Consider the following 57,671-nt stretch of genomic DNA (forward strand, 5'->3'; position numbering starts at 1 on the left):
TCCTCGTCCATATCTAGCGTATTCAGTGAGAAAAGATGAAGAATACACTTTGTCTCCTAAATGAATATAGAAATTATCTCTTTTGTAGTTGATGAAGTATTCTTCATATTGAGTGAAGGAGTTAAATTCAATTGGGTTCTTAGAGACGGCCCTGAATTCCAACTCATCATTGTTTTTTTTGCTGAGAGTTCCATTTCCATAAATTTCACCTTGAAAACCTTGCTGAGAGATGTTTTTATTACTCATTCTATAAAATGAGACAGAACCTGAAATCGGGAATCTTTGATAAATATCATCTGTGATTGGTACTACAGGAATGATAGTAACCATATTATTGGAGATGTAAGTGTGCGGTGTAGAGCCAGTCGTTTGAGCCGATAGCTCAAGATTATGCGTTTGTGTTTTTCCTATTTTAGGATCACTTTGATGACTAATAGTAATTAGTTTTTCTTCACCAGGGGCTACTGTTATGATGGGTTCCTGTTGAACAAGAGTACTTCGAGTTTTTAAGTGCAAGGTCTCATGTGTGTTCCCTTTATTTTTTAATAAAATGGTTGCGCTAATAAGCTCTCCTGCCTTGGTAAACTCCGGGCATTGTAAGGTTGTTAAGGAAATATTTTGGATATTTAAGATATTAATCGTTAGGGATTGCTTTGTTTTCTTTTGGCTGATCTGTTCCGTTAAATACAGTGCAATTGTTTTCTTACCAGCGGCTGCCTCAGGAGAAATAATCAATGGAATTATGATAATAGTATTTTCTTTGGCATTTAAGCTTACATTTTTATTTTGTAATAAGGGGATAATCCGCTCGTCGGATGTATGCACGGAAAGATCAAATGTTTTTTTTTGCGTTGAGGTATTTTCAATTATAAAAGAAACGGAGCTAGCTGTTCCAGGATTTAAACTATCCTTTTTTTCGTTCGTTTTTCCTTTTTGAATTTGCGCTTGAATCATTACCGGAAAAATTAGGAAAAGTAATAACCTGAAATACCTATTCATTTTTAAATCTCTAATTCTACTTGTAGCGCAAAAGTATTCTGATCTTGGTCTGAGGCATAGAGTACTGCTTTGTACTTGCCCGCAGGTATGCCATCGATATCTATAATGTAGGATTTGGATGTGCCAGGTAACAATCCCATGGACTGACTGTAAAGGTGGCTAATTTTTTCTCCACTTTTTATATCGTATAATTCAATGGAGACGACAGGTTTACAAAATACAAGACCTGGATTGGCCAGTGCTACCTTTAATAGTTTTTTTTGACCAGTTCTATCCACGTCAATTTGCTTGAATAGAAGTTCTGGTTTTAGATTTTCTGTGGAATAATTGGTAATGATCTGAATTGCATACCGTACAATGGATGTGATCTGAACACCTGTTCTGTTGGCATTAGGGACTATGTCTTCTATGGGCTCAACGATTATAGTACTCCAGTAGGTCCCTGCTTGGGTAATACTATCCGGCACAATAATTTCATAATTAATCTCAGTTTTTTCTTTTTCCTTCAGATTAATCAAATTATTGTTGATGTTGATCCAATTGGTATTTGATTTTTTATTGGTGGACGGTGCGGTATAAAAAATTTTGCCATCATATTGATACGTGAGGTCCTGCAAATAAAGCTTTACCGTCTCTGGACTTGATCCAGTGTTTTGGATTTCGATTTTTCCTTTGTAAACTTGACCCTTTTCGGTTTGATAGGTATGAGTCAGGCCATTAAGTATAACAATTCCAGCGCGCAAATTTTCTGCGGATATGGATAATAAAATAAATAATAAAAGATATTTGGCCATTTTCCAGTGAATTTGTAAATTTTAGATATAGCAAAAAGGGGCAGAATTACTCTTTAGGTATTTTGCCCTTTGATTATTAAGATGTTGGTTTGCGTCCTCTTAATTGTCTGAAATTGTGTAAGTAACTGTCGTTACAGTCGTTGCTGTGGCTTCTAAGTCCGCATAAAGTCCAGTAGTACTTCCTGGAGCTAATACATAGGTTAGATTGTGTCCATTTGAAGTTCCATCGCCAGTATAAGCACTGCCTATCCCTGAAATTACAGTCTGATCTGCTGTACTTAAGGTTAATTGAGCAGAAGGGGTGCCAAGTGTACCCTGTCCGAGGCCAGTGGCAGCAGCAGCAGTCAATTGAATATCCACTCCTGGGACTGCGGCCGAAAGTTTTACGGAAACATTTCGAGTTGCGTCTGTTGTAGATTTTATGGAAGAGTAATTTAACCAGAGCGAACTATTTGCAGCACCAGCCACAATTGGAAGTCCGGCCTCATTAGGAGCTGTAAAACCTAAAGTTATATTTTTGGTCGCCACAGGTTCTACGTCAAGTATTGCCACCTCGGGTATACTGATGGTAAGCGTGTGGTTGTCTGTGTTTGAGTCCTGCGCATAAGCATTCACTGTTAAGCTCAATGCAAGAACAGTGAATATTTGTTGAATATTTTTCATCTCTTTTTAATTTAATAATTAATTCAACGAAATATACACATATTTTCTCGAATAGAATGAGCAGTTTCGATAGAAGAAAAATAAATATTTCCAAATAATGAAAAAAAATATTTAAACATCTGTTTATCAATGTTTTAAAATGGCAATTCACGCTGTAATTTTTGAATTTATTTGTTGCTTTAAGAAGCGTTTGCAAGGACCTACACGTGCTTTATCAATCTATCAATTACACCAATGTATCAGCGAATACGATTCTCAAAAATTAGTGGAACAGAAAATTGGAAATATTTCTTTGTTTTGAAAGATCTAAGAATTAGTTTTGTGTTAAATCGATTTTGATTAACCATGAAATTTGGAAAGATATTTATCCTAACTATGGCCATGCTTGTTTTATCAAAGCCATTCTTTCCTATTATTTTCTATTTTGTTAATTTAGATTATATCAAAGAATATTTCTGTATTAACAAAGATCGTCCGATGCTTCACTGTGATGGGACTTGTTTTTTAGCAAAAAAAATTGCTGAGGCAAAAGAAAAACAACAGTCCGAACGCCTTCCTTTAGATAATTCTGGTAATAAAATGGTCCAAGTAGATTGGGTCTTCAAATTTAAATTCGATTTTCCTGAACCTGCAAGTCAAGACAGTGCTGTCTCAAATTACGTTTATATCGCATATTACGATATCTCACAAGATAATCCTTATCACCCTCCGCAATTCATATAATCTTCCTGTTTACAACATTTAAGCATGAGCGTTAAGATTATGGGCTTTGCCCGTGTCCGCTTTTGCCAATCTTAAACAATTGGTAGGTCATCAAATAAGTCTACCTAATTATATGTATATGCTGAATTCCAAAAGTCCTGTTGGACTAAAACATATTATATGTCTTTATCTATTATTGACATTAAGTTCTATTAAACCCGTTTTTTGCTCTTCATGGCTCGGCACAATAGGACAGGAAAAAATCACAATAAATGGCGTAGTTGAAAGTCAATCTGGTCTCCCACTATCGAATGTAACGGTTCAGGAGATGCAAACCTCTATAAGTATTCAAACGAACAATAGAGGAGAATTCTCAATAAAAATAGCTAAAAATAACACTCTGAAATTTTCATCCCTGGGGTATGAATCTAAACAAATTAGCTTCAAGCACACCCAAACAGTCAAACTTGAATTGACCGAGAAGTCAAATGAGATGGACGAGTTGGTTATCACTGCTTATGGAACCGCAAATGCGAGAAATTTCACAGGATCATTAGATCAAATAAAAGGGGATAATCTTCGTAAAACAGCATCAGCTAGTTTTGAAACCGCATTACAAGGAAATGTACCAGGTGTTAATGTGTATACAACTGGTCAGCCAGGTGCTGGATCAAATGTTCAGATTCGTGGGATAGGCTCGATTAATGGTATAAGAGAACCTCTTTATGTCTTGGACGGAGTTGTTATTAACAGCGACAATAATTCAAGAATTGGAGGCAATGGTTCGGTCAACCAAATAAACCCACTTTCCTCAATCAATTCAAATGATATTGAAAGCGTAGCTATTTTGAAAGATGCGGCGGCCGCTTCACTCTATGGTTCAAGGGCCGCTAATGGAGTGGTAATCATAACCACCAAGAAGGGATTTAATGGAAACACCGAACTTTCTGTGATGGCCAATGCAGGCCTGCTCAGTAATTTGACACAGGAAAAGACTATCAACAATCAAGAATTCAAAGATCTGTGGAAAATGGGACAAATTCACAGATATATACAAGATAACGAAGAAGCTGATTATTTAAAGGTGTATAGGGATCAGAGCTTGTATTCCAAATACGCATCTATGGCGAAAAAGGATTATGAATCGATTTATGGGACTCAAGATGCCCATTCTGATTGGCTTGACGCTATTTACCGCAATGGAAATAATCAACATTATTCTTTATCAGCCAAAGGTGGTTCCCATACAACTCAATTTTACTTATCTGGAGAATACCTTAAACAAAATGGAACAGTCATTCGATCTAGTTTGGATAGAAAATCTGGAAGATTGAACCTAGAGAACAGGGCCAAATCATGGCTCAATATGGGGGTTTCTTTATCGGTTTCTAAATCCGATCGAAATAGTGGACAATACGATTCAGAATACGTTGGAGGATTGAATCCTTTATTTATGGCAAGGGTATTACCACAAGCAGCGCCTATATATGATAAGAATGGATATATGGGATTAGCCAATTTGCCAAATCAAATAGAGAAAAACGCCAATCCGATTGGGGTAATCAAAGTTGGTAAGTACAATAATAAAGATGTGCGGCTCAGGGGATCAGTCTATGGAGAATTTACTCTCCCATACGGGGCGAAATTAAAGTCGACCTTGGGAATTGATCATCAAAGTCTGCAAGAAATTTTATATGATAATAAGGTCTTCGGCGCCGGTGGGGGGCAATGGAATGGGGCATTGTATGTTGCTCAGGGGGAATTATCACAATATAGTTCGACTAATTTGCTTACCTATAATAAGAACATTTTAGCACATAGTTTTGATGTGCTGTTTGGCTTCGAGGCCCAAGAATCGAAGATGAAATCCATAAATAATTCTGGTTATGATATTCTGGATAGTGAGCTACTCTCCTCGAGTAGTATTGGAACATTATGGTCTTGGAATGGCCATTCAGAAAATTATTCTTTATTGTCTTACTTCAGTAGATTGAATTATGGGTTTCGAGAGAAGTATTTTCTGTCGACGAGCGTTAGAAGAGATGGTTCTTCAAGATTTGGAGAACAGGCTAAATGGGGCGATTTTTGGTCAATATCCGGAGCCTGGCTGCTCTCGGAAGAAAGTTTCCTGAAAACTAGCCTATTGAATTATTTAAAATTGAGAGTTAGTTATGGAACTAATGGAAATCAACCTCCAAACTATTACGCTTCATTAGCTTACTTCACGACAGCCGGGAAATCTTATGCTGCCGAATCCGGACTAAGCTATGGTCAGCTGGCTAATCCGGATTTATCCTGGGAACTCAGCCAAAACACAAACGTTGGCTTAGATGGACAACTGATGAATCAATTGGGTTTTACGATTGAATATTTTCATAAGAAAACGACCAATTTATTGTTGAATATACCAGTCTCCTTGACAACTGGTTTTACCAGTCAGCTGCAAAATTATGGCGAAATGGCTAACCGAGGATGGGAATTCAGTCTAAAATATAATGCGATAGTACGAAAGAATTTTTCTTGGAATATTAAGTTTAATGCGACTCATCTGAGAAATAAATTGAACAGATTGCCTGCCGATTTACTGCCAACATACTCGGCCTCAAATGGACAAAATCCAATAGCGAGTAAAGTCTCAGAGAGTTTAAATTCATTTTATTTAAGGGATTATGCTGGAGTAAATTCAACCAACGGTGCTGCAGAATATTATGTTCTAAAAGAAGGAAAGCGAACTGGTGAAAAAACTACGAATGCTGAACAAGCCGGTTTTGCTGTTTTTGGTAATGCACTTCAAAAAATTCAGGGCGGACTGTTAAATCAATTCAATTATAAAAATTTCAGTCTAGACATTTTAATCAATTATGGATTGGGTGCAAAAGCATACGACTGGACAGCTTTTAAAAGGGATGATGATGGCTTTTTACCGCAATTTACAAGTACAAAGGCACAATTGAAGCCGTGGACCCCGTTAAACCCAGACTCACAGATTCCAATTCGGGTTAACGGAAACACCAGTTTTTCCAATGATGTTTCCACTAGACATTTATATCGGGCGGATTATTTAAAAATACGCAATATGCGTCTTAATTACAGCCTCCCAGATACTAAATTCTTTCAACAGGGTATCCTGTATATTCAAGGAGATAATTTATTTCTATGGACTCAATTGGATGACTATGATCCAGAGGCTATTAATAATGGCGTCAATCTATTTCAGACTCCAACCTCGAGGAGCATAATGCTTGGCCTTCAATTTAAAATATAATCATGAACTATAAAACTATTAAAATAATACTATTGCTCTCGTATTTCTTAGTTGGATGCAATAAGGAATTCTTGAATCCTAAGCCCGATCATATTATTTCTGAGGATTTGGTAATTCATTCAATGGACAATCTAAAAGCACTCTTGACGGGCTCCTATAACGAGATTTCTAATGGTAATTATTTAGGAAGAGTACTTTATAAGCGCTCTGCAGTAAAAAGTCCTGATTTTCGTTTTGTCCAAACGGTTTTCAATCCAAGAAATTATGAACAAATAGAATATCGTTATCAGGAGAGCGCCAATAATACTGGTAGCGCCTCAGTACTATGGTTGCAATGTTATAAAGCGATTGGGAACCTAAATCTGATTCTAGCTAACATTGATCAAGTCTCAGGAGATAATGAATTGCGGAAACAGATTAAAGCAGAGACCTATGCGCTCAGAGGCATGGTGTTTTTTGATTTGGCCAGAACCTTTGCTTACCCATGGATTAAAGAGAATGGCAGATCTCAGGGAATTCCTTTAAAATTGAATCCATCAGAACAGGTGATTGAGCGAGGCAATTTAGAGCAGACCTATGCACAGATTTTATTGGATTTAAAAAAAGCAGAAGACTTGTTTTTAGAAAAGCCATTATCTCCGGAAGATTCGAAGTACATGAATAAGCTTGCCGTTCAGGCGTTAATGTCTCGTGTTTTTTTATATAAACAAGACTGGGACAAAGCCTTAGAATACGCAAAGAAAGTGATGGAGAAGATGCCCGAAGAAAAACTAATGAGCGCTGATGAATACATTTTCGCAGACTTTACTTCTGAGTCCATATTCACGCTAAAGGTCGACAATGAAAATTCTTCGGGTAGTAATGGATTGGGAGCTCAGTTTGATTTCCGTAAAGGTGGACAAGGAGACATTTTGGCAACGCAGAGTTTTAGTGAACTTTTAACTGAATATGCGGGAGACCCTCGGGCAAAATTTCTGGTAAAAGACAAGGAGGGAAATCAAGCATCTTTTGTGAAATATATCAATCGTAGCGATGGTGCAGGACTAAGTATGCATAATATTCCGGTGATTAGGTTGTCTGAAATATTTTTGATCGCCGCAGAGTCATGTGCAATGGGAGAAGCTAACCATGACCAACAAGCCCAGATGTATTTGAATAGCGTCATCAAAAGACGAACACTCAATTATCAAAAAGACAAAGCAACAGAAATTGGCACGGAGCTATTAGGGAGAATTGCTGCCGAAAGGAGAAAGGAGTTGGCCTTAGAGGGGCATGAAATATACGATTTAATCCGTACAGCAAAACCAATAATAAGATTGCAGCGGGATCATATCAATACCGGCCTAAGTCGGGATAATTTGAATTTCCCCAGTTTCTCACCAAAAACAATATATCCCATTCCAGCAGATGAAATTGCAGCTAGCGGGATGACACAAACAATTGGCTATTAATTTTATCATTATGTATTCTTTAAGCAAAAAAATTGGTTTTTTATACTTTCTAAGCATTTTGGTTTCATGCGCACCAGAACAAGAGAAGTCGACTGGACCTAGAGAATTTCCATTACCTGAACACACTTCAGCCATTCTTCCGCATTTAACTAGCGAGAACGGAATCGTATATCTTTCATGGATCGATACTGTCTCCGGGACGAATTCGATAATGCGTTATGCAAGCTACCAACACGATAAATGGACAGATGGGCAAATATTAGCAACTGGGGAAAACTGGTTCATCAATTGGGCAGATTATCCAGGTATCTCGGTCAATCAGAACAAAATCATGAGTTTTTATCTAAATAATAAAGGGTTAAATCGAATGGCCTATGATATTTATTACAACTTAGCTGGCATAAATCAGAAGGAGCAAAGCGATTATATGCTGTTAAACAAAGACCACACAGATACTGAACATGGTTTTGTGAGTATTGTTCCGGATTCTGATTCAACATTTTTTATTACTTGGTTAGATGGGAGAAACATGCTAAAAAATCAGGGGCACGACCATTCTCATACCCATTCAGGAGCGATGAATGTGCGTGTTGCTCAGGTTGATTTTGACGGAAATATTTCTAAAGAACGGATAATCGATGAAATGGCATGCACCTGTTGTCAGACTACAACGAGTATGACCGTGAATGGTCCTGTGGTGATCTACAGAGACTGTTCTGCTGATGATATTCGAGATATTGTGATCGTCCGCAAGGTCAAAGATGAATGGACTAAACCTAAACCTATACATCAGGATAATTGGTTTATTCAGGGATGTCCGGTGAATGGTCCAAAATCAGATGCAATAAAAAATTCATTAGCTGTGGCTTGGTTTACTGGCGCTAATGGCAAGTCAAAAGTCCAGGTTGTTTTTTCTAAAAATGGCGGGGAGACTTTTAATAAACCAGTTGTGGTTAGTGATTTTGAGGTTTTGGGTAGAGTAGATCTGCGATTACTTGACCAAGATAAGGCGATTGTTAGCTGGATGGAATCAAAGGGAGGAGATACTTACTTATATGCCCAGGCTGTTAACAGTTCAGGTAAAAAGGGGACCAAATTATCGGTGACAAAAATTTCTGCAAACAGGAAAACAGGATTTCCACAGATGGAAATTGTAGATGATCGGGTCTATTTTACATGGATTGATTTAAAACAGGGTAGCCCAAAATTAAGGATGGCATATTACCCTGTCGAGTATTTTTTAGAGCGGGCTCTCAAGAATTAGTTAATTTATATATTGTCAGAATACTCAATTCTCGAGAATTGAGTATTCTGTGAGTAACTAGATTGGAAAACTATATATAGAAAAGCAAATCTGATCCATCCTTTACTCGTTTAACGGGGATGAATAGGGTGATTTTTCATTCCGCTAATTATTATTTACTTTTAACTAATCAATTCGTTAACTTAAGTTTCCCTATAATCAGTTTTTATGAATTTTCTTCTTTTTTTTAAATTAAATGATGTCCTATTTAAGTTATATCCGATAATATATATTTTATGAAACTAGCTATCAAAGGCTTTTTCTTGTTTTTCTCTACTTTTTTTGTTTTGATGGTAGGAGCTCAACAAATGACCATTGATCAATGGGAAAGTGAAGCAAAAACCAATACAAGGCTTAAGCCAAAATATGGGCATATCAAAAAAACAGAGACTCAAAATAAAATGGATCAAGAATTCATTGGTAGCGTTTTAAAAAATTTCACACCTAGAGAAGCCTCAGATAAACTTATAAAAGCTGGCTTCCGCTATTTAAATACTGATTTGAAGGTAGCGATGTACCGTTTTAACCAAGCCTATCTGCTTGATTCAACCAATACAGATATCTACTGGGGATTTGGAGGGGTGTATATGACGTTGGGAGACCGCCAGAAAGCAAAAGCACAATACGAAGAAGGGCTTTCTATAAACCCAGATAATACGCACCTGTTAACCGATTATGGATCGTATTTTATGGCCCAGTATCAAAGCCTGCAAGCTAATGACAATGAACAAGCACAAGCCAACCTAGAGGCCGCAATAGGTCAATTATTAAAATCTTATAAAATAGATTCAAAGAACCAAAATACGACTTACAAACTTTCTATATGTTACTTAAATAAAGGAGATTGTCAGAATGCATGGAAGTATTATGAGGAATGTAAATCGCAAGGGGGAAATCCAATTTCGGAAAATTACACAAAGTTCCTGATGCAGAAATGTCCGAGATAGAGATGATCTATTTCCGAAAAATCGTAAATAATTACCTTTTTTAGGCCTTTCTTTGGAGGGATATGCTATATTCACTAATTGATACTAAATTATAACGTTGTTTTTTGATTGAACTCCTTTTACCGGAGCCTATTTTTTTATTTCCTAAGTGCTATTTATGTTAATTGATCAACCATCAAACCAAGCTGCTAAAAAGTCCGTTCCTAATTTAAAATTTTACCAACAATTGTATGTCCAGGTTATTTTTGCGATTGTCGTGGGAGTCGTGCTTGGTCATTATTATCCAGAAATTGGCGAGAGCATGAAGCCATTAGGTGATGGTTTTATTCAACTGATCAAGATGATTATTGCTCCGGTTATCTTTATTACGGTTTCTACAGGTATAGCCTCGATGGGAGATACTAGAAAAATAGGAAGAGTCGCCGGGAAATCTTTAGCTTATTTTATTACTTTTTCGACACTTGCTTTAATCCTTGGTTTGCTGGTCAGTAATTTAGTGCAACCTGGAAAAGGTCTACATATCGATCCGGCTACTTTGGATATTGCGAGCGTATCCGATTATATCTCTGAGGCGAAAGATACCAGTTTGAAGAAATTTGTGATGGGGATTATCCCTCAAACGTTAATTAGCCCTTTGAGCGGCACCAATATTCTTCAAGTTCTGCTCACAGCCATATTATTTGGGATAGGAATTTCCTTAACCATAGAAAAAAGTAAGCCAGTTTATGACTTTCTACAAGCATTGGCCTTCCCGATCTTTAAGATTGTTGGCTTGTTGATGAAATTAGCTCCCATTGGTGCATTTGGTGCAATCGCATTTACAATAGGTAAATATGGTATCGACTCCTTAACAAATCTGTTATTTCTTGTGGGGACTTTTTATGCTACCGCTCTGATTTTTATTTTGGTCATTTTGGGAGCTGTCGCTAGGTATAATGGATTTAGCATTTTAAAATTATTGAAATATTTAAAAGAGGAGTTATTTCTTGTTCTCGCTACAAGTTCCAGTGAATCAGCCTTACCCTCTCTGATGGATAAGATGGAACATGCTGGTTGTGCTAAACCTGTAGTTGGGTTAGTCGTTCCAACCGGCTATTCGTTTAATTTGGATGGGACGAATATATACATGACCCTAGCTGCTCTTTTTATTGCTCAGGCATGTGACATTAACTTGGGGCTAGAACAACAAGTTTTGCTTGTCCTAGTTGCTATGCTGAGTAGCAAAGGTGCTGCGGGTGTTTCAGGTGCAGGATTTATTACTTTGGCGGCGACTCTAGCGGTTGTTCCAGAAGTACCAATAGCTGGAATGACTTTGATATTGGGGGTAGATAAATTTATGTCTGAATGCCGGGCGTTAACAAACTTTATCGGAAATGCGGTTGCTACAATTGTTGTTTCAAAATGGGAGGGACAACTGGATACTGCACAATTGGATGAGGTTTTACAGGGGCAGGATTTTGAATAACTAGGTAAATAGCTATCTAGGCATGAAGAAAAATACTTCTTATCTTACACTCCATTTAATATAAAACCATTGGCCTTTTTAGTTTAAATAATTAGAGCGTTCTCTTCTCTTACGGCTCTAATCTATTTATTTTATTTGTGAATCGTTTGTATTTTTGAAGAGCATAAAAGGTAGGTTTGTCATTTTTTTTATGTTTAAAAAAATTAATTTTTGGATGTTAAAATAGATTATTTCCTTAAAAAATTAGGAAGATATCGATATATTAATATTAACTTAACAACACAATTTTATTTTTGACCTAAATTATTAATTGCCTAACCTAGCTCTCAAAATGAAACATTTAGATGATGTTGAATTATTTAAAAGGATAAAAATGGATGATCGATTAGCCTTTACCGAGCTAGTAAATCGATACACAAATGTATTATTTTTTGCCGTCAATAACCGAATCCATTGTGTTGAGGATGCAGAGGAAATTATACAAGATGTTTTCTCATCTTTTTGGTTTAAGCGTAAAAAATTACAATTTGAGGGGTCGATTTATCCCTATTTATTTAAGGCAGTAAAATACGAAACAATTGATTGGTTTATTCGTGAGCAGAGAAATCAAATTAAATTAGTAGAGGTACAAAAACATTTGTTTAGTAGTGCCTATTCGAACTCAACTGAAGATGAGTTGATAGCAAAAGAACTCGCTTTTTATCTTGAAAAAGAAGTTGATAAGATGCCTAAAACAATGAAGACTGTTTATGGCTTAAGTAGGAACGGCCGAATGTCAATAAAAGAAATTGCAACCCAGCTAGCTCTTTCAGAGCAGACCGTAAAAAATAATATTTCAATTGTACTCAATAAGTTGAAATTAAAATTAAAATAACTTTTTCTGAAATTTTTTCGGTACCTCCCTCTGTATTTTTAGGTTATACTAATATGCCCGGATATGAAAAGGATAAAACATTAAAATCATTATTAGAAAAATTTCAGCAAGGGAAGTGTACTCCAGAAGAAATCGATTTAATTAATCACTGGTTTTATGCTTTAGCAGAACATGACGATAAGGCTTTTTCAAATGCTGATCACATAGATCTTGCAAAGCGTATAAATGCTCGGCTCCAGGTGGAGTTATTTAAAAATGAAAATGAAAGAAAATCAAATTTTTTCAATTCATACTATTGGCTAATAGCTGCTGCTGCTAGTGTCATTTTTGCTTTTTTGGGATTCTTTTTTTTAAAAGAAAACCAGAATGTAAGGACAAGTCAAGAGAGCTTTGCAAAATTGGATCCGCAAACCGGTGACATTTCACCTGGAATTAATTATGCCCAACTATCTTTTGAAGATGGGACAACATTAGAAAAACCCGATAGTAATTTTACTACTTATCGTAATCGTGCGGAAGAAACATTGCTTTTAAAGGTTCCAAATGCAGCCACATATTCAGTCATTTTAGAAGATGGAACAAAAGTTTGGTTAAATTCTGGAAGCAAAATCAGCTACCCAGCGAAGTTCAGTATAAACGAGCGTAAAATAAAGTTGGATGGTGAGGCTTATTTCGAGGTTGCAGAAGAGCGGAAACGACCTTTTATCATTTTAGCCAAAGAAACTCAAATAGAAGTTTTGGGTACATCTTTCAATGTGAATGCTTATCAAAAGGAAGTTTCCACAACTCTATATGAGGGTTCAGTTAAAGTTATAGCGGGTGAAAAAACGAATGTCATTATACCTGGTCAAGAAGCTGTCTCTGATCAAAATCATATTCAAATTAAAACACCCAATTTGTTAAAAAATATAGCGTGGCAAAAAGGTGAATTTTATTTCGATGGACAAAATTTAAATGAAGTTTTTAAACAAATTCAAAGATGGTATAATGTTGAAATTCCTGAGGCCGAATCAACCGAATATTCCACTTCATTTAAGGGAAGTATTTCAAAGCAACAATCTTTATCCAGTGTTTTGAAAATTTTAAATCTTGCCACTGGACGATCCTATATTATTGAAAATCGGACGATAAAAATAAGATGATTTTTTATAAAACCTAATTATAATTATATGAGATAAAAATAAAAATAATTGCCTGAATTCGAAAAAAGGGGATGTTGACGCATCCCCCAGAATAAAAGGTGAAAATCAAATTTGAAAACAGATTCTATTACCCTTTAACAATTACAAATTTATGATTTATTTTTCTCCATTTTCGAGGCAGAGAGAAGAATTACCTCTTATAGGTCATTTTGCCTTAAAAATCTATCTATTAATGAAACTTACCTTACTATTAGTTTTCGGATTATCTCTAGGTGTATATGCCGCGACAAACGCTCAGACTGTAAACCTACGGATGTATAATGCACCATTGGAGCACGTTTTAGAAGAGATTTCAAAACAAAGTAAACTTCGACTATTTTATGATGAAAATATTGTAAAACACATCAATATTGATCATATCAACGTGACCGATGTTACAGTCCCCTCAGCACTTGAGAGTATGCTGAAAGATAAAAACTTGAACTATAAAATTATTGACAATACAATAGTCATCTCGCAAAGACAACAAAATGAGATTGTGGTGAGTGGGTATGTCCGAGATTTAAATGGCCCATTGATTGGGGTGAGTATACTTGTTGAAGGTTCCGTACACCTTCAAACAAAAACGGATAAAAATGGATACTTTTCTATTCGAATTCCAGAAAGTTCTACCATGATATTTAGGTATTTAGGTTATGGTGAGAAACAATTGAAAATAGAAAAAGAGGGTACGATAGAGGTTTTTCTAACAAGCACCTTGTCTGAGGTGGAGGAGATTGTTGTTGTTGGATATGGAACGCAGAAAAAGATAAACTTAACCGGGGCTGTTGATCAAATTGATAGCAAAAGACTCGAAACGTTTAAAACCACAAATTTAGGAGAAGCATTAGCTGGTCAGGTTGCCAATTTGAATATTGGAGTGAGTGATGGTAAACCAGGCCGGTCTGCGTCATTCAATATACGCGGGAATACCTCTATTAATGGGGGATCTCCCTTAGTCTTATTGGATGGGGTACCAATAAGTGATTTTGAATTGAACAATATTTCTCCTCAAAGTATTGAAAATATTTCAATTCTTAAGGATGCTTCCTCTGCAGCGATATATGGTGCGAGGGCTGCCTATGGAGTGATCTTAATCACTACCAAGGAGGGCAAGGAAGGGAAAGCTCAAGTTAATTACAATAACAACTTTAAATGGGGAAAAGCAACTCGAATCCCGAAAGTATACAAAGGATTAGACTATTTGGAGATCCAGGAACGTGAATTCAACGGAAATATTGGACAGACCTATTTTACGAATCCGCAAGTTCAATATCCTTATGATGTAGCCAATGATCCAACACTACCTCTATATGATTTGCAGAACATTGGTGGAAAATCGACTTTGTTATTAGGGGGGCCGGTGATCAATTATTACGAAGAATGGTTTCGAGAGTTTACTCCTGAACAAAATCATAACCTCAGTGTTCGAGGAGGATCTGATAAGTATAAATATTTTCTTTCAGGAGATTATAATAATGAACAAGGAAATTTGAAGTTTAAGCCTGAAAAAATCAACCGATTTAATGTGAGATCAAATAATAGTTTTCAAGTATCGGATTATGTGACAATTTTCAGTAAGAGTTCAGTCTCTATGCGTAGAGATGATATTCCAAATACTTTTTTGTATAATTTTAGTTCAAATCCTTGGCGCTTTATTGATAATACCAATCCGTTGCTTCCTGAAACTATTGAGGTCGATGGAGAAACAATTCCGACAGATATTGGATTTTATCGCCAGTTCATCGAGAAACAATCTGAATATAAAACCAACACAAGTAGTTTCCTGAATACTTTTGGGACAGATATTAAATTGCTGGATCAGGCACTTACTGTTCATGCGGATTTATCGTATTTGTATTATCATTGGTATAGAAATAGATGGTGGGATAATACAGGCCCATACTTATCACATTCTTTTAATAATAGAAATACGATACTATCACATTATGCCGATGCCGGACCTGCAAAAATTTATAAAAGTAATACCGAATCCGAGACCATTAATGTGAATGCTTATGCGAATTATAAAAAATCATTTAACAAGCATAATTTTGATATTACTTCTGGTTTTACATTTGAGAAATACAATAACCACTATGAAACCGTAGAACATCAAAATCCCATTCTTGGATTGGATGAACATTCCCTTAATTTAGCAACGGGCCTATTTGATGCGAGTGATGATGATGATAAATATACCAATAGAAGTATCTTTTTGAGGACAAACTATAATTTTAATGAACGGTATTTATTGGAATTAAATGGAATGCATAATCTCACCTCTAAATTCATGAAGCAAAATAGAGGTGCCTATTTTGGGTCAGCGTCAATAGGATGGAGAATTTCAGAGGAAAACTTTTTTGAACCTTTGAAAAGCGTTGTTAATAATTTGAAAATCAGGGGATCATATGGTGCTTTAGGTAATCAAAACATTGGTTCTTTTGACTATCTATCTATATTGAATATGAGTAGATCCAATTATATTTTGGATGGAGACCAATATACCTACACCGCTGTGCCAAATCCTAAATCTGAAAATTTTACTTGGGAAACTTCAAAAACTATTGACATAGGTTTAGATGCTAGTTTGTTTAATAACCGGATGGATCTTGTTTTTGACTTTTACCAAAGAAATACAAATAATATGCTTGCCCCGTTCCATTCTTTACCATCGGTTTTTGGAGCGGCCGTACCCAAAGAAAATATTGCATCATTACGAAATCGAGGCTGGGAAATTACCTTAGGTTGGCAAGATCAAATTAATGGTGTTTATCCACTTCAATATGGAATCCGATTCAACCTATCAGACTACAATTCCATTATCACTGACTACTACAATCCTACGAACTATTTGGGAGATTATTATGTTGGCCAGAATTTGGGTGAAATATGGGGATTGAATACTTTAGGTCTTTTTCAAACAGATGAACAGGCCAAGAACAGTCCATTACTTCAGACCAGTTCATATAGACAATTTGCGGGAGCCGGGACTATAGAATTCGAAGACTCCAATCATGACGATGTTATCAGTCGCGGTGATTGGACTATTGATGATCATGGTGATTATAAAATAATCGGAAATAGTACTCCACGATATCAATATGGTATAAACTTAAATTTGACTTACCGGGGGTTTGATGTAAATGCCTTTTTTAAAGGGGTAGGCAAAAGAGATATCTATCCTTCCTCTGAAACCACAAATTTCTGGAGCTCCTACAATAGAAAATACCAAGTATTACTTGAGCATGTCGTTGAAAATAGGTGGACGCCAGAAAATCCCAATGCCTATTTTCCTAAACCACAAGGGTATATTGCCTTAGGAAACAATGATTTAGGAGTTCCTCAAACAAGGTATCTACAAAATGCATCGTTTTTAAGATTGAGTAACTTGATTATAGGATACACCATTCCATCGAAGGTTTTTAACCACAAAATCAACCAAATACGCTTATATGCGGCAGGGACAAATCTTTTTGAATGGACAAAACTCCATAAGACTTTAGATCCTGAAGGATTAGCGAAAGATCCAGACGCTAATCAAGGTAGTGTTGGCATGGGTACTGCTTATCCAATACAAAGGACCTTCGCATTTGGAATTGAAATTGGTTTTTAATATTGATTACTATGAAAAATAAACTGATAATATACTGTTTGACAGTATTAATTTTTACCTCATGTGAATCCCAATTTGATGTTTTTCCAGAAACACAAGTTGCAGAATCACCTGCATTATTTAAAAATGAAGCGAGTTTGAGAACCTTCTCTGATGGATTTTACAATTACCTTAATTTTAACAGCATAAAGGATGATAAGTTTTCTGATAACATGGAACACATTACCAATCCTCCAGCGATTAGGTCTTCAAATTATACTTTACCTACAGCCTTAGGTAGTGGCGGATGGAGTTGGAGCGAATTAAGGAATTTGAATTACTTTATTCAGAATGTTAATGAACATACAGAAGATTTAGAACTCAAAAATAAAAATTTAGCATTGGCTAAGTTTTTTCGTGCCTGGTTCTATTACGATAAAGTAAAAACTTTTGGAGATGTTCCGTGGTATTCTGTAGCATTGAAAACCTCCGACGAAGATTTATTATATAAACCTCGGGATTCTAGGACGCTTGTAATGGACAGTGTTTTAAATGATTTAGATTTTGCAATTCTTCATTTGGGAGAAGAAACAAGTAAAAATAGGATAACAAGATGGACCGCGCTAGCTCTAAAGTCTAGAATTGCATTATTTGAAGGGACATATAGAAAATACCATAAATATGCGAACCTTCCTGATGCTGACAAGTTTATCACAGAAGCCAGAGACGCCGCAAAGGAACTTATTGACGGAAAAAAATACGCTTTATATACTTCAGGTAATTCTAAAACAAGTTATGCACAGATGTTTCAAGGAGCAGATGCCCCAACACGTGAAGTTATTCTAGCAAGATCATCAAGTCAGAATTTTATCTATTACACGCCCGAATTTACCTCAACTTCAAATGGTAATTATGGGGCCACACATTCCTTAATAAGTGACTATGCGATGATAGATGGGACCTCGTATTTCAAAACGAATTCTGGAAATATTGAGTCGATTCCTTATTTCCAAGAATTTCAGAATAGAGATTATAGGTTACAGCAGTCAGTTGTATTCCCGGGATATGTCAGAATCGGTACAGCGAATAAAGCTGTGAATGATTTTGCGGAAAATAGAACAGGCTATCAAGTGACTAAACGAGTTGGCCCACCTATTGAAGATCAAGGGAGTGATAGTCGAGATGTAATATTAATTCGATATGCTGAAGTCCTTTTAAACTATGCGGAAGCACAAGCATTATTAGGGGAGTTAAGCCAAGGTGATTTGGACTTAAGCTTAAACCCAATTCGGGAACGTGCTGGTATCACCCAGAAGTTAACAATTCCGCTACAAACAGATCAGTTGCAATTGAGTAGATATAAACGAACAACTGATCCCGCGGTTTTAGAAGTATGTCGTGAGAGGAGGGTAGAGTTGGCTTTTGAGGGATTCCGTAGAGACGATTTGCTCCGATGGAATGAAGGACAGCTCTTCAGAACAGATTATACAGGCATTTACATTAAAGGATTTAATCAACTCATCGATTTGGATCAGGATGGTTCTGCAGATCTGTATGTTATTAAAAGTACCGAGAATGCTCCTAGCAATAAGGTTCCAGGGGTGCAATATTTTAAACTCTCTAGTGTCAATGGTTTATCCAATGGCGAATCAGGTAGACTTGTCCCTTACACAACCCAGAAAAAGAGTTTTGAAAATTGGGAATACTTAAGCCCCATTCCACTAGAAGAGTTGACGCTTAATCCTAATCTGATCCAAAACGAAGGCTGGGATAAATTTTAATTATTATGAATAGAAAAGAAATTTTAATCTTATTATTTGCGATTTTAAGTGTTCATTTTTCTAATGGACAACAAATTCTTCAGCGCGGGTTTCTTGTCGCTTGTGGAGATGATAAGCTATTGATAATCGATCCAGCCAAATCGGATGACAGCCATACCGAGATCCTTTGGGAATGGGAAGCCATGAAAGCCAATGATATTCCCGCCGAGATTAAAAATTCCCTTAAAAGTCTGGATGAATGTAAGCCTGTCATGGAAAATAGAAAAATTCTTGTAAACTCTTCTTCCGGAGCGACGGTGTTGGTGGATATTGCAACAAAAGCAGTAGAATTTTATGCAAAAACGCCAATGGCTCATTCTGTTGATCTTCTTCCTAATAACCGGATTGCAGTAGCCAATTCTACTCATTCACAGGGAAATAGCCTGGAGATTTATGACCTCTCTCAAAATAATACAATTGTTCTAAAAGATACGTTATATTCAGGACATGGTGTGGTATGGAATCAAGAGCAAGAAATTCTGTATATCCTAGGAATGCAATTGTTAAAGGCTTATTCGCTGAAAAACTGGGACACGAAAAACCCGAGTTTATCTTTGGAAAAATCTTGGAAAATTCCAGACATTAGTGGACACGATCTATTTAAGGTTTCTGAGAATGTATTGTTAATTACAACTCATAATAACGTGTTTACTTTTGATACAAAGCATGAAAAATTTGCTGTATTCGAGCCCATGAAGGGTAAAAAAGATGTGAAATCTATTAATTATTTTCCAGAATCTAACAGTCTGATATATACGATTGCTGAAGAGAGTTGGTGGACCAATAACATTTATATCTCCAGCTCGAAAAAGACGTTAAAGCTTCCAGACTTAAAATTGTATAAAGTAAGGGTTGCTAATTAAAGAAAGGTCAAAATGATAAAACGATGGGCATTGATTTTTCAATGCCCATTCTGTTGTGAGTTGTTTATGAAATGCCTAAGATCTCTTTGTTAAAATTTTCGTCTGTTCCTGTTGCAGCAAAATCATCAAAGGCCTTTTCGGTAACTTTGATAATATGGTTTTTTATGAATTCTGCCCCCTCGGTCGCTCCATCAACACTGTTTTTAAGTGCACATTCCCATTCTAATACTGCCCATCCCTGAAAATCGTAGGCCGCTAATTTGCTAAAAATACCTTTGAAGTCAACTTGTCCATCTCCTAATGATCTGAATCGTCCGGCTCTTTCTACCCAGCCGCTATATCCTCCATACACACCTTGCTTCCCATTTGGATTAAATTCTGCATCCTTAACATGAAACATTTTTATCCGTTCATGGTAATGATCGATGTAGCTTAAGTAATCCATGCCTTGAAGTAATAAGTGTGAAGGATCATACAATAAACAAGCCCGTGGGTGATTTCCAGCAGCCTCAAGGAAACGTTCATAACTTACCCCATCATGAAGGTCTTCTCCAGGATGAACTTCATAACAAAGATCGACCCCTTGTTTGTCAAATTCATTCAATATTGGGAGCCAACGATGAGCAAGTTCTTTAAATCCAGTTTCCACGACACCAGCAGGACGTTGCGGCCAAGGGTAAACCATATGCCATAATAAGGCTCCACTAAATGTCGCATGTGCGTTTAGACCAAGGTTGGAGGAAGCCTTTGCGGCAAATATCAATTGTTGAGTTGCCCACTCTGTTCTGGCTTTGGGATTGTTTCTAACGTGTTGCGGTGCAAAACCATCAAAAAGTTTATCATAAGCAGGATGAACAGCAATCAATTGACCTTGAAGATGCGTTGAGAGTTCAGTGATTTCAAGTCCGATATCCTGTAATTTTCCTTTTATTTCATCGGCGTAGGTTTTACTCTCTGCCGCTTTTTGTAAATCAAAATATGTTGGATCATTAGTTGGTATTTGTACGCCTTTATATCCTAGGGACTTAACCCATTTCCCTATGTTTTCAAGCGTATTGTAGGGTTGTTCTTCTGCCACAAATTGGGCTAGAAATATTCCCGGTCCTTTTATTGTCTTCATAAATTAATCGTTTTTTAAAGATAATAAAATTAAGATAGAGTACTCCCAAATTCTGAGGGTCTCTTTCCTGTGGTTTGTAAAAAAGTGTTTGAAAAGGCTGCAATGCTTTTATAACCCACAGCATAAGCAATTTCACTGATGCTCATCTTCTGAGTAAGAATCAGTTCAATGGACTTAATGATTCGGACAGTTTTTATATACTGGATGAAAGAACTGTGCATTTCGTTTTCAAAAAGTCGACTTAAAGTCCTAGCACCAATATTGAAGAGGCTGGCGATTTGAGTTAATCGGAGTTCTTTGGATGGGTTGTCTGTTATGTATTGAAGTATAGGTTTTAGAATATGGTGTTGAGAGATGGGCAGGTTAAGGGTGAATTTAACCGGACTCAAAATAGGTAAAAGTTGAACCAGTGAGCTTAAAAATGAATATTGCACCTCTTTTTCTTGATAAGTAGAATTCCCCGCAAATTTTAAGGATTCAATTAACAGCGGATGAGCCGGAAAAATACCCAATTCCTGGTGATGACTCATGAAGTTATCGTTTGAGATCGGGATGAAAAGGTTTCTGACCAACACATGTTGCGTTTGCTGATGGCTAAATTTGTGAGAAACATAGGGGGGTATCCAGACATAATGAAAAGAAGGGATGAAATAGGTCCTATCTTTCGTGTGTAAATAGGAAAGACCTCCCTCTATGAGAGTAAGCTGAGCTTTCTTGTGTGTGTGAAAATCAATAATTTCAGGATTCATCTGAAAGCTCAGTATATTCTGATCATCCTGATTGACAATATTTAAGAAATCGCTTACCATCTTATAAAGTTACACATTGATTAGGCTATAATAATATAATAAATGTCAATTTATATAAAAAAGGACTTTTAAAAATTCACGACCTTTGCTTTTGAAATGAATAACTCAAAAATCTGGACCAAAGACTTCATTCTATCCTGCTTAGGATGCTTCTTTTTATTTGTTAATTTTTACATGCTTCTTGCATCAATGCCGTTGGCTATTAAACAAAATATGGCGGGAAGTCCGAAAGACATGAGCTTGGTTGTATCTATCTATATTTTTGGTGTAGTTTTGTTAAGACCATTTTCAGGTATAATTTCGGATCAGATAGGTGCTCGAAAGATTACCTTAATCACGCAATTGCTTTTCGTGGTATGCACCTTTTTATATTTGGGTACCTCAGGCATTGTCCCATTGTTAATTCTTCGTTTAATTCATGGGATTTTTCATTCCCTATCTACAACTTCTCATGCTGCAATGGGAATCAATTTGGTTCCCAGTTCAAAAAAAGGAGAAGGAGTTGGGTATTATGGCTTAGCTATGAGCCTCTCGATGGTCTTGGGACCAGCTTTAGGCTTATATGTATTAAACAATCTTGGGTATAATTACTTAATAGCTGTTGCTGGTTTTTTTTCGGCAATAAGTTGGCTTTTTACACTCATGACCTCGAAACCTACGGGATTCATGGAGATTGATGATCAGAATATGAAGATAAAGAAGCGTTTTATGTTGTCTAATTTTATTGAACCTAAAGCAATACCTGTTTGTCTATCAGCATTGGTCTTCTCTTTTTCATACAGCTCTTTGATTTCATTTATGGCCGTGTATACTTCCAGTCTAGGCAAAGCCCAGGGTGCTATGTATTTCTTTATCTTTTTTGCCATTAGCATTTTAGTTACCCGTCCTATAATTGGGAAGCTATTGGATAGTAAAGGACCGAGTTTTTTGATGTTTCCCTCTTTATTAATTTTTATCGTGGGTTTAATCCTTCTAGGTACGTCTACTTCCGTGTTTCAAATTATTTTATCAAGCTTGTTTCTGGGAATTTCTTACGGGGCAATATTTCCTAGTTTTCAAACCATAGCTATCCGTCTGAGTCCTGCTGATAAAGCGGGTTCAGCAATGGCAACCTTTTTCTTATTTTACGATGCAGGGTTTGGATTAGGAGCCTTTTTGCTGGCTATGGTGGCCTCTCTAACGGGCTACGCGATGATGTATATGTTTGTTAGCTTACTGATATTGCTTGCTCTATTTTTATATTATTTTTTATATCATCGAAAACATCCGCGCGGGTTATCTACTTAAATATGTTTGGCTAATTCTGACTTATTTGCCTATTTTATTTTTTATACAGCGTTATAAGCTATCCTGATTTTTTTTATCTATTTAACACTTATTGGCATAGAGATTGGAAAGTATGAGTCAAGATATAGATTTTAAAACTAGCGATAATAGAATGAAAAAGTTAATGATATTGGGATTTATAGCACTTGGTTTTACTTCATGTAGTAAAGAAACATTGGATAGTGCTGGTCGAGATATAGCTCAAAATGTAATTAGAAGCTCCGAGTGGAATAATGTTGTCCGGGTTGAGACGGTTGGGGGTGAAGAAGTATTGCGAGACACCATTGTTGGAAGCTCTGAAGGTAATTATCTAGATTTCGACAAAGACGGATATGCATATATTTACGATGGAAAAGGCGGTACCACATCTGTAGCGTATGACATGCCTACAAGTAAGTCCATGAATTACGGTGGCGTTTCCTATCAAATTAAGGAAAACATTATTCAATCAACTATTAAATTTACATTGGAAAACACAACTGCAGGTAAAACCACAACGATCCAGTTTAAACGAAAATAAATTTTACTATATACGAAGATTAGCGCTTGCTCTAGGGTAGGCGCTTTTTTTTTGCAGTTTTAGTTGTCTTACTCAGGGCGCTAATTGTTTTTTTGTTCTATCCAGAGGGATAAATATTTGCTTGCAGCAAATTGTTTGCTCCAAAGTATCTGACCAATAAAATTACGATTTCTATGGTGAACTAATTGTGTCGAAATTTTTTTTAATTTAATTTGAAAATCCGAAATATGGTTCGCTTTTGACAGACTTGTAAGAATTTTTTCTCCTTTTTCTACTGCTTTCAACCATATTTCCTGCTGTGAATATAGTTCAATTGCCATTTGGATCGTTTCCATTGCGTCTTGAGTAATAAAACCATTCCAGTCAACATCTATCCCTATTCCTTCAGCCCCAATAGCGCTACTCACTGAAGGTGTTTTTGCATACAAAGCATCAATGAATTTCCCCTTCAAACCTGCCCCGAAAGGGATTGGTGCTAATAATACGCGATATTTGGCTATTGTTTGGATGGCATCGTCTGCTCTTCCTTTTATATAAAACCCTTCTTTGGGATTGTTCAGCTGAAAAACTTTCTGACTAGGATATGCACCATAAATGTGAAGCTCTGCTTTGGGAAGTGCTTTTCTAATCGCTGGCCATATCTTTTTTAATTCTTGTACAGTCTTCCAGTTCGGCTCGTGCAAGAAATTACCTATGAAAATAAAATTCGATCGATTTTCAAAAATTGTTTTTTGTTTTTTTGCGTATAAATCCGCTTTGACTTGGAAAGGTAAATAGATTAGAATTTCTTTGCTTATCGAAAATCGTTCTGTCAATAGCTTTTCTTCATAACTCGAAATTATGATCGAAAGATCAGAGCGTAGGATGGATGATAACTCTCTTTTAGTAAGATTATTATATAATAAATCTTCGTTGAAATCTTGGTTCCTCTTGTATGCTTCTTCTCGCGCGTGTCTAAGAAAATGAAGATCCTCTGTGTCTAATATCCGGAGGGCCTCAGGGCACTCCTCCATGACACGCCAGCTGTATTGCTCTTCAATTATAAAGCGGTCAAATAGTACAATCTCAGGATTTAGTTCTTTGATGTATAGGTTAAAAGAAGAATGGTTTAATTCAATTTGTTGTTCGATGATACCCTTCTCAACTAGAGGGAAGGAATATGGAGATTTACTCGCCGCGCAAGCAAAATGTATTTGATATCCTTGTTCTAAAAAAAAATCAATTAAATGAATCATTCGCCATCCAGCTGCTGAGGAGGTCGGTTCTGGCCATACCATCCCAATGATAAGTAATCGTTTTTCCATCCTGCAAATTAACATTTTTATTATCGTCTTAGGGGTGGATTTTATTTTCATTAGCTTTGTGTATAATTTGAAGAAAAATGTTAGGACTAAAATTACTGACCGATCCCCGCTGGGCAAATATTGCAGAGTCAAATCTTGAGGAAATTTTGACAGATCATGCCTGGTGTGAACAAAAGGCGGCTTCAAATGCAATTTCTTTAATTACACAGAATTCTGAACATGAAGATTTGGTTCATGAATTGACCGCAATTGCTATTGAGGAAATGGAGCATTTCAGAATGGTTATTGATATCATTAAAGAAAAGGGATATACTTTAGGTCGCGAGCAAAAGGATGACTATGTAGGACAATTAATGAAATTTTCCAAAAAAGACGGTTCCAGGAACATGGCCTTTATTGACCGATTACTTTTTGCAGCTATGATTGAGGCCAGAAGTTGTGAACGTTTTCGGGTCTTGTCTCGAAATATTAAAGATGAATACTTAAAGAAATTTTATCACGATCTGATGGTCTCCGAAGCCAATCATTATACGACTTTTCTAAACTTTGCTAAAAAGTACAGTGTTGATGTAGATGTGGAGAATCGTTGGAAAGAATGGTTGGATTTTGAGGGTCAATTAATCCAGTCTTACGGGAACAAGGAACAAATTCACGGGTAGTCTTTCTTATCATACATCAATTCTTATGAGTATTTTCGGAATTATCTTTGTATTGAAATAATAATTATCAAGATGATGGAATTAGGAATAGGAATGTTTGGAGATTTACAAATAGATCCTCAAACAGGTAAAATACAATCCACTCAACAAAGACTTCAAGAAATAATTGAAGAAGTCAAATTGATGGACCAGGTAGGCGTAGACTTCTTTGGAATTGGAGAACATCACCGTTCTGATTATGCCGTAGCATCCCCTCAAATTATTCTGGCAGCTGCAGCAACAGTGACCAAAAATATAAAATTAGGAAGTGCTGTTTCAGTGTTGAGCTCTTCTGATCCAGTTAAATTATATCAAGATTTTGCTACAGTAGATTTAATGTCCAATGGTCGAGCAGAAATTATGGCTGGCAGAGGATCATTTATTGAATCGTTCCCTCTTTTTGGGTATGACTTAAAGGATTATAGCAGCTTATTTGAGGAAAAGCTAGAACTTTTATTGCGAGTGAAAAGTTCAGAAACAGTTAATTGGACAGGGAAACATCGTGCAAGTTTAGTAAATCAACAGGTATATCCTAGGGCAACTCAAGGGGGATTACCCATCTGGATTGCCGTTGGGGGAACGACCGAATCGGTTATACGCGCTGGTAAATTAGGTTTACCTGTCATGTTTGCTATTATAGGTGGTTCACCTGTTAATTTCAAACCTTTATTTGAAATCTATGAGCAGACCTATCAAGATAATGGTCACGACATGAAAAACTTTCAAGTAGGTGTTCATATGCATTCCTTTTTCGGCCAGAACTCCAAGGAAATAGCAGATTGGTACTATCCTTATTACTCTGCACAAATGAATCGAATCGGTGCCTCAAGAGGATGGCCGAGTTACCAAAAAACCCAATACGATTATGGCCGTTCAAGACATGGACATCTTATCATTGGAGATGTAGAGGAATCAGTAGAGAAAATCCTTCAAATGAAAGAGAATTTTGGGTTGAGTCGTTTTTCCGCCCATATGGATGTAGGTAGTCCGGATCATTCAAAAATGATGAAAGCGATCGAAATTTACGGAGATAAAATTATTCCAAAAATTAAATTGGCCTTGAAATAGGTCAAGGTTTCACAAATCAAATAATAGAAACCGAATAAAAAATACCTCAAAATATACCATAAATACGGTATATTTTTGGGGTTTTTTAATTGGTGGTTTTTTGGTTTGGACCGAAAGTCATGAAGAAATACACCTCGGCTCAACTTAATTTTTTTGTGATGGGAATTGTTTAAAAGTCAACCATTACTATCAATAAATGCTTGCTTGGCCATTCTTTATAGGCTTACGGATAGGATTTATAGGGTTTCGAATCGGATTTTGACCAATTTTACATAGAGCTTATATTTTTTGATGTATCTTTGCATGGTGGAAAATACAATAAAATTGGTCGATATCAGGAGTTTGAGTCTAACTCAATTAAAAGAGTCCCTTGTCAACATTGGTGAACAGGGATTCCGGGCAAAGCAAATCTACGAATGGCTTTGGCAAAAATCCTGTACCGATTTTGATCAAATGAGTAACCTGAGTAAATCTTTGAGAGAACATCTGAAGAATCATTTTGTCATCCACTCAGTTCAAGTAAAAGAATCCCAAATTAGTTCCGATAAAACCATTAAGAGCACCTTTAGGCTTTATGATGGAAATGTCATCGAAGGGGTGTTAATTCCCGCTGAAGATCGCATGACGGCATGCGTTAGCTCTCAGGTTGGTTGTAGTTTGACCTGCAAATTCTGTGCAACGGGGTATATGGATCGAAAGCGCAATTTAAATGCAGACGAGATTTATGACCAAGTCGTTTTGATTGCTAAACAAGCAGAAGAAAAGTATAATCATCCACTAACTAATATTGTATACATGGGTATGGGAGAACCCTTGCTGAACTATAGCAATATGATAAAATCGGTGGAGCGTATTACTGCTGTTGACGGTTTAAACATGGCTGCGAAAAGGATAACAGTTTCCACCGCTGGTATAGCTAAGATGATCAAAAAATTAGGCGATGATGAAGTCCGTTTTAATTTAGCGTTATCTCTTCACGCAGCTAACGATAAAAAGCGAAACGAAATTATGCCAATCAATGAGCAGAACTCTTTAGCAGCACTGGCCGAGGCGTTGAAATATTTTTATGCAAAAACGAAAAACCCAATTACATTCGAGTATATTGTATTCCATCATTTTAACGATGAATTGCAGGATGCAAAGGAACTGGCTAAGTTTTGTAAGAATGTTCCATGTAAGGTAAATATCATTGAATATAACCCAATTTCACTCGCTGATTTCGTGAATGCGGATGCGGATAAAATTGAACAATTTGCTAGTTATCTCCGTTCCCAAGGAGTTATCACCAATGTTCGTCGAAGTCGAGGAAAAGACATTGATGCAGCCTGCGGTCAACTCGCCATTAAAGAAGAACAAGAAACTACCAACTAAAGCTCAAGTTACCTTGGTAGCGTAAGCTGGATTTTTTTGAAGTTTACAAGTTATTCCCGAATTGAACCGATTTAATTTTTGGCCAGAGAAATTGGTAAAAAAAATCAACGTATAATTTTTTGTCAGGAATATTGCGTCCTTGGGTTATAGAGCACTAAATAGCTAAATAAGGCCATTCCTATTCCAACATAATCTGCAAAAATATCCCACCAATCCGACCGTCTTGTGCTTGTTAAATACATTTGTGCCGCCTCAGTCATAAATGCAAAAAAGCTAACAATAATCAATACCACAAAAATGGTTTTTATTTTTGTGGCTCTTCGCTTGGTGTCAAGTACTCTTCCAAATAATATTAAAGTAGTCAACAGGTAGAATGATCCAGCATGGACCATTTTGTCGAAGCCTGGGAAATAATCTGCTGATGGTAGGTCATTTGCTGGAAGCATTAACAGGACCACCATCACGATAGCCCACAGTAACGCCCAAGAATAATTTATAATCCAATTCATTGCTTATAAAAATCGGATTTAAAACCCAGATTAAAAAACTATTTGCATTTTATTTGATTTTTGACTGTAAATTTTATCATATTTATAAAAATTTTTTACCTGAATATCAATGCTTTATGAAATTTTATTGAAAATATATAGTACTATGTATTGCAAAGTACTATAGAAAGGCCATATCTTTGTATAGTATGATAGCAGAAAACACGCAAACCCAAATGAGGAAAGGAATACTGGAATACTGTATTCTATCTATAATTTCTCGGGGAGAAATATATGCCTCAGACATCATCAGAGAATTAAAAAAAGCTGAGTTGTTAGTGGTTGAAGGTACACTCTATCCTTTGTTGACTAGGCTTAAGAATAATGGTTTGTTAAGTTATAGTTGGAAAGAGTCTACCTCAGGGCCACCAAGAAAATATTATGAAATAACTTCCCAAGGGATGGAAGTTCTTAAAAAACTGGATGTTACGTGGAAAGAGTTAGTCTTTGCCGTTCAAATATCCTTAGAAAATCGTGAAGTCTAACCTCTCTTAACTAAATAGCCATGAACAAAACAATAATTATAAATATAAACAGCATTGTATTCCACATTGAGGAAGATGCGTATGAGAATCTTCGATCTTATATGATTGAAATAAAAAAACATTTCGGCAAATCTGAGGATAGTAAAGAGATCCTTGAAGACATTGAAAATAGAATTGCTGAGATGTTTTCAGAACGAATCCAATTGGGTCGAAAAGAAGTCATCAATATTGAAGACGTTAACCAAGTTATCTCGCAAATGGGGCGTGTGAGTGATTTTGAAACCGAGATTTTGGAGGATGAAGCAAATTCGGAAACCAATGAAGCAAATCCTGAAAATTTTAATGAACCCTCTGAACCTTCTTACCAGGAAGGCATACCTTCAAACGAACCGGATTATTCTTCCTTAATCGCAAAGAAACTTATGCGGGATATGGATGATAAGGTCTTTGGTGGGGTATGTAGTGGTTTAGGACATTATTTCAATATTGAAACCAAATGGATTCGGGTTATTTTTGTGTTGTTTTTCTTATTTGGTGGATCAGGAATCCTGTTGTATTTTGTGTTATGGGCAGTAATGCCAAAAGCTCAATCTCGTGCGGATAAATTGAGTATGCGTGGTGAAAAGGCAAATTTGCAAAATTTCAAAAAATCATTTGATGAAGAGATGAAAGGCCTTCGCGAAAATTTTTCGGGAACCGGCGAGCAATTTAATCGAGGAGCTCGTTCGGTAGGTGATATTATTTTTCGCCTTTTCTCGGTCCTTGGAAAGATCTTTTTCATTTTTGTTTTAATCATAGCCGGGGCGACTTTGATTGGCGTGTTTGTGTTCTTAGTATTCAATGTTTTGAATATCATGGGGTATAAAAATGATATTTATTTTCCACCTTTAGAAGTATTAGAACCAACATCAGCATTTTTTGCAATACTAGCGGGTTCTTTGGCTGTTTTTATTCCATTTCTTGCTTTGTTTTTTGTGATGCTTCGTGTCATCTTTAAAACCAGGCCAATGAATAATTATGCGAGTATGACTTTGCTTGCTACTTGGATTGTGTCGATTGTTATGATCTTGTATTTTGTTATAAGCACTATTCAAGAGTTTAGGGAGGTCAGTACAATTAGCGTGGAAAAACAACTAGAAAACAAGGAAATATTTTTGTTTTTAGAAAATGATGTTCGCGTAATTAAAGCCTCCGACGAAGATTTTACCAAAAAGGGGTTCAACTTGAATTTGGAAAATAAAAATTTTCCTGATGTGCTGCGAAATGATATCTCCATTCGTTTTGAATCCATTGATTCCTTAAAAAAACCATATTTGCAATATAATTATGAGGCAAAAGGTAAAACGTATAATCAAGCATCCGAAAGAGCTTCAAAAATCAATTATAAGGTTAGCCAACAAGGAGAAAATATCATTTTTGATAGTCATTTTTCTGTTCAAGGCGATCAGCTTTCTAGAGAGCAAAAGGTGTCAATCGCTGCATTTTTGCCTATTGGAACCAAGGTTTTCCTAGACGAAGGACTAAGTCACAAAGTGCGTGGAATATGGGCACATGAATGTAAATCCGATCAAAATAAATATTCAGAATGGATTATGACTAAAGAAGGTCTAAAGTGTGTTCTCAAATTGGAAGAACAAAGAAAAGAAGAGGCTGAGAAGCTTCTAAAAGAACAGGAGGAAGCGAAAAAAGTAAGTGAAAAAGCAACGGAAGTTCTTGAAGAGAAATCTGAAAAAAATATTCAGGTTGATGTAACCCAAGTATAGGAATTCACGTCTTATAAAAAAATATACCTGCTGATGCTGTTAATCAGCAGGTCAATCAATTTAAATTTATTTAACTAACCAAAAAAATGGGACGAACGATCATTATGGTTGTGATATTTATTGTTGGCATCGTAAGCAATACATTCGCAACCGCTCAAGATGCCGACATCAAAGGAAAAGTAATTGACCAAAATAACCAGGCTATTGCCTCAGTTTCGGTATATCTTATGTCAACTACTGGCGATATATTAATTAAAAGTGCTGTAACCGACGAGCAGGGGAATTATCATATTATCAGTGCACCAAAGGGTAATTATTATGTCCAGGCAAGTGCAATTGGCTATAGTAAAGGAAAATCTGTGGCTTTTGAATTAACGGATAAAACATATTTGGTAGAAAATATCCAAATTAGCAGCGATAGCGAAAGTATTGAAGCTGTGACGGTGCAAGCACGCGTTCCATTGGTTCAAAATGTAAACGGTAAACTCGTGTTGAATGTTGAGAATTCAACTTTAGCCGCCGGTAATAATGCGCTTGAAGTGGTAAAACGTGCCCCTGGAGTAAGCGTTGATAAAGATGATAATCTACAGTTGATGGGTCAACAAGGAGTGAATGTTACCATTGATGGCCGTCAGACGTATATGTCTGGTGATCAATTGACTACGTTTTTAAAATCAACCGATGCAGGTCAGATCAAAAGTATTGAGGTTTCTACCAGTAGAGAGGCAAAAGATGATGCTCAAGGATCCGTTGGGACAATTAATATCGTTTTAAAGAAAAATAAAACCGAAGGATTTAATGGAGCTTTTGTGGTAAGCGCTGGACATGGCAGATATTTCCGTGGCAATAGCTCACTGAATTTAAATTACAAAAAAGGGAACACAACCTTATTTGGTTCTTATGCTTATGCTGATAATAAACGCAAAACGGATTTAAGTTTAGAAAGAATAATATCAAATGAAGGAGTAGATAATTTCTTTGATCAGAATGCTGCATTAATAGAAAAAGATAGAAATCATAATTATCGTTTCGGGATAGAACAGAAGACCTCGGAAAAGAATACCATGTTGTTGCAGTTTACTGGGAACAATGAGAATGAAATTATGGATAATATTAGCCAGTCTGATATTGGGATTGTAAATGGATCAATCGATTCCATCATGAGGTCCAATTCCCATAGTAATGAATTATTTAACCGATATTCTGCAAATTTCAATAATGAGTATAAAATTGACACCTTAGGAAGTAAGCTAACTTTAGACTTAGATTGGAGTAAGTTTAAAACTTCAACTGAGGTCAATTATCGTTATAGAACTGAAATGCCAAATGGTGAATTACTATATCCTGAGGAACTGGAGCTCAATAAAATGCCTGTGGGAATAGATATTTACGTTGGGAAGATTGATTATGTCAAACCTTTCAATAAAAGTAAAATTGAGGCGGGTGTAAAATATAGTAACGTAAAATCTGATAATAATCTCGTTTTTGAACAATTTATAGATGGCAATTGGCAAGATTATCCGGGTAGATCAAATCATTTTATTTATACCGAACAAATATCAGCAGGTTATCTAGATTTCAGTACTGCTCTAGGAAAATGGTCAGTGAAGGCCGGTCTGAGAGCTGAACATACCATTTCTGATGGACATTCCATCACAAAAGATAGTAAAGTTAAACGTGATTACTTGGATTTCTTCCCTTCAGCAAATCTAGGGCTCAATATCAGTCAAGATCATGTTTTGACTTTAGGATATGCTAAAAAAGTAACTCGACCAAATTATCGTTATTTAAATCCATTTAGGTATTACATAGATAAATTAACTTATCAAGAAGGTAACCCTTACGTTAAACCTGAATATACAGATGGTTTCACTTTAAATTATACCCTAAAACAACGGTACAATTTTACGTTAGGAACGGATATTACAAATGATGCAATGGTGGAAAGCATGGGACAAGATTCTGTCACTAAAGCTACCTGGATCACCCGGGAAAATTTGGCCCAATCTGTAACCTCTTATTTGAATATGAATATACCACACCAAATTGGAAATTTTTGGACAATGAATAACAATGTAACGGGTATTTACATGCATTTCAAAGGACCAATTGCGGGACATTATGCTGATATGGGTTCATTCTTTGTTCAGGCTAACAGTATGCATACCTTTAAACTAAGAAGTAACCTTTCGGCTGAAGTAAATTTGAATGGGAGTACCCCATTTATATACAATGTATATAAGATTGAAGGAAGATTTAATACGGATATAGGGTTAAATTATAACTTTAAAGATGAGAGGAGTTCTCTAAAATTAGCGGTGAGTGATGTTTTTCGTTCCAATAGAAATAATTTATCTACTGATTTCCAGGAGTTTAATTCGAAAATTAGGCAATACAACGATAGCCAAAGCGTTCGAATTACATTCAATTATAAGTTTGGGAATCTTAAACAGCAATTTCAAAAGAAAGAATCCAGTAATGATGAGAAGGAAAGGGCGAATTAATAAAAAAGGCTTTGTTTCAATGTTTAGTTAAGTTAAAGGTCATAGGCTCCCAACCTGTGGCCTTTTAACTTTTAAGAGTCGGAGTAATTCTATGAGTTGCATTGAAAACTTGGTTATCAATTATTTCCGCAATAATTTGGACCTGATCATTAAGGTTAAATAGTTGAGCTTATTTCCCTTTTAAGAAAAAGGGAAATAAGCCTTAGCATTATAGTAACAGATATCCTGAATTATTTTCCCAATCCATTTGGTGTCATTGGGAAGCTCTCCATTAATAACGTCTTGGGCAAATATATTGCATAATATTCGGCGAAAATATTCATGTCGGGGGAAGGATAAAAAGCTTCTGGAATCAGTCAACATCCCTACAAACTGGCTAATTAATCCAATGTTTGATAAGGTATTAATTTGGTTGGTCATCCCTTCTTTCTGATCATTAAACCACCAGGCTGAACCGAATTGCATCTTTCCGGCAATTTCTCCATCGTTAAAATTACCAATCATTGCGGCAAAAAGGTCATTATCTTTAGGGTTTAAATTGTATAATATTGTTTTTGTGAGCTTTTGTTTTTCTGCCATCCTGGCTAAAAATTTAACTAAGCTCTGTCCTTGGGAATAATCCCCAATACTATCAAAACCGGTGTCTGGACCTAAAATGCTTAGGGCCTTAGAATTGGTGTTTCTAAAGGCTCCTACATGATATTGTTGCACCCACCCCTTTTCAAAATCCCATTCGGCTAATTGAACCAATAATGCCGATTTAAAGGTGTTAATTTCCTCAATCGATAAGTCTTGATGTGATCTAACTTTTGTAAAAATATTTTTGACTTGGCTTTCGGTATACTCTTCAGCATATAGATGGCTTAATCCATGATCTGAAATGCAACACCCATTTTCGGCAAAAAAATCATGCCTGGATTTTAATGCATCTATGAAATCTTGATAATTTAGGATATCCATTTGGCTAACCTTAGCTAAGGCATCGGTATATGCATTAAAATTCTTTGTGCTTTCAGGACTCATTGCCTTGTCCGCTCTAAAGGCAGGAAACATTTTGAAGTGAGAAGGATTAGCTGCATACTGCTGATGATAAGCTAAGGAATCGATTGGATCGTCTGTCGTGCAGATCACCTCAACCTTCATTTTATTTAATAAACCATGTACAGAATAGTCTGAGTCAAGTAAATTCTCATTGGTTTTCTCATAGATTTGATCTGCATTCTGTGCATTCAAGAGATCATGGATGTTGAAATACCGTTGTAGCTCGAGGTGAGTCCAATGATATAACGGATTACGCATGGTATAAGGGACAGTCTCTGCCCATTTTTGAAATTTTTCATTATCGCTCGCTCCCCCTGTAATAAAATGCTCGGGCACACCGTTTGAGCGCATAGCACGCCATTTATAATGATCACCTTGTAACCAAATCTCAGTTATATTTTTAAACTTATAGTTCTCTGCAACTTGATTAGGTGGCAAATGATTATGGTAATCAATAATAGGAAGATCTTTTGCGAACTCGTGATATAATTGCTGTGCAAGAGGGCTCTGTAGAAGAAAATTCTCGTCTAAAAATGGTTTCATATCTCTGGGTAAAAGGGGTTTAAGTCTAAAGTTTCTCTATTTCCAAAATAAGGATTTGTTTCTAAATTAGTCAAATATTTAAAAATAAAGGTTTATATTTAAATATATTTATAATGTAAATAAAAACCTCCTAGCCATGAAAAAATCATTCTTATCCAGTTTATTTTTATTAAGTATATTTTCTTTGTTTGGTCAACAAAAGCTTACAAAACTATGGGAATCCACAGAGCAGTTGCCTGTTCCAGAATCTGTATTGTATGTTGAAGAACGTTCTGAGTTATTTGTGTCTTTAATTGATGGTGATGGAGCTGCGATGGACGGCAAAGGTGGGATAGCTGTTTTAAATTTGGATGGCAGCATTAAAAATGCAAATTGGGTGACTGGACTCAATGCGCCAAAGGGAATGGCTTTGTATAAAGATCGACTGTATGTTGCTGATATTACTCAGGTTGCCGTTATCGATACGAGAACTGGGAAAGTACTCGAGCAAATTGATGTTCCGGAATCCGTATTTTTAAATGATGTTGCGGTGGATAAAAAAGGAAAAGTTTATATCTCGGATACTAGAGAAGGGAAGATATTTGTTTTAGAGAAGAATGTTCCAACTTTATTTATGAACGATGTGCCTCAGGTAAACGGACTACGTGTAATCAATGGAAATTTGTTCGCTATGGCTGGTCCTGAGTTATGGAAAATCGATTCAAATAAACAAAAGGTCGTTTTAGCTAAAGGACTTGAGCTTGGTGGCGATGGGTTAGAGCCAACTAAGGACGGCGGGTATTTGGTGACTTGTTGGGGTGGGTTAATTTACTATATTTCAGCAAAAGGAAATGTCTCGCTTCTATTGGATGTGAGAGGTCAAATTAATACTGCAGATTTAGGTTATAATGCAAAAGACAAAATATTGTATGTTCCCACATTCCTAAAGAATAGCGTAGTCGCTTATCAAATGGATTAGAACAACGTATACTAAAGAAAAAATGCCAAAAAGAGCCATGATTATTCCCTTTTTGGCATTTTTAGTTAGTGTTAATTTAAAAGTTCCCTTAATTTATTGTTCAAGGCGTCTCCGTGTAGATTTCGCGCAATGACTCTGCCTTCCGGATCAATTAAAATATTTTGAGGAATAGCTTTTACTCCATAGGTCAGACTGGCGGAATTATTCCAGCCTTGTAGGTCTGATACATGTTTCCATGTTAACTGATCATCTGCTACAGCTTTAGCCCAGGCATCATATTCCTTGTCAAAGGAAACGCCTAAAATTTCAAAGTTCTTATCTTTAAACTCGGCATAGGTTTTAACTAGCTTCGGGTTTTCTTCTCGGCAAGGCGGACACCATGACGCCCAAAAATCAACCAGTACATATTTGCCTTTTAAATCGGATAAAGAATAAGGATTTCCTTTTAGATCTAACTGAGTAATGCTAGGTGATTTTTTACCAGGTTGTGTGTTTTTTAGGGCCTCCAAATAACGATCAAAGATCTTCCCATTGGTTGATTTTCTTACCTTTTTGTCTAAAGTTTTGAATAGAGCTTTCAATTCGTCGTATTGCGGATCGTATCCTCCAACCTTTTGTATAAGTTTAATGGAGTTTTGATCTTTTGGATTTGATTTTATCTGATTAAGTAAAGCTTCTCTAGATTGAGAAAATAACAAGCTAGGAATCAGTGCGAAGAACAAGATTAGATATTTCATGTGTGTTTATTTTTATTCAACTCCAAATTTACGGATTATCTACTAACTGCTTAGGGTTTATTTCTTAGAATTTTAGTCATTTTTTATTGACGAAGACCAAAAAAGAAAGCGTTTATGCGCATAAAATACATGTTTATGACATTAATTGAAAAAGTTTTTATTTTTTTGTGCCAGCGCCTAATAAATTGTTAAATTTGAGGCTCACTTAAGGTATTTTTCATTTTAAATGGCAAGATTAAATTTATTAGAGGAAACCCGTTTTGAGAAAGTCCCAGTTACGGTATACCCCTCTCAAGATGATGCTTCTATTCAAGTTGCTCAGCGCATAGCTACTATCATTAAAGATAAGCAGGCTAAAGGGGAAAAGGCAATTCTAGGTTTAGCTACCGGTGCAACGCCTGTTAAAGTTTACAAAGAACTAGTTCGCCTTCATAAGGAGGAAAACTTAAGTTTTCAAAATGTGGTAACCTTCAACTTGGATGAATATTATCCAATGTTGCCAACAGCAGAACAAAGCTATGTAGCTTTCATGAACAAGCATTTGTTTAGTCATGTGGATATTCCACAGCAAAACATTAATATCCCGGATGGCACACTCGCAGCTGACAAAGTTCAGGCATTCTGCGAAGGTTATGAACAAAAAATTTCTAGTTTAGGAGGTTTAGATATTCAACTTTTGGGTATTGGACGAACAGGTCATATTGGTTTCAATGAACCGGGTTCAGCTCCCAATTCAGGTACGCGTTTGGTTACCTTGGATGACCTTACAAGAAGAGATGCGTCTCGTGAGTTCGGTGGAAAAGAAAATGTACCGACCAAAGCGATTACAATGGGAGTAGGAACAATTTTCAAAGCAAAGGAAATTGTTTTAATGGCTTGGAATGAGAAAAAGGCAGAGATTGTAAAGAAAGCAGTTGAGGGAGAGATATCCTCAGAAATTCCTGCCACTTATCTACAAATGTCAGAAAATGTAGAGTTTGTATTGGATCAAGATGCTGCATCAGCACTTACTAGATTCAATCTTCCTTGGCTGGCCCATGATGTGGTATGGGAAGATAATCTAGTTAAAAAGGCAGTTGTTTGGTTGTCTCTTCATTTGGATAAAGCAATTTTAAAATTGACTGATGACGATTACAACAATTATGGTATGTCACAGTTAATTACCGAACAAGGAACGGCTTATAGTATTAATATTCGTATTTTTAATGAACTGCAACGGACCATCACTGGATGGCCAGGTGGTAAACCTGAAGTTGATGATTCCAACCGTCCAGAGCGAGCTGAACCAGCTCGTAAAAATGTGATAGTTTTCTCTCCACATCCAGATGATGATGTTATCTCAATGGGAGGAACATTTATACGTCTAGCCGATCAGGGGCATAATGTACACGTAGCATATCAAACCTCAGGTAATACGGCCGTTTGGGATGATGATGTATTACGTTATTTAGAATTTGTGCAAGATTTTGCTGTTGCGGTTAACGAGGATAATGGGGTTACCCGAAATACATATGATGATGCTCGTGAATTTTTTAAAATCAAGCAACCAAATCAAGTCGATCCTGAGATCATTAGAACCATTAAAGGTTTAATTCGTAAAGGTGAGGCAATTGCAGGAGCTCGTTTTGTTGGGGTTCCCGATGAGAATATTCATTTCCAAGCTCTACCTTTTTACGACCGAGGAAAATTCTCCAAAGAAATTGACTTCGAAGATGATATTCAACAAACCATGGAATTATTGCGAAAAGTTAAACCGCATCAGATATTTGCTGCAGGTGACTTTGCAGACCCTCATGGAACGCATAAAGTTTGTTTTGATGTAATCTTAGCTGCTGTTCTTCGCTTGCGTGAAACGGATGAGTGGACTAAAGATTGTTGGTTATGGTTGTATCGTGGTGCATGGCATGAATATCCAATTCATGAAATTGAAATGGCCGTTCCTTTATCTCCACAAGAGGTAAAACGCAAACGCTTAGCGATCTTCAAACATCAATCTCAAAAAGATCTTCCTGTTTTCCCTGGAGATGATCCAAGAGAATTTTGGGTACGTGCAGAAGATCGTACGAGTGAAACCGCTGGATTATACCATAAATTAGGTTTGGCGAACTACGAAGCAATTGAAGCTTTTGTTCGTTATAAATTCGACTAGGTTAACTGGTTAATATTCGATAGGTATGGGCCGCATCAAGATTTCAATGGTGTGGCCCATACTATTTTAATATCTTTTTGCACGCGTAATCGCCTGCTTATGAAAAAATCCGCGAAACCGATTCGAAAAATGTTGCGTGAACTTAGAAGCCAAAAAATTCAAGAAAGAAATTCGGGACGTAATGATTCGTTATTTGCGAAAATAAGACCGTATATCTTAAGGAATTGGGAATTATTCCAAAGTGCTTTTTGAATGCTGTGGTAAAATGCGTTGAGTGTTTATAACCGGTCATACTTGCTACATCAGAGACGCGATACTTCCCTTCCAGAATTAATTTTTTTGCTAATTCCATCTTCATATGGGTAATGTAGTTCATGACTGTCTTTGAATAATAGCGTTTGAAATATATTTTTAGGTACTGCTCATTTGTTCCAACGGATTTAGCAAGTTCTGAGATGGTATGGTTTTTTGAAAGATCAGCATCAATCAGATTCTTGACTTGCTGAATTTTTTCATAGTGATTTTTTTTGCCCGTAATTTCATGTCCATTGTTTTTTATGAATAGTTCCTCCAATTGATAAACGAACATGTCAAAAGAAAGAGCTTGTATTTTCATTTGGCTTAAATAATCGTTTTGTTGTTCATATTCAAACACTTGCTGAAGAGCCAATTTTGTTCTGTAATCCGTCGGCATAATTTTCACTTGGTTCGAACTTTCTTTGTTCTCAGGACTCAGAACATGATGAGGGACTTCTTGACACTCAATATAAATGATAATTATTTTATTTTGCTCAGAATCACTCTGAATCTCGAAAATTTCATTTTTTTGGATTCGTAAAAAAATACTTTCTTCCGCTTTAAATCGATGAGTTTTCTCCTTATATTGATAATAGCCTATGTTAAAATCTTTCTTCACATAAACGGTCAGATATCCGTTTTTTGAGGCCTCATAGCGAAATTGTTGTATTCCATTAATAAATGAATACGCTAAGCTAAAGTTCATTTCTAACATATTTTCTCTTGATTCTCTGGAATTCACCTCGTTTATTTCTGATTCTTTAGCTTTTATTTCTGATTGCGTCATCTTCTTATTTAGAATAATTCTACATTTGCAACGATGTTTATTTAGACTTGTTCTAAAGAATGTTGAAGTTAATATATTATTGTTAGATAATGAAACAAATTTACCTTACCAGTTTATTTTTATTAATCTCCTTAGCGCTGTTCGCTCAAACAGCTGTGATTAAGGGCAGGGTACATTTATTAGATGGAACTTCGATTGCACAGGCGACAGTTCGTATTGAAGGGTCCAATATAGCCTCTATTTCAAATGATTCAGGACTCTATGAATTGAAAGGTGTTCCTTTTGGCGCGCAAAAAATTGTGGTTACCTCGGTGGAGATTAAACCAAAAAAACTTCCTCTCTTGGTCCAAAAGGCTTTACATAATTTAGATATTCACATAGACCCAAAAGGAAATATCAGTTTGGATGAGGTTCGGGTTGTTGGCAATTCTGTGAAGAGAGAAATAGAAACCAAAGGTTTTGCTGTGAATGTTATTCAGACCAAAGAAGCTTCTTTAAGAAATATTCAAACGAACGAACTATTGGATAGAACTGTGGGCGTTCGTGTCAGACAAAGTGGTGGACTTGGTTCAGAAGTTCAATATAATTTAAACGGAATGAGTGGTCGTTCTGTTGGAATTTTTATTGACGGAATTGAAATCTCAACCTATGGTTCCTCATTTAATCTAAATTCAATCCCACCATCAATGATTGATCGGATTGAGGTCTACAAAGGTGTTTTACCGGCACATTTGACGGGTGATTTATTGGGTGGGGCAATCAATATTGTCCTTAAGAAAGGTGGTTCGAGTAATAACCTATCTGCATCCGTTTCTTATGGGTCGTTTAATACTATGCAATCCGATATCAGTGCCTTATATAGAGATGCAAAAACTGGTTTTACCACTCGTTTTTCTGGCACTTACTTAAATTCTGATAACGATTATGAAATCTGGGGAAAATTTTCAAAATATATAGAACCAAATGGGGTCGTTAAAAGAAACTTTAAAACCAAACGGTTTTTTGATGGATATCGTTCATTAACAGGTCGACTTGAATTGGGATTCACAGATGTAAAGTGGGCTGATGCATTTCTGTTAGGATATAATGTATCAGATTCTTATAAGGAAATCCAACACGGACAAACCATGGGTACGCCGTATATGGGGAGAACTTCTGATACCAAAGCTAATGTGATCAGTTTGAATTATAATAAAAGGGATTTATTGACCGAGGGCTTAAGCCTGTCTGTTAACGGTGTTTATAGTTTCCGCAATACCTTTATTCAAGATACTGTGCCATGGGCATATAATTGGGATGGAAAAATCCGAGTGGATCTGAATGGAAATCCAATTCGTAAAAGCGATGGAGCTCAACAAGGACGACCATCCTTAACAGATGTAGATCGTCAAATCGCAAATATTAGGTCCAACCTTAGTTATGATTTATTTTCGGGGCACCGCTTGTCTATAAATCATGTCCATTATTCGATTGATAGAAAAGATAAAAATCATTTGAACCCGATTGGACTCGATGGAATAAATAGTTCTAATGCGTTATCAAAAAATGTATTTTCATTTAATTATGAATCGCAGATATTAAATGATCGTTTAATTACCAATGTGTTTTATAAACTGTACCAACAATCAATCGGAAACACAAGCTATACGGGTCAAGTTGTTAACGATCAGACAACAATAATTAAAAATGAAACTAAGGATAATAGGAAAAACAGTGGTTACGGATTAGCCGCATCGTATAGAATTACACCTAGAATTATTTTGCTAGCATCTGCAGAACATGCCATCCGCATGCCGGAGGGGTCTGAAACTTTTGGAAGTCCAGAAGATAATGTCATTGCTAATCCAGGAATATCACCCGAGGTGAGTGATAACCTTAACACAGGATTGAGACTAGGAGCCTTCCAATTTGACTCCCACAAAGTATCCGCATCTGCCAATGTATTTTGGCGCAACACTAAAGATCGTATTATGGCTAGAGCAAACGATATGCTTAATAGTCAGGATATTGAATTAACTCAGTTTGTTAATCTAGGATTAGCGCAGTCATTAGGTTTTGAAGGCGAATTGTCCTATACCTATAAAGATAAACTTACCCTTAATTTCAATCTCTCTAAGTTCAATTCATTATTCAAACAAGAATTTGATCCAACATCTGGTCAAAAAATGACCTATTATAATACACAAATACCGAATGAGCCATTTTATACCATGAATGGAAATTTACATTATAGTTTAGAGGATGTTTTACAAAAATCTTCACAACTTAATTTGTTTTATACGGTAGGTTATGTGGCCCCATTCAATACCATATGGCCAGAATCAGATTGGTTCATTACTCCTAGACAGGTAGCGCAAAACTTTGGGTTAAGTTATGTATTTCCTAGCAAGAAAATTATTGCAAGTCTTGATGTTAAAAATGTATTTAATCAAGAGCTTTACGACAATTTTGGGGTCCAAAAACCTGGTCGTGGCTTCTATTTAAAACTTAATTATTCAATCAATAAAATATAAATTTCAAACACTAATTTCTGAAAGATGAAAAAAAATATATTAAAATTCGGTTTATTAGGCATGATGGCCACCACTGTAGTACTTTCAAGCTGTTCTAATCAAGATATTGCAGAACCAGGAGAACAAGATGTTGATCGTTGGATCACGGTCTCAGGGGCTTTAATGCAAGATGAAGCAGGTGATGGGGATGGTGGAACTATGGTTTACAGCCTAACACCTGAACAAGCAAAAGACCCTAATTTTTCTGTCAATGTGTTTGACAATGGAATGCATGTTAAATCTTCTCGTACCGCTAGATTACAGGCTTCCGCAGATGGCAAATATTTGTATAATATCCAATACACAGGAGATGACGGAGGGGTGTTTAATAAATTTAAAGTACATGGCGGGAAAGACTTCACCCCTGAAGGTGCTGAGGTGGAAACGGCTACCTATGTCAGCTCTGCTCCACGTTGGTTAAAGGCGGCAGAAGGTGTTGGAATAGCAGTACGTGCATCTGCTAATGATGTGGTGTTTACGGGAATTTCTCCTAATTTTGTGTATAAGGAAAGAACCGCCAAGACGGACGTCATTTCGTTAGATTTAAATGATCCAAAGATTACTAAAACGACTTCTTTTGATCTAAAATTAACTGAAGAGGAAATTGCAGCTGGTTATTACGTAAGTAGGATAGATGTACCTGTCATCAACAAAGCTGGAGACAAAGTATACATCGGGGCTGCTATTACAAAACATAACACAAGTTCCTTTACCATAGGTTCGGATGGTTTGCCAAGTTTTGAGGTTGACCGAACTGGAACCAAGAGTTGGGCGAAAACATTAGTCTTGGACTACCCGAGCTTAAGCAATCCAAAATTAATTACCTCGAGCCATACTAGAGCAAACACTAATGGCTACCGTAGTACCCAGCAATATGTTGGAACGGATGGTCACGTTTACCAATCTACCTCTGGAGCTGCGCCAGGCGATGGAGGATCAAAAATTCTCCGCATAAATTCAGCGACAAATGATTATGATGAATCTTTTGAGTTTAGTTTGGATGAGGCATTAAATTTGGTTGATACGCACATTGAAACTTGGAAATATGTGGGGGATGGAATTGGTTATGTTATTTATGCAATCGGAGGAAGTGGCAAAGGTGGATATATCGCTCGGATTGACTTGAACGCTAAAACAGCAACAAAATATGATATTCCAAATCAAGATAAATTAAATTTTCGTCAAATTCAGAATATAACAATGGATGGTGATGATATTTATATTGCTGTTGCTCCAATAGGCCAAGATGGTAATATTTATGTTTTTAATAAAAAAACAGGAGAAAAATCAGTTGGTGCCAAACTAGTGAATAAAACAGGTAATCAGTACATCGGAATTTATTAATCATAATCAATTATAGAATTAAAAATCAGGTAAATTCATTATTTACCTGATTTTTAATTCGGTACTAGATTGAAATAAGGTAAGGATGAATCAGAAGAGAAAGCAAAAAACGAACTGGGTCAAATTTCGAAAATTTTTGAATGATATCCATTTATGGGGTGGTCTGATTTCAGGGATCGTTGTATTTATTGTCTGTATTACAGGGACGATATATACCTACAATACAGAAATTAGAGCATGGGCATTGTCTGAATATTATTTTGTTAATGCCGAGGGAACAAAATTAAATCCCGATGATTTAGTTGCCTCGCTCAGACCTAAATTTCCACATGAGCTGCAGGGTATTATGATTCCAGATGCGAAAGATGCCACGACCATGCTTATGTATTCTAAAAAAGAAGACAAACCCTCAGAGGGGCAAAAGGGTTCTGAGGATTCTAAGAAGAGTTCAAACGGATCCAAAGAGGAAAAAGTCGAACAGGCAAAACCATCTCCATCACCTTCTCCTGGGGGGAGGAGAGCTCGGGCAAATCAATTGGCTGTAAATCCATATACCGGTGAGATTATTGGAGACCCTAGTGAAGTAAAAACAAAAACAGCAGAGTTTATGCAGAAGTTATTTGGTTTGCATAGATGGTTATTGCTCAATGAAATTGAGAAACCTTTAATTCAAGGAATAGAAAATAGAAAATTAGGATCTTGGATCACTGGTAGTGCTACCTTGTTGTTTCTACTCGGTGTGATTACAGGCATGGTGATCTGGTTTCCGAATAAAATAAGGACCTGGAAAGATGGATTGAAAATTAAATGGTCAGCCCGTTGGAAACGGGTGAATCACGATATTCACAATACTCTAGGCTTTTATAGTTGCATCATATTATTTCTAATGGCAGTTACAGGTCCTTTCTGGTCCTTTGATTGGTACCGTAGCGGGTGGCAAAAAACATGGGGAACTTATAAAGCTGCCGATGCACCGAAGGAAAAACAGTTGACATTAGTCTCTAAAATTTCTGGCGATAGTCAGAAGCCAATGAATATTGAACAAACCATACAAGCAATAAATAAAATTCTTCCTTATCCTGGGGACGTAACGATAAATTTTGCAAAAGATAGTTTAGGAGTGGTTAATGTAAGTAAGAATAGGACTGGATTTTTTGCTCCTTCGGCAGGTGATAAGCTGACTTTGGATCAGTATTCTGGAGAATTATTAGAAAAAGATATTTTTAGAGAAAAACCATTTAACGAAAGGGCTTCCGCTTCTATCAAAGCATTGCATATTGGTAATATTTATGGTGATTTCACGAAACTTTTATATTTTATCTCATGCTTAATTGCCACATCACTCCCCGTTACTGGAACGATGATTTGGATCAACAAAATGAAGAAAAGACCAAGAAAATAATTTTGAAAGGTTTTCAAATAATGGGGTTTTCTGTGAAGAAAGTCCCATTATCTTTTACTTTTCTTGCTCACCCCTGATTTTTCCTATAATCATTTCTAAAACAGCAACAACGACCGCAAATAGGAATGCCGGCCAAAACCCATCCACTTCAAATTTAGTACCCATAATTTTGTCAGAAAGCATAATCATCAAAACAGTGATTATAAACGATACTAACCCAAATGTTAACCAGTTCAAAGGAAAAGTGAATAAGCGTAGTAAACCACCAATAACTGCATTTACGAAGCCAATAACTAGACCGGTTAAGATTGCCCAACCGAATCCCGCGACAGTAACTCCAGGTATTACCTTTGAAGCTAATGCAATAACTAGACCTGTAGCTAATAGACTGATAATAAACCTCATAACATAATTGTTTTGTTAGACTCTATAAAGGTCAAAATTAGTGCCAATTAGGCGTTTTTAACCTTGAATTAAAAAAGGTAACAAAAATATTATTATGCTGACATAAGAAATTTTAGTATATTAACCCTACAATTTTAAACAACACAGTTATGAGAAATTTTTTGACTACCCTTTGTGCTATTTTTTTCACAACAACATTATTAGCACAGAGCAGTGATCCTATTTTAGGTAAATGGGAGAACCCCAGCGGAGAAGGTCGGATTGAGATCTACAAAAAGGCTGATAAATTTTTTGGAAAACTTTATTGGGTTAAAAATACTGGAAAGAAAGACGTGAATAATCCTGATGAAAAACTTAGAAGTCGTTCATTGCAAGGTTTAGAAATTTTAACAAATTTCAGTAAGCAAGGAAAAACGTATGAAAAGGGTGAGATTTATGATCCCAAATCTGGTAAAACCTACAGCTGTAAAATGACTTTAAAAGGGCAAGATAAACTAGATATTCGAGGATTTATTGGCTTTAGCTTATTAGGTCGTACCGAGACATGGAAAAGAATTAATTAATGGAATTATGGGCGTATGGCTCGCCCGTAACTTTTATTGAAAAGTGATGAATTTTACTGTTTAACTTGCTTTTTTAAATCTACTTAAAATTAGAGCAAACGATTTCGTGCAATTCCATCTTAAAAAACCGTTATCTTTATGGCAATAAAAAAATGAGTTATGTATAAAACCCTGAAGCCAGCTTTAGAAAAGGAGCTTGCCGCAATTAAAGAGGCAGGATTATATAAAGAGGAAAGAATTATAGTAACCCCACAAGGTGCGGATATTAAAGTCAGTACTGGACAAAACGTCGTAAATTTTTGTGCAAATAATTATTTGGGACTTTCATCACATCCCAAAGTTATTGAGGCTGCAAAAGCGGCTATTGATAAATATGGCTATGGAATGTCTTCGGTTCGTTTTATTTGTGGTACACAAGATGTTCATAAAGAGCTAGAGTCGAAAATATCAAAGTTTCTAGGAACAGAGGACACCATTTTATATGCCGCTGCTTTCGATGCCAATGGAGGAGTTTTTGAACCCCTTCTAGGAGCATCTGATGCTATTATTTCAGATGAACTGAACCATGCCTCAATAATTGACGGCGTTCGTTTGTGTAAAGCGAAACGTTTCCGCTACAAAAATGCTGATATGGAGGACTTGAAAGCACAACTTGAGGCCGCTGCGGATTGTCGCCATAAGATTATTGTAACCGATGGAGCTTTTTCAATGGATGGGTCGGTTGCTCCTTTGGATAAAATTTGTGATTTGGCTGATCAATATGGTGCGTTGGTAATGATTGATGAGTCTCATTGCACCGGATTTATAGGGAAGACAGGACGAGGGACACACGAGCTTTTCGATGTGATAGATCGGGTTGATATTATTACCGGAACCCTAGGCAAAGCATTGGGAGGTGCCTCAGGAGGATTCACTTCAGGTCGAAAAGAGATAATAGACATGTTGCGTCAACGTTCGCGTCCATATCTTTTCTCAAACACTCTAGCCCCGGCGATTGCAGGCGCATCTGTTGCTGTCCTAGACATGCTGAGTGATACAACTGAATTGCGGGATAAATTGGAGAACAATACAGCCTATTTCCGCAAGAAAATGACTGAGGCAGGATTTGATATCAAACCAGGATTCCATCCGATTGTTCCAGTTATGCTTTATGATGCTAAACTGGCCCAAGAATTCGCTTCTAAAATGCTCGAAGAAGGAATTTACGTGATTGGTTTCTATTACCCGGTGGTGCCTCAGGAGAAGGCTCGAATACGAGTACAGATTTCTGCAGGACACGAAAAAGAGCATTTAGACAAGGCAATTGCTGCCTTTAGACGAGTTGGAAAAAATTTAGGAGTTATTAAATAAGCCTTTAAACATGAATCAACCCGCTTTATTAAAAAGCTCATAAAATATTAACATTAATATGTAATAATTGAGGTGCAAAATAATTATCTTTGCACCTCTTAATTTTTATATAACACATTATTGCTCAATGCAGAATATTAGAAACATAGCGATCATCGCGCACGTAGACCACGGGAAAACTACGCTAGTGGATAAAATCTTACACTACACAAATCAGTTCAGGGATAATGAAAACACAGGGGAGTTAATCCTTGATAATAATGACTTAGAGCGTGAACGTGGTATTACGATTGTATCTAAAAACGTGTCTGTTAAGTACAAAGATACCAAAATCAACATTATTGATACGCCTGGTCACGCCGATTTCGGTGGTGAGGTAGAGCGCGTTTTAAAAATGGCCGATGGGGTTGTATTGTTGGTGGATGCTTTTGAAGGTCCGATGCCTCAAACTCGATTTGTTACTGGAAAGGCATTGGCATTAGGCATAAAACCTATTGTAGTTGTTAATAAAGTTGATAAAGAAAATTGTCGTCCTGAGGAGGTTTATGAGAGCGTTTTTGATTTGTTCTTCAATCTAGGTGCAACCGAGGACCAATTGGATTTCCCTGTACTATATGGTTCATCTAAACAAGGATGGATGTCGGATGATTGGAAAACTCCAACTACTGATTTTGTTCCATTGTTAGATGCAATCATTGCACATATTCCTGCACCAAAGGTGTCAGAAGGGACTTTGCAAATGCAGGTTACCTCTTTAGATTACTCTACTTTTGTAGGTCGAATTGCGATAGGTCGTATCCTTCGTGGATCAATCAGAGAAAACCAACCTGTTTCATTAGTGAAACGTGATGGCAAAGTCGTTAAATCGCGCGTAAAAGAACTTCAATTATTTGAAGGGCTGGGCCGAGTGAAAGTATCTGAGGTGCATGCAGGAGATATTGTTGCGGTTGTTGGTATTGAGGGGTTTGAAATTGGAGACACGATCGCTGATTTTGACAACCCAGAACAACTGGAAGTGATGCACATCGATGAGCCTACGATGAATATGTTATTCACAATTAATAATTCACCATTCTTCGGTAAAGAGGGCAAGTTTGTGACTTCTCGTCACATTTATGACCGCCTTCAGAAAGAATTGGAGAAAAATTTAGCATTACGCGTAGTTCCGACGGAATCTCCAGATGCATGGTTAGTGTATGGTCGTGGTATTCTGCATTTATCGGTATTGATCGAAACAATGCGTCGCGAAGGATACGAATTACAAGTGGGTCAACCACAAGTAATTGTTAAGGAAATCAATGGAAGTAAACACGAACCAATTGAAGAATTGGTAGTGGATGTTCCTGCTGAAGTTTCTGGTAAAGTAATTGAACTTGTGACCCAACGTAAAGGAGAGTTATTGGTTATGGAAACTAAAGGTGAAATGCAACACTTGGAATTCTCTATTCCTTCACGAGGAATTATCGGATTACGTAATAATGTATTGACGGCAACTGCAGGTGAGGCCGTTATGGCGCACCGCTTGAAAGGATTTGAACCTTGGAAAGGTCAAATTCCAGGACGTTCCGCTGGTGTTTTGATTTCTTTAGATACAGGCTCAACAACGGCTTATTCAATAGATAAGTTGCAAGATCGTGGCCGTTTCTTTGTTGATCCAGGTGTGGATATTTACGAAGGACAGATCTTAGGAGAGCATATCCGTGATAATGATTTAACAGTCAATGTTACAAAAGGAAAGCAATTAACAAACATGCGTGCATCGGGATCAGATGATAATGCTCGTATTGCTCCTGCAATCAAATTTTCTTTAGAAGAATGTATGGAATATATTCAAAGTGACGAATATATTGAGGTTACTCCTCAAAGTATGCGTCTTCGTAAGATATACCTCACGGAATCTGATCGTAAATTGAATGCTAAGAAATTCCATTAATCGGAATTTATAGTTAACATATAATCAAAGCTACCCCACCCAGGGTAGCTTTTTTGGTAGAAGTGATATTTAGTTGGCTATGGTATTCAAATAGGTCGATTTGCGGATTTCTTTTTTTGAATAAAAAGGCGGAAATTTACCGCATGGAAGAGGAATTGGAATGGCATAAAATAACAGAAAAAATCGATCAAAGTAGGAATTATGTGAAAGCCCTGCATGTTGCAGGTAAAAAACTCTGTTTAATTCGCGAAAAAGGGATTCTATCGGTTACCTCCAGTCGTTGTCCGCATGCTGGTGCTGACTTAACTAAAGCCTGGTGCGAGGATGGTAAACTAGTCTGTTCTTATCATCGTCATCGATTTGACGTACTGACGGGTAAAGGAGATGAAAATCAAGGAAATTGTCTGCGTATTTATCCTTTAAAGGAAGTCAATGGCGAATTTTATCTGGGTATTAAAAAAAGTTTATGGAATAAAATTTTTGGTTAAAATAACCTTCTAATCCATTGTAAAATCTGGAAAGTTCTTTCTGTATAAGGAAACCAAAACATTGAGGAAACTGGATGGATTTTCACATCAGCTACTGCTCTTTCATGAGAGAAGGATTTGAAACCATACCAACCCGTGGATTGCCCAATTCCAGAATGATTAACTCCCCCAAACGGTAAATTCGGATGCATCATCTGGACCATTGCATCATTTATACAAGTAGATCCCGCGCTCGTTTGCCGAATGACATGCCGATTAAAATGTTGATCCTTGCTAAAAACATATAGGGCAAGCGGTTTCTCCTTTTTATTAATAAAATCAATTGCCTGGCTGAGTTGCTCGTAATAGATAATGGGTAGAATAGGACCAAAAATTTCCTGTTCCATCAGCGGGTTAGTTAATGCTACATGACTAATTACGGTTGGTTCGATATATCTTTGGTCTGGTATCATCCTGCCCCCTGAAATGATTTGAGCACCTAATGACAGGGCATCTTTCAATGCATCTTGTAATCGATCGAATTGTTTGGTATTAATTATTCGAGCATAATCCGGAGAATTTAAAGGGTCTTTGCCAAACGCATTTTCTAGTTCTTGTTTAAAGAGCTGTTCAATTTCATTCCTTTGGTGTTTATGGACGAGTAAATAATCGGGAGCGATACAAGTTTGACCGGCATTTATAAATTTTGCCCAAATTAGATTTTTAACAACTTTTTTTAGATTTATATTTCGGTCCAGAACGGCAGGGGATTTACCTCCCAATTCCAGAGTTAAATCGCTAAGGTTCTTACTAGCAGCGGCCATAACCTTTTTTCCAACCTCAGAGGATCCTGTGAAGTGAATATGATCGAATTTTAAGGTAAGTAAGTGAGTAGATTCCTGGATAGCACCTTCAACTACAGCAACATGTTCTGGTAAAAATATTTTTTGAATGATTTTTTTGATAACCAAATTGGTGTTTGGAGAGTATTCCGATAACTTTAGTATGGCTGTGTTTCCCGCCGCAAGGCAACTTGCTAGGTGTATTATGGGTAATTGAAAGGGGTAATTCCATGGGCTGATTATTAGCACGTTTCCTTTCGGTTCATAATGTAAATAAGCCTGTACATTTGCTAATAACAAGCTTCTACCTACAGGATGATCCCTCATCCAGTTCGTCAGATTTCGTATGATTTGCTTGAGACAAAGTTCCACAGCTAGAATTTCAGTAATTGTAGATTCGATCGCGGATTTATGAAAATCATCATACAATGCTCTTTGGATTGCATTCTCTTCATTTTTAATTTCTTCCAACAAGGCTTTAAGAAGGGAAATTCTTTTTTGGGCATTCGTGAACTTCGCTGTCGATTTGTAGTTCACCTGATTATGGTAAAGTACCTCTATTTCTTGGAGGGTTGTATAGCGTTGTTGAGAGAACATTAACAGAATATTGAACTGTGAGTGAAATTTAAAAATTATTTACTGAAAGGTGCCAGCTTATTTGGAGCAAACTCATGTATCAATGACCTTGCTAAAATCCTGTTAGGATCAATCATTGTTAGTCCATAATATGACTTCTCAGCTAGGGCTAAAGGTAACTCTGTACATCCAAGAATTATAACGTCTGCACCCTGCGTTTTTAATTCTTGGATTGCCTTCAATAAAATATCATGTGAACGGTTTGTCACGGGCGAGGAAAACGCTTTTATACCATAGTTTTCATCATATATTGCTTCATGAACTTTACTTTGTAAATCTTCATCTGGTTCGATACAAGTTAGCCCAAAAGATTCAATTACGTTTTTATATAGCCCCGTATTTTTCGTTCCTGTTGTGGAGAGAACTCCGACTTTTGCTGAAGGAAAATTTTCCAAAACAAATTTTACTGTCTGATCAACCATGTGCAACAGTTTAATTTTTGAATCCGCTTTTTGGAGTTCCTGTTTAATACAGTCGAATATTTGAGGGGCATGAGCAGTATTGCAAGGAATACCGACAATAGTAACACCCGATTTTTCCAATTCCAACGCAATCTGAGCAATTTCAATTCCGGGATTACTCGGAACTTTGCCAAGTAAATAAGCGGTCCGATCAACTATTCGATGCGCTTGAGATGATAACAATAATGGGACATGATCCTGATCCCTATTTGCAACTGTCTCTTCTATTATTTTCTTTACAATGTCTAACCCTGCTAAAGGTCCAACACCACCAACTATTCCAATCATATCGAAAATTTTTTAATCAGTCTAACTCTCCCTGGCTCCACAAGTAAGACCAGAATGTCTGATTATTATTCAAAAATAAAGCCAACATATCAGGAATTGCATTGAAACCTTCGTCGGAATTGGTAAAAAAGACTAGATATTCTCTAGAGGCAGGATAGGCTATAAACATACTTCTGAAACCAGGGTTTGAGCCGGTATGCCAATAGGCTGTTCCTAATTCATTGAGCTGCATCCGCATCCCTAAAGTAACTGGAACATACTTATCAAGACGTGAATCCTCATCTGATTTTTTAGCTAATCCACTTTTTTTTAATGCTAAACGATGGGTGCTTGGTTTTAGGTTGAATCCTTCGAAAATGAATTTTGAAATAAACGTTCCATAATCTTCTGCTGTCGTATAAAGCGTGTAGGCTGCATTCGTGTTTAAATACTTGGCAAGTCGTGCTGATTTACCTTGAGCTTTGTGTCCCCAGGCAGCATTAGTTTCTAGCCTGTTATCCCATCGAATTTCAGAATTATTCATGTTCATTGGAAGAAATACTTCTGTTTCAACAAGTTCTTGAAATGTCTTGCCCGTAATGTGCTCCATTGTTTCTTGAAGAAAATAAAAACCTTCTCCGGAATACATGTAATCAGTGCCCGGTTTAAATTGCATCGTTAAGGCAGTTTTGCGCCACTCTGAACTCGGTACGTCTCCTTGCCAATTCATGAGTCCAGACTGGTGAGAAAGGACCGTACGAGCGGTTATTTTTTCCTTTTCAGGATGATCCTTAAGACGATCGTATTGATAATAATTCCAAAGTGGTGAGTCCAATTGTATGATTTCTTTGTCCAGCAATCTAAAAAAAAGATAAGCAGTGACCACCTTGGTTAATGAGGCTGCCTGGAATACCGTATTCTTATCAATCGAATCTACGGTTCCAGTTTGGATTAATCCATAGTTTACAGCCTTGCTTTCGCCATTTTTGTAGTGTAATACTTGAATGGCTGGAATGGAATATCTTTTCGCGATTTCTTTTATTTTTTCAGTGTAGGTCTGCGCAATAGATTGATTCAGGACAAAAGTAGATAGGACAAATAATATAATCAAAATTGGTTTAGTTTCCGATCGCTTTTGGTAGTTTATCATGATTTAATACATTGTATTTTTTGAGAATTTGCATGGTTTCTTGAATGGGTATTGCTTTAACTTCTCGTCCGTTAATTCCTTTCATATCCTGCGCCATAAACATCGAATTCAGTATCGCCTCTTGCGTTGCCTCCCATACAGCTAAAAATAAAGGAGACATAAAATCATTTCCTAGTTCTTGAATTTTATGTTGATTTTGATTGCTGTTATAAGGAATCCGATTTCCCTGAAACGTAGAAAATGCAATTGAATAATCTCCGCTACCATTGGAAGAAAATGATCCTACATTCCCAAAAGCTAAGTAAGATCTTTTGGCCAACCGCTCCAGATTCCGACTTGATAATGGCGCATCTGTGGCAATGATAATCATGCACGAGCCGTCAATCTTATGGTTTTCTTTTGGCTCTTGCATATAATAATTTTCTAATTCACGTCCAACTGGAGCGCCGTTGATTTCCAGTATTCCGCCAAAGTTGGTTTGAACGAGTACACCAACGGTATACCCACCTCTTGAATCTGGTAGTTTACGTGATGATGTTCCTATTCCTCCTTTGAAACCTAAACACTCTGTTCCGGTTCCAGCTCCAACATTTCCTTCTTCAACATGTCCGGATTTTGCATTTTTAATGGCCTGGTGAACATGAGTCGATTGAACATGTCTACCTCTAATATCATTTAAACCGCCATCGTTTGTCTCTCCAACAACTGTGTTGATGGATCGTACTTTTTCATTACCAGGTAAGGAGAGCATATAATCAATCAAACCATCAGCTACTTTTGGTGCATTTAAGGTATTGGTTAGTAAAATGGGGGATTCTATGTTTCCAAGTTCTACTATTTGTGATATGCCCAACATTTTGCCAAACCCGTTCCCAACATAAACTGCCGCTGGTACTTTTTCTTGAAAGAGGTTGCCTTGGTGAGGAAGGATTGCGGTGACCCCGGTACGGATGTTGTCTGCTTTATTCAGCGTGGTATGACCGACGCTCACGCCGGCTACATCAGTGATTGTATTGAGGTGACCTGTAGGGAGGATGCCTATTTGAATGCCAAAATCTCTTATTCGGCCTCTTTGTTGCTGGCTCAAAGCATTCCCTATTGATGTGCACAGTATCAAGGCAATTAAAAGGTGTCGTTTATTCATTGAATTTAGATCTACGTTGAACAAGTATACTGAATTCTTTAATAAAGCATCTTATCGCTGATCAAATTCTTGCTGTAAACCATTCATTCTTCGCTGAATTGAAGCTTCGATTCGATAATCCTCAATTTTATCAATGGCAGTTTTTTCCACATTCACATTTGTCTCAGAGTCATAGTTATGAATTTCCTTTTGATGTTTTAAAGCATTATCATAGGGATCACGGCTACTCATCAATTTTACTAAAACAGGTAGACATTCAAAGAATATAAACAGTAAGGCTATGAATATGACCGCATTTTCAGTAGATTGGTTGATTGTACCATCGGGTTTTTTGTGCAGGTTACTCAAGGCTGCATTCCGGTCCGCAAACCCTGCTACATTCACCGCGCTATCAAGTGTTTTATCTGAAAGAATACGCTGGTCCATAAGACCCTCGGCTAACTTCCTGTTCAAAAGTGTAGCTTCTTTGCGTTGGATGTTGGCGCGCAAACTATCCAATAAAGTTTGTTGTTTTACTAATTCGCCCTCTTTCATTTTTGCATACGGGCCATAGCCCATAACTCCAGAAGTTTCATCCGTTTTTTTTCCAAAAATTTCATGATTTAACTTCTGTCTAGCCGATTTTATATTCGCATCTATAGAATCAGATTGGCTCTTAATTGCGTTTAATTGGTTGAATTCACTTTGGTATTTGTTTTGGAATGTTTTATTCAACGTGTCAATTTTAGCATTTTGTTGGACTAAATACTCCGCTCGTAAATATTCACGTATTTCTTTATCAAATATTTTAAGTTCTAAAGGTCTTGAAATAATCAAACCAATTAAAATGGCAAGTAAAATTCGAGGAATGGCTTGAAAAATTTGCATCCACACTGTTCGGCTTTTATCAATGCTTAAAACAATATAGCGGTCTAGATTAAAAATGGCAATACCCCATGTTAGCCCGAAAATTAAAGCGTAGAAAAATGCGAAATCGCTGCCGCTGAAAACAAAATATAATGCATATCCACCAGCTAATGCCGCAAATAAACCAGTAAAAAATATTGTCGCTCCAATACTTACGTATTTGTTATGTTCCTGTGGATATTTGTCTAATGTCTCTTTATGGACACCGGCACACCACCAAAAAAAGTCTTTCATAGTGAATCTTTGTTAATTAGACGGTTGAATTTTTGTTTTGTTACACCTAAGTTCATAAAAAGAATTGATTATTCTTATTTGTTTCTCACCGAACAAGGATTGCTTATCTATTTAAATTATCTTTACCTTTGCACAAAATTTGAAACAAACTAAAGTATAATGAATAAAAACAAGTTTTTACCCTATTGCGTTGTTGTTGCCACGATGTTAGTGGGGTGTAATAACGAAGTGAAAAAGACCTTACAAGCGGACAGCTCCAACCCTTTATTACAAGATTACGCAACTAATTTTGACGTTCCTCCTTTTGACCTGATTAAAGATGAGCACTTTAGGCCAGCTTTTAAAGCCGCTTTGGAAGAGAATGTTTTGGAAATAGATTCTATTTTGGATAATTCTGGAGAAGCTAATTTTGAGAATACCATTTTAGCTTTGGAAAATGCTGGACAATTGTTGCAACGAGTTAGTTCTGTATTTTACAATTTAAATAGTGCTAACACAAACGATACTATACAGGCTATTGCAAAGGATCTAGCACCTGTTCTCTCGGCACATAGAGACGAAATCTCATTAAATCCAGAGTTATTTAAAAGAGTAAAAAAAGTTTTTGACCAAAAGTCAACTTTGGGCTTAGAAGCTGAAGACCAGAAATTATTAGATGAAACATATAAAGGGTTCGTTCGAGCAGGTGCTAATCTTTCCGAACAGGATAAAGAGAAATTGAAGAAAATAAATTCAGAACTTTCTGTACTTACTACTCAATTTGGCCAAAACTTGTTAGCCGAATCCAATGCATACCAATTGTGGGTTGATAAGGAAGAGGACTTAGCAGGACTCCCAGAAGAATTAAAAACAGCAGCGGCCTCAGCAGCAACAGCAAAACAACAAGAAGGCAAGTGGTTATTTACGCTACAGAATTCCTCCATTATGCCATTTCTTCAATATGCAGATAATCGCGAATTGCGTAAGGAAATTTGGACTGCTTATCAAATGCGAGGTAATAATGGGAATGATAATGATAACAATAAAATCTTAATTGATATTGCAAATTTCCGTTTGCAGAAAGCTAAATTATTGGGATATAGTTCACATGCCGCCTATGTATTAGAAGAGTCAATGGCAGAAAATCCAAAAAATGTAAATGCTTTATTAAATAAACTTTGGGAACCCGCTATTGCAAAAGCGAAACAAGAGACTCAGGATATTCAAAAGGAAATCAAATTGGCAAATGGAAATTTTCAAGTAGCTCCATACGATTGGCGCTATTATCAAGAAAAGATTCGTCAGAAAAGATTTGACTTGAACCAGGAGGATATAAAACCTTATTTCAGTTTGGAGGCAGTTAGAGAAGGTGCATTCTCAACAGCAAATAAACTTTGGGGCATTTCTTTTGTTGCCTTAAATAATGTAGCAATCTACCATCCAGAGGTACAGGTGTATGAAGTAAAAGATAAAGATGGTTCTCATCTTGGAGTACTATACGCTGATTTTTTTCCACGTGAATCAAAGCGTTCAGGCGCATGGATGACTTCTTATCGCTCTCAGGGTAGAAAAGATGGGAAACGTGTCGCTCCTGTTATATCAATCGTATGCAACTTCACAAAACCTGTCGGAGACAATCCCGCGTTATTAACTTTTGATGAGGCTTCAACACTATTTCATGAGTTTGGCCATGCATTACATGGTTTATTCTCGAATGTAAAATATAGAAGTTTAGCTGGAACCTCTGTTCCGCGAGATTTTGTAGAGCTTCCTTCCCAGATTATGGAAAACTGGGCGTCAGATCCAGAAGTATTAAAATCTTATGCTAAACATTTCCAGACAAAAGAAGCAATTCCTGATGCATTGATTGAAAAATTGCAGAATGCTGGAACTTTTGATCAAGGGTTTGCTACCGTAGAATACTTGGCAGCCTCAATTTTAGATATGGGCTATCATAGTGCAACTACCCCAATTCAAGGGAAAGCAAATGACTTCGAAAAGGTAGCAATGACGAAAATTGGACTATTAGACGCAATTATTCCTAGGTATAAGAGCAACTATTTCCAACATATTTTCTCTGGTGGTT

At 36.6% G+C, this 57,671-nt stretch carries 45 protein-coding genes (2 of these 45 cut by a window edge); 29 read left to right on the forward strand and 16 right to left on the reverse strand.

Going from position 1 to position 57,671, the window contains the following annotated elements:
* The 3 genes from AC6CHH_RS09145 to AC6CHH_RS09155 form a co-directional block, all read right to left on the reverse strand.
* Nucleotides 1-999, reverse strand: the beginning of a protein-coding gene (locus AC6CHH_RS09145; protein ID WP_498282032.1) for a COG1470 family protein. Its footprint begins 1,755 nt before the window's first position; the window shows 999 of its 2,754 coding nt (coding positions 1-999); the start codon lies at nt 997-999; its stop codon lies off the left edge, out of view.
* Between the two features lie 2 nt (nt 1,000-1,001).
* The gene (locus AC6CHH_RS09150; protein WP_498282034.1) at nt 1,002-1,793 is read right to left on the reverse strand and encodes a hypothetical protein; all 792 of its coding nucleotides are present in this window, start codon (nt 1,791-1,793) and stop codon (nt 1,002-1,004) included.
* A 99-nt stretch (nt 1,794-1,892) separates the two neighbouring features.
* Nucleotides 1,893-2,456: a hypothetical protein gene (locus tag AC6CHH_RS09155; RefSeq protein WP_498282036.1), complete on the reverse strand. Its 564-nt coding sequence runs from the start codon at nt 2,454-2,456 to the stop codon at nt 1,893-1,895.
* Nucleotides 2,457-2,801: 345 nt separating this feature from the next.
* On the opposite strand from AC6CHH_RS09155, the gene AC6CHH_RS09160 reads away from it, so the two are divergent.
* From AC6CHH_RS09160 to AC6CHH_RS09210, 11 genes are all read left to right on the forward strand, one after another.
* The gene (locus AC6CHH_RS09160) at nt 2,802-3,179 is read left to right on the forward strand and encodes a hypothetical protein (RefSeq protein ID WP_498282038.1); all 378 of its coding nucleotides are present in this window, start codon (nt 2,802-2,804) and stop codon (nt 3,177-3,179) included.
* 118 nt (nt 3,180-3,297) lie between these two features.
* On the forward strand, nt 3,298-6,423 hold the full coding sequence (locus tag AC6CHH_RS09165; protein WP_498282040.1) for a SusC/RagA family TonB-linked outer membrane protein: 3,126 nt from the start codon (nt 3,298-3,300) through the stop codon (nt 6,421-6,423).
* Nucleotides 6,424-6,425: 2 nt separating this feature from the next.
* On the forward strand, nt 6,426-7,874 hold the full coding sequence (locus AC6CHH_RS09170) for a RagB/SusD family nutrient uptake outer membrane protein (protein ID WP_498282042.1): 1,449 nt from the start codon (nt 6,426-6,428) through the stop codon (nt 7,872-7,874).
* Between the two features lie 10 nt (nt 7,875-7,884).
* On the forward strand, nt 7,885-9,138 hold the full coding sequence (locus tag AC6CHH_RS09175; RefSeq protein WP_498282044.1) for a hypothetical protein: 1,254 nt from the start codon (nt 7,885-7,887) through the stop codon (nt 9,136-9,138).
* Between the two features lie 275 nt (nt 9,139-9,413).
* Complete coding sequence (locus tag AC6CHH_RS09180) at nt 9,414-10,124, forward strand: tetratricopeptide repeat protein (protein ID WP_498282046.1); 711 nt, start codon at nt 9,414-9,416, stop codon at nt 10,122-10,124.
* A 157-nt stretch (nt 10,125-10,281) separates the two neighbouring features.
* Nucleotides 10,282-11,589: a dicarboxylate/amino acid:cation symporter gene (locus tag AC6CHH_RS09185; RefSeq protein WP_498282048.1), complete on the forward strand. Its 1,308-nt coding sequence runs from the start codon at nt 10,282-10,284 to the stop codon at nt 11,587-11,589.
* 331 nt (nt 11,590-11,920) lie between these two features.
* Nucleotides 11,921-12,463 carry an RNA polymerase sigma factor gene (locus tag AC6CHH_RS09190; RefSeq protein ID WP_498282050.1) on the forward strand — a complete coding sequence of 181 codons (543 nt, stop codon included), beginning with the start codon at nt 11,921-11,923 and terminating at the stop codon, nt 12,461-12,463.
* A gap of 53 nt (nt 12,464-12,516) precedes the next feature.
* Nucleotides 12,517-13,605: a FecR family protein gene (locus AC6CHH_RS09195; RefSeq protein WP_498282052.1), complete on the forward strand. Its 1,089-nt coding sequence runs from the start codon at nt 12,517-12,519 to the stop codon at nt 13,603-13,605.
* Between the two features lie 232 nt (nt 13,606-13,837).
* The gene (locus AC6CHH_RS09200; RefSeq protein WP_498282054.1) at nt 13,838-17,260 is read left to right on the forward strand and encodes a TonB-dependent receptor; all 3,423 of its coding nucleotides are present in this window, start codon (nt 13,838-13,840) and stop codon (nt 17,258-17,260) included.
* 11 nt (nt 17,261-17,271) lie between these two features.
* Complete coding sequence (locus tag AC6CHH_RS09205; RefSeq protein WP_498282056.1) at nt 17,272-19,020, forward strand: RagB/SusD family nutrient uptake outer membrane protein; 1,749 nt, start codon at nt 17,272-17,274, stop codon at nt 19,018-19,020.
* Between the two features lie 5 nt (nt 19,021-19,025).
* Entirely contained in the window at nt 19,026-19,922 is an 897-nt protein-coding gene (locus AC6CHH_RS09210) for a DUF6528 family protein (RefSeq protein WP_498282058.1), read from the forward strand.
* Between the two features lie 64 nt (nt 19,923-19,986).
* Here the strand turns inward: AC6CHH_RS09210 and AC6CHH_RS09215 are convergent, their stop codons facing one another.
* The gene (locus tag AC6CHH_RS09215) at nt 19,987-21,042 is read right to left on the reverse strand and encodes a sugar phosphate isomerase/epimerase family protein (RefSeq protein WP_498282060.1); all 1,056 of its coding nucleotides are present in this window, start codon (nt 21,040-21,042) and stop codon (nt 19,987-19,989) included.
* A 29-nt stretch (nt 21,043-21,071) separates the two neighbouring features.
* Entirely contained in the window at nt 21,072-21,851 is a 780-nt protein-coding gene (locus AC6CHH_RS09220) for a helix-turn-helix transcriptional regulator (RefSeq protein ID WP_498282062.1), read from the reverse strand.
* A gap of 96 nt (nt 21,852-21,947) precedes the next feature.
* Between AC6CHH_RS09220 and AC6CHH_RS09225 the strand changes: the two genes are divergently transcribed.
* Both AC6CHH_RS09225 and AC6CHH_RS09230 read left to right on the forward strand, forming a co-directional pair.
* The gene (locus AC6CHH_RS09225; protein ID WP_498282064.1) at nt 21,948-23,138 is read left to right on the forward strand and encodes an MFS transporter; all 1,191 of its coding nucleotides are present in this window, start codon (nt 21,948-21,950) and stop codon (nt 23,136-23,138) included.
* Between the two features lie 151 nt (nt 23,139-23,289).
* On the forward strand, nt 23,290-23,697 hold the full coding sequence (locus AC6CHH_RS09230; RefSeq protein ID WP_498282066.1) for a hypothetical protein: 408 nt from the start codon (nt 23,290-23,292) through the stop codon (nt 23,695-23,697).
* 80 nt (nt 23,698-23,777) lie between these two features.
* Here the strand turns inward: AC6CHH_RS09230 and AC6CHH_RS09235 are convergent, their stop codons facing one another.
* Complete coding sequence (locus AC6CHH_RS09235; RefSeq protein ID WP_498282068.1) at nt 23,778-25,001, reverse strand: glycosyltransferase; 1,224 nt, start codon at nt 24,999-25,001, stop codon at nt 23,778-23,780.
* Nucleotides 25,002-25,078: 77 nt separating this feature from the next.
* On the opposite strand from AC6CHH_RS09235, the gene AC6CHH_RS09240 reads away from it, so the two are divergent.
* From AC6CHH_RS09240 to rlmN, 3 genes are all read left to right on the forward strand, one after another.
* Nucleotides 25,079-25,660 carry a MiaE family protein gene (locus AC6CHH_RS09240; RefSeq protein ID WP_498282070.1) on the forward strand — a complete coding sequence of 194 codons (582 nt, stop codon included), beginning with the start codon at nt 25,079-25,081 and terminating at the stop codon, nt 25,658-25,660.
* Between the two features lie 72 nt (nt 25,661-25,732).
* Complete coding sequence (locus AC6CHH_RS09245) at nt 25,733-26,767, forward strand: Atu2307/SP_0267 family LLM class monooxygenase (protein WP_498282072.1); 1,035 nt, start codon at nt 25,733-25,735, stop codon at nt 26,765-26,767.
* Between the two features lie 303 nt (nt 26,768-27,070).
* Nucleotides 27,071-28,138 carry a dual-specificity RNA methyltransferase RlmN gene (gene rlmN, locus AC6CHH_RS09250; protein ID WP_498282074.1) on the forward strand — a complete coding sequence of 356 codons (1,068 nt, stop codon included), beginning with the start codon at nt 27,071-27,073 and terminating at the stop codon, nt 28,136-28,138.
* 122 nt (nt 28,139-28,260) lie between these two features.
* Here the strand turns inward: rlmN and AC6CHH_RS09255 are convergent, their stop codons facing one another.
* Nucleotides 28,261-28,647, reverse strand: a complete 387-nt coding sequence (locus AC6CHH_RS09255) for a VanZ family protein (protein WP_498282076.1) — start codon at nt 28,645-28,647, stop codon at nt 28,261-28,263.
* 188 nt (nt 28,648-28,835) lie between these two features.
* On the opposite strand from AC6CHH_RS09255, the gene AC6CHH_RS09260 reads away from it, so the two are divergent.
* The 3 genes from AC6CHH_RS09260 (at nt 28,836) to AC6CHH_RS09270 (ending at nt 33,438) form a co-directional block, all read left to right on the forward strand.
* On the forward strand, nt 28,836-29,171 hold the full coding sequence (locus AC6CHH_RS09260) for a PadR family transcriptional regulator (RefSeq protein ID WP_498282078.1): 336 nt from the start codon (nt 28,836-28,838) through the stop codon (nt 29,169-29,171).
* Between the two features lie 20 nt (nt 29,172-29,191).
* Nucleotides 29,192-30,934, forward strand: a complete 1,743-nt coding sequence (locus AC6CHH_RS09265) for a PspC domain-containing protein (RefSeq protein ID WP_498282080.1) — start codon at nt 29,192-29,194, stop codon at nt 30,932-30,934.
* Nucleotides 30,935-31,020: 86 nt separating this feature from the next.
* Nucleotides 31,021-33,438, forward strand: a complete 2,418-nt coding sequence (locus AC6CHH_RS09270; RefSeq protein ID WP_498282082.1) for an outer membrane beta-barrel protein — start codon at nt 31,021-31,023, stop codon at nt 33,436-33,438.
* Nucleotides 33,439-33,618: 180 nt separating this feature from the next.
* Here AC6CHH_RS09270 and uxaC read toward each other — a convergent pair whose 3' ends face one another.
* Nucleotides 33,619-35,022, reverse strand: coding sequence for a glucuronate isomerase (gene uxaC / locus AC6CHH_RS09275; protein WP_498282084.1), 1,404 nt, complete (start codon nt 35,020-35,022; stop codon nt 33,619-33,621).
* Between the two features lie 136 nt (nt 35,023-35,158).
* On the opposite strand from uxaC, the gene AC6CHH_RS09280 reads away from it, so the two are divergent.
* Nucleotides 35,159-35,980, forward strand: coding sequence for an SMP-30/gluconolactonase/LRE family protein (locus AC6CHH_RS09280; protein WP_498282086.1), 822 nt, complete (start codon nt 35,159-35,161; stop codon nt 35,978-35,980).
* Between the two features lie 71 nt (nt 35,981-36,051).
* Here the strand turns inward: AC6CHH_RS09280 and AC6CHH_RS09285 are convergent, their stop codons facing one another.
* On the reverse strand, nt 36,052-36,717 hold the full coding sequence (locus AC6CHH_RS09285) for a redoxin domain-containing protein (RefSeq protein WP_498282088.1): 666 nt from the start codon (nt 36,715-36,717) through the stop codon (nt 36,052-36,054).
* A 226-nt stretch (nt 36,718-36,943) separates the two neighbouring features.
* Between AC6CHH_RS09285 and nagB the strand changes: the two genes are divergently transcribed.
* Nucleotides 36,944-38,866: a glucosamine-6-phosphate deaminase gene (gene nagB / locus AC6CHH_RS09290; RefSeq protein ID WP_498282090.1), complete on the forward strand. Its 1,923-nt coding sequence runs from the start codon at nt 36,944-36,946 to the stop codon at nt 38,864-38,866.
* A 142-nt stretch (nt 38,867-39,008) separates the two neighbouring features.
* Here nagB and AC6CHH_RS09295 read toward each other — a convergent pair whose 3' ends face one another.
* A complete protein-coding gene (locus AC6CHH_RS09295; protein WP_498282092.1) occupies nt 39,009-39,950 on the reverse strand; it encodes a helix-turn-helix transcriptional regulator in 942 nt (313 codons plus the stop codon).
* Nucleotides 39,951-40,039: 89 nt separating this feature from the next.
* Between AC6CHH_RS09295 and AC6CHH_RS09300 the strand changes: the two genes are divergently transcribed.
* From AC6CHH_RS09300 to AC6CHH_RS09310, 3 genes are all read left to right on the forward strand, one after another.
* A complete protein-coding gene (locus tag AC6CHH_RS09300; protein ID WP_498282094.1) occupies nt 40,040-42,463 on the forward strand; it encodes a TonB-dependent receptor in 2,424 nt (807 codons plus the stop codon).
* A gap of 24 nt (nt 42,464-42,487) precedes the next feature.
* Entirely contained in the window at nt 42,488-43,846 is a 1,359-nt protein-coding gene (locus AC6CHH_RS09305) for a DUF4374 domain-containing protein (protein ID WP_498282096.1), read from the forward strand.
* A gap of 85 nt (nt 43,847-43,931) precedes the next feature.
* Complete coding sequence (locus AC6CHH_RS09310; protein ID WP_498282098.1) at nt 43,932-45,248, forward strand: PepSY-associated TM helix domain-containing protein; 1,317 nt, start codon at nt 43,932-43,934, stop codon at nt 45,246-45,248.
* A gap of 54 nt (nt 45,249-45,302) precedes the next feature.
* Here AC6CHH_RS09310 and AC6CHH_RS09315 read toward each other — a convergent pair whose 3' ends face one another.
* Nucleotides 45,303-45,653, reverse strand: coding sequence for a phage holin family protein (locus AC6CHH_RS09315; RefSeq protein WP_498282100.1), 351 nt, complete (start codon nt 45,651-45,653; stop codon nt 45,303-45,305).
* A gap of 149 nt (nt 45,654-45,802) precedes the next feature.
* On the opposite strand from AC6CHH_RS09315, the gene AC6CHH_RS09320 reads away from it, so the two are divergent.
* The 4 genes from AC6CHH_RS09320 (at nt 45,803) to AC6CHH_RS09335 (ending at nt 49,987) form a co-directional block, all read left to right on the forward strand.
* On the forward strand, nt 45,803-46,216 hold the full coding sequence (locus AC6CHH_RS09320; protein WP_498282102.1) for a DUF2147 domain-containing protein: 414 nt from the start codon (nt 45,803-45,805) through the stop codon (nt 46,214-46,216).
* Between the two features lie 159 nt (nt 46,217-46,375).
* Nucleotides 46,376-47,566 (forward strand): glycine C-acetyltransferase, encoded by a 1,191-nt coding sequence (gene kbl / locus AC6CHH_RS09325; protein WP_498282104.1) that lies wholly within the window; start codon nt 46,376-46,378, stop codon nt 47,564-47,566.
* A gap of 127 nt (nt 47,567-47,693) precedes the next feature.
* The gene (typA, locus tag AC6CHH_RS09330; RefSeq protein WP_498282106.1) at nt 47,694-49,499 is read left to right on the forward strand and encodes a translational GTPase TypA; all 1,806 of its coding nucleotides are present in this window, start codon (nt 47,694-47,696) and stop codon (nt 49,497-49,499) included.
* Nucleotides 49,500-49,642: 143 nt separating this feature from the next.
* Complete coding sequence (locus tag AC6CHH_RS09335; protein ID WP_498282108.1) at nt 49,643-49,987, forward strand: Rieske (2Fe-2S) protein; 345 nt, start codon at nt 49,643-49,645, stop codon at nt 49,985-49,987.
* On the opposite strand, the gene AC6CHH_RS09340 is transcribed toward AC6CHH_RS09335, so the two are convergent.
* The 5 genes from AC6CHH_RS09340 to AC6CHH_RS09360 are packed head-to-tail and all read right to left on the reverse strand — an operon-like array spanning nt 49,984 to nt 55,606.
* Entirely contained in the window at nt 49,984-51,405 is a 1,422-nt protein-coding gene (locus tag AC6CHH_RS09340) for an aldehyde dehydrogenase family protein (protein ID WP_498282110.1), read from the reverse strand. The two genes, AC6CHH_RS09335 and AC6CHH_RS09340, sit on opposite strands and share 4 nt — an antisense overlap.
* Nucleotides 51,406-51,440: 35 nt before the next feature.
* Nucleotides 51,441-52,193: an aspartate/glutamate racemase family protein gene (locus AC6CHH_RS09345; RefSeq protein ID WP_498282112.1), complete on the reverse strand. Its 753-nt coding sequence runs from the start codon at nt 52,191-52,193 to the stop codon at nt 51,441-51,443.
* 16 nt (nt 52,194-52,209) lie between these two features.
* On the reverse strand, nt 52,210-53,322 hold the full coding sequence (locus AC6CHH_RS09350) for a serine hydrolase domain-containing protein (protein ID WP_498282114.1): 1,113 nt from the start codon (nt 53,320-53,322) through the stop codon (nt 52,210-52,212).
* Nucleotides 53,291-54,466 carry a DmpA family aminopeptidase gene (locus AC6CHH_RS09355; protein WP_498282116.1) on the reverse strand — a complete coding sequence of 392 codons (1,176 nt, stop codon included), beginning with the start codon at nt 54,464-54,466 and terminating at the stop codon, nt 53,291-53,293. The genes AC6CHH_RS09350 and AC6CHH_RS09355 overlap by 32 nt, the downstream gene beginning before the upstream one ends.
* Before the next feature lie 51 nt (nt 54,467-54,517).
* Nucleotides 54,518-55,606, reverse strand: coding sequence for a DUF4407 domain-containing protein (locus AC6CHH_RS09360; protein ID WP_498282118.1), 1,089 nt, complete (start codon nt 55,604-55,606; stop codon nt 54,518-54,520).
* A gap of 159 nt (nt 55,607-55,765) precedes the next feature.
* Between AC6CHH_RS09360 and AC6CHH_RS09365 the strand changes: the two genes are divergently transcribed.
* Nucleotides 55,766-57,671, forward strand: partial view of a M3 family metallopeptidase gene (locus tag AC6CHH_RS09365; RefSeq protein ID WP_498282120.1) — the 5' portion only. It continues 221 nt past the right edge of the window; only the first 1,906 of its 2,127 coding nucleotides appear in the window; its start codon is at nt 55,766-55,768; its stop codon lies off the right edge, out of view.

It is taken from the genome of Sphingobacterium sp. GQ94, assembly GCF_059758715.1.

What these genes read in the sequence shown, in the direction of transcription:
- AC6CHH_RS09150 (WP_498282034.1), bottom strand. Translation starts at nt 1,793, where the DNA reads ATGGCCAAATATCTTTTATTATTTATTTTATTATCCATATCCGCAGAA.
- AC6CHH_RS09155 (WP_498282036.1), bottom strand. Translation starts at nt 2,456, where the DNA reads ATGAAAAATATTCAACAAATATTCACTGTTCTTGCATTGAGCTTAACA.
- AC6CHH_RS09160 (WP_498282038.1), top strand. Translation starts at nt 2,802, where the DNA reads ATGAAATTTGGAAAGATATTTATCCTAACTATGGCCATGCTTGTTTTA.
- AC6CHH_RS09165 (WP_498282040.1), top strand. Translation starts at nt 3,298, where the DNA reads ATGCTGAATTCCAAAAGTCCTGTTGGACTAAAACATATTATATGTCTT.
- AC6CHH_RS09170 (WP_498282042.1), top strand. Translation starts at nt 6,426, where the DNA reads ATGAACTATAAAACTATTAAAATAATACTATTGCTCTCGTATTTCTTA.
- AC6CHH_RS09175 (WP_498282044.1), top strand. Translation starts at nt 7,885, where the DNA reads ATGTATTCTTTAAGCAAAAAAATTGGTTTTTTATACTTTCTAAGCATT.
- AC6CHH_RS09180 (WP_498282046.1), top strand. Translation starts at nt 9,414, where the DNA reads ATGAAACTAGCTATCAAAGGCTTTTTCTTGTTTTTCTCTACTTTTTTT.
- AC6CHH_RS09185 (WP_498282048.1), top strand. Translation starts at nt 10,282, where the DNA reads ATGTTAATTGATCAACCATCAAACCAAGCTGCTAAAAAGTCCGTTCCT.
- AC6CHH_RS09190 (WP_498282050.1), top strand. Translation starts at nt 11,921, where the DNA reads ATGAAACATTTAGATGATGTTGAATTATTTAAAAGGATAAAAATGGAT.
- AC6CHH_RS09195 (WP_498282052.1), top strand. Translation starts at nt 12,517, where the DNA reads ATGCCCGGATATGAAAAGGATAAAACATTAAAATCATTATTAGAAAAA.
- AC6CHH_RS09200 (WP_498282054.1), top strand. Translation starts at nt 13,838, where the DNA reads ATGAAACTTACCTTACTATTAGTTTTCGGATTATCTCTAGGTGTATAT.
- AC6CHH_RS09205 (WP_498282056.1), top strand. Translation starts at nt 17,272, where the DNA reads ATGAAAAATAAACTGATAATATACTGTTTGACAGTATTAATTTTTACC.
- AC6CHH_RS09210 (WP_498282058.1), top strand. Translation starts at nt 19,026, where the DNA reads ATGAATAGAAAAGAAATTTTAATCTTATTATTTGCGATTTTAAGTGTT.
- AC6CHH_RS09215 (WP_498282060.1), bottom strand. Translation starts at nt 21,042, where the DNA reads ATGAAGACAATAAAAGGACCGGGAATATTTCTAGCCCAATTTGTGGCA.
- AC6CHH_RS09220 (WP_498282062.1), bottom strand. Translation starts at nt 21,851, where the DNA reads ATGGTAAGCGATTTCTTAAATATTGTCAATCAGGATGATCAGAATATA.
- AC6CHH_RS09225 (WP_498282064.1), top strand. Translation starts at nt 21,948, where the DNA reads ATGAATAACTCAAAAATCTGGACCAAAGACTTCATTCTATCCTGCTTA.
- AC6CHH_RS09230 (WP_498282066.1), top strand. Translation starts at nt 23,290, where the DNA reads ATGAAAAAGTTAATGATATTGGGATTTATAGCACTTGGTTTTACTTCA.
- AC6CHH_RS09235 (WP_498282068.1), bottom strand. Translation starts at nt 25,001, where the DNA reads ATGGAAAAACGATTACTTATCATTGGGATGGTATGGCCAGAACCGACC.
- AC6CHH_RS09240 (WP_498282070.1), top strand. Translation starts at nt 25,079, where the DNA reads ATGTTAGGACTAAAATTACTGACCGATCCCCGCTGGGCAAATATTGCA.
- AC6CHH_RS09245 (WP_498282072.1), top strand. Translation starts at nt 25,733, where the DNA reads ATGATGGAATTAGGAATAGGAATGTTTGGAGATTTACAAATAGATCCT.
- rlmN (WP_498282074.1), top strand. Translation starts at nt 27,071, where the DNA reads ATGGTGGAAAATACAATAAAATTGGTCGATATCAGGAGTTTGAGTCTA.
- AC6CHH_RS09255 (WP_498282076.1), bottom strand. Translation starts at nt 28,647, where the DNA reads ATGAATTGGATTATAAATTATTCTTGGGCGTTACTGTGGGCTATCGTG.
- AC6CHH_RS09260 (WP_498282078.1), top strand. Translation starts at nt 28,836, where the DNA reads ATGATAGCAGAAAACACGCAAACCCAAATGAGGAAAGGAATACTGGAA.
- AC6CHH_RS09265 (WP_498282080.1), top strand. Translation starts at nt 29,192, where the DNA reads ATGAACAAAACAATAATTATAAATATAAACAGCATTGTATTCCACATT.
- AC6CHH_RS09270 (WP_498282082.1), top strand. Translation starts at nt 31,021, where the DNA reads ATGGGACGAACGATCATTATGGTTGTGATATTTATTGTTGGCATCGTA.
- uxaC (WP_498282084.1), bottom strand. Translation starts at nt 35,022, where the DNA reads ATGAAACCATTTTTAGACGAGAATTTTCTTCTACAGAGCCCTCTTGCA.
- AC6CHH_RS09280 (WP_498282086.1), top strand. Translation starts at nt 35,159, where the DNA reads ATGAAAAAATCATTCTTATCCAGTTTATTTTTATTAAGTATATTTTCT.
- AC6CHH_RS09285 (WP_498282088.1), bottom strand. Translation starts at nt 36,717, where the DNA reads ATGAAATATCTAATCTTGTTCTTCGCACTGATTCCTAGCTTGTTATTT.
- nagB (WP_498282090.1), top strand. Translation starts at nt 36,944, where the DNA reads ATGGCAAGATTAAATTTATTAGAGGAAACCCGTTTTGAGAAAGTCCCA.
- AC6CHH_RS09295 (WP_498282092.1), bottom strand. Translation starts at nt 39,950, where the DNA reads ATGACGCAATCAGAAATAAAAGCTAAAGAATCAGAAATAAACGAGGTG.
- AC6CHH_RS09300 (WP_498282094.1), top strand. Translation starts at nt 40,040, where the DNA reads ATGAAACAAATTTACCTTACCAGTTTATTTTTATTAATCTCCTTAGCG.
- AC6CHH_RS09305 (WP_498282096.1), top strand. Translation starts at nt 42,488, where the DNA reads ATGAAAAAAAATATATTAAAATTCGGTTTATTAGGCATGATGGCCACC.
- AC6CHH_RS09310 (WP_498282098.1), top strand. Translation starts at nt 43,932, where the DNA reads ATGAATCAGAAGAGAAAGCAAAAAACGAACTGGGTCAAATTTCGAAAA.
- AC6CHH_RS09315 (WP_498282100.1), bottom strand. Translation starts at nt 45,653, where the DNA reads ATGAGGTTTATTATCAGTCTATTAGCTACAGGTCTAGTTATTGCATTA.
- AC6CHH_RS09320 (WP_498282102.1), top strand. Translation starts at nt 45,803, where the DNA reads ATGAGAAATTTTTTGACTACCCTTTGTGCTATTTTTTTCACAACAACA.
- kbl (WP_498282104.1), top strand. Translation starts at nt 46,376, where the DNA reads ATGTATAAAACCCTGAAGCCAGCTTTAGAAAAGGAGCTTGCCGCAATT.
- typA (WP_498282106.1), top strand. Translation starts at nt 47,694, where the DNA reads ATGCAGAATATTAGAAACATAGCGATCATCGCGCACGTAGACCACGGG.
- AC6CHH_RS09335 (WP_498282108.1), top strand. Translation starts at nt 49,643, where the DNA reads ATGGAAGAGGAATTGGAATGGCATAAAATAACAGAAAAAATCGATCAA.
- AC6CHH_RS09340 (WP_498282110.1), bottom strand. Translation starts at nt 51,405, where the DNA reads ATGTTCTCTCAACAACGCTATACAACCCTCCAAGAAATAGAGGTACTT.
- AC6CHH_RS09345 (WP_498282112.1), bottom strand. Translation starts at nt 52,193, where the DNA reads ATGATTGGAATAGTTGGTGGTGTTGGACCTTTAGCAGGGTTAGACATT.
- AC6CHH_RS09350 (WP_498282114.1), bottom strand. Translation starts at nt 53,322, where the DNA reads ATGATAAACTACCAAAAGCGATCGGAAACTAAACCAATTTTGATTATA.
- AC6CHH_RS09355 (WP_498282116.1), bottom strand. Translation starts at nt 54,466, where the DNA reads ATGAATAAACGACACCTTTTAATTGCCTTGATACTGTGCACATCAATA.
- AC6CHH_RS09360 (WP_498282118.1), bottom strand. Translation starts at nt 55,606, where the DNA reads ATGAAAGACTTTTTTTGGTGGTGTGCCGGTGTCCATAAAGAGACATTA.